Genomic DNA, 43,429 nt, shown 5'->3' with positions numbered 1-43,429 from the left:
CGTGGACACACGCCTCCGGCAGCCCCGCATGACATTCCCGCAGGTCAACCACCAAACCCACCGACCACGTGTGCCCGCCTACTGATGAAGTCGGGGGAAGGGGCAAGGGTCATCTACACGGAAGGCATCAGGGCGGCTGCGCTCATCGACGAGCCTTCGGCGGTACGGCACCTCTCGCGAGCCTACGATCTCCTCGCCGCCTCAGCCCTCCCGCGTGAGGCATCCGCCAGACTGATCCGCGAGTTGATGGAGGAATTGTGACCGCGCCCCTACACCCCTCATGGGTCAAGTCGACCTACAGCGGAAACGAGGTCGGCAGCAACTGCCTTGAATGGGCGCCCGAAGCCGCCGTAGCCGGGGCCGTCCCCGTCCGGGACTCCAAGAACCCGGACGGGCCGGTGCTGCGGGTGTCGAGCCCCGTATGGACGCGGTTCGTCGACAGCGTGCGAGAGGGGGAGTCGTCCGTTCGCTGAGGGTGTAGCACCTCAGGGCGGACGCCAACGGGCCAAGCCAAACGTGCAGTTGAGGGCACCGACTATCGGTACCGGACATGCGTGACCCCGGACCGGTCGGGACGGTCCGGGGTCACGGGTGAGGCGTCGCAGCCCGGTTCGTCGGACGGGCGCCGGGCTGCGACGGTCGGTGGGCGGTCCGGCGGCCCGGGGGCCGGTCAGACCACGGTGGGGTGGGTCACTTGGTGAAGGCCGCGGTGCCGTTCGGGGTGCCGAGGCCGGTCGGGCCGTCGTAGCCCTTGCCCGCCGTGCAGAGGTACGACGGGGAGCAGGAGCCGTTGGCGCCGCTGGTCACGTCGTTCAGTGCGGAGGCGTGGCTGTACGGGTACGAGGCCGGGGTGTCGCCCGAACCCGGGGCACCCGCCAGGGCGTAGACGCCGGCGATGAACGGGGAGGACGCGCTGGTACCGCCGTAGACGTTCCAGCCGGTGGCCTGGTAGCTGTCGTAGACCGCGAGACCGGTGGCCGGGTCGGCGACCGAGGCGACGTCCGCGACGGTCCGCTTGGCGCAGCCGGTGTCCTTCTGCCAGGCCGGCTTGGCGTCGTACTGGGAGCAGCCGGAGCCGGCGCCGTTGCCGCCCGCGCTGGAGCCCCACACCGACTCGCTCCACCCGCGGGAGCTGCTGTCCTTCTTCAGCGAGGTGCCGCCGACCGCGGTGACGTACTGCGAGGCCGCCGGGTACTCCACGCCGTAGCCGCTGTCACCGGAGCTGACGGTGATCGCCACGCCCGGGTGCTTGAAGTACTGGGTGTCGGAGGCCGCGTCCGTGGAGTCCTCGCCGCCGCCGTAGCTGTTGGAGACGTACTTGGCGCCCATGGTGACCGCGCGGTTCACCGCGGCACCCAGGTCGGGCATGTTGGCGCTGTTGGCCTCGACCAGCAGGATGTGGCAGGAGGGGCAGGCCGCGCTGACCATGTCGACGTCGAGCGAGATCTCGCCGGCCCAACCCGCGTCGGCCTTGGGGTACTTGGTGCCGCCGCTCTGGTCGACCTTCTTGAAGCAGCCGTTGGCGGTGGTGCACTCCGGCAGGCCGTACTGCTTGCGGTAGGTCGCCAGGTCCTTCTCGGCGTTGGGGTCGTCGTAGGCGTCGACGATCGCGACCGTCTGGCCCGAACCGCCCGTCTTGGGCAGCTTGTAGGCGCTCTGCAGGTCGCTGGGGCCGAAGCCGGACGGGGCCGCGTGCGGGGCCAGGGACAGGCTCTGCTTGACGTCCGTACGGGCCACCGAGTTGCACGCCATGACGCCGGGCTTGGTCGGCTGGGCGCAGAGTCGGTGGGTGGGGACGGCGGCGGTACCGGACGCGGCGGGGGACGCGGGCGGGGCGGCCGGGGCCGGTGCGGCACCCGCCGGGACGGCGGCGATCAGGCCGCCGACGACGAGGGTGGCCGCCGAGAGCAGGGCCGGGGCGCCCCGGCGCAGCAGTCCTCGGGAGCGGTCCGCTCTGTCGTTGTCCGCCGTGCTCTGTCGCAGGGAAGGCAAGGGATTGACCTCCGTGGGGGAGAGGGGGCCGGCGGCCGACGTGGTGCGACAGCCGGGTGGGGGGTGCCGGTGCGGTGCGGTGGCGCGGTGGTGCGGTCGTGCCGTGGTGCGGGTGGTGCTGGCGGCGGGTCCGTGGGGGGAGCCCGCCCCGGGAGTTGCGCACCTGGGCGTCCTGTCGCGCGCATGACATTCCGTGTCGGGTCGTCATGGTGCGGGCAGGGCGTCCAGCCCCCCGTGGGGCATGAGGGCAACTCCGGTGGTGCGTCGCGCACGTGCACTCGGTTGGTGCCACCCCGGTCAGTGGTGGCTCTCTAGGAAAGTAGTGAACACACCGTCAAAGGGACACCGGGTTACGGCAAAGCCTTCCTCTGGTCCGGCGTCAACTCCCCTGTGGGCAACGGCCCGTCACCTGGCCGGTGCGGCTACCTTGTGCCCCATGGAGTGGGAAGAGGACGCGGTCGGCAACCTCGTCGCGCTGGGGCTGGCCCGGTATGAGGCGCGGGTCTACCTCGCCCTGGTCAAGCGCGAGTCGTTCACCGCCGCCGAGGTGGCCCGCGAGGCGGACGTGCCGCGCCAGCGGGTGTACGACGTGCTGGACGCCCTCGTCCGCCGCCGGTTGGCCAACGCGCACCCGGGCCGGGTGGCGACGTACTCGGCCGTCGCGCCCGAGCTCGCCGTCACCCGGCTGATGGCGCTGCAACGCGAGTCCCTGGAGCGGCTGGAGCGCGCCTCCGGCACCCTGGCCGCCGCCCTCCAACCGCTGTGGGCGGACGGCCGCGGCCACTCCGATCCGCTCGACTACGTGGAGGTGCTGCGCGATCCCGCGGTGATCTCCGAGCGGTTCGCCGACATCCAACGGCAGGCCCGCCGCGAGCTGTTGAGCTTCTGCAAGCCGCCCTTCGTCGCCCCGGCGGAGAACGCCGAGGGCATCAAGGCGGCCCGCCGGCTGCACCGCGCCGGCGGCACCATCCGGGCCATCTACACCTCCGGCGCCCTGGAGGACGCCGGCATGCTCGCCAACGTCCGCAGCTTCGCCGCCGCCGGCGAGGAGGCCCGCTTCACCGACGACCTGCCGCTCAAACTCGTCATCGCGGACGCCGCGTTGGTGCTCTGCGACATGCCCGACCCGGTCGCCGGCGCCGGCTCCACCACCGCCCTGGTCATCGAGCACCCGGCCCTCGCGGCCTGCCTGCGGCTGGCGTTCCTGGCGGTGTGGGAGGGCGCGGCAACGGCCCCGGAGCCGCGGGAGGCGCTGCGGTCCTAGCCGAGCCGCGGCCAAAGGGCGCCCCCGACACCATGGTTGTCGCCGGGGCCGCCCTTTGGTCGGCATGTGCACGGACGCGCGTCAAGGCGTCGGAGAGGAGACCCTCAAGGCGCCGGAGCCGCCCCCGGGCGCCTGGCGGGTTCCCCCCTCACCGAACGGATCAGGCCATCGGCAGGTTCTCGCCCTGTACGGCCTGGATGTCCAGTTCGACCTTCAGGGTGGTGCCGATCGCCGCGATGCCGGCGGCCACCACCTGGTTGTAGTTCATCTTGAAGTCCTCGCGGTGCAGTTCGGCGGTGGCGCGGAACGCCGCGCGGACGCCGCCCCACGGGTCCGGGCCGGTACCGAGGTAGCTCAGGTCGAGGTCGACGGGGCGGACCACGCCGCGCAGCGACAGTTCGCCGTGCACCGTCCAGCGGTCCGGGCCGGCCGGCGTCAGGCCGTTGCTGCGGTAGCTGATCTGCGGGTACACCTCGACGTCGAGGAAGTCGTCGTTGCGCAGGTGGCCGTCGCGCATGCCGTTGCCGGTGTCGATCGACGCGGCGTTGATGACCGCCTCCACGCGGGACTGCTCGACGTCCTCGGCGATCACGATCCGGCCGCTGAACTCGGTGAACCGGCCGTGCACGCTGGAGATCCCCAGGTGCTGGGCGACCGCGGCCACCGTGGAGTGCATCGGGTCGATGGTCCAGGGACCGGGCGGCGGCAGCTCCACGCCGCCCTGGCGGGCCAGCACGATGGTGCCGACGTCCATCCGGCCGCTGGCCGTGACGATCGCGCTGGAGGCGACCGGTGCGTAGCCGACGGCGGTCACGATGACCGTGTACGGGCCGGCGGGCAGCGGCTCCGCGCTGCGCACCGCACCGTCCTCGTCGGCGCCCGCGCGCAGCACCTGCGCGCCCGTCATGTCGGTGACGGTCAGCACGGCGTGCTGTACCGCCCAGCCGTCCCGCGTGCGGACCTGCGCCCGTACGCCCGCAGCTCCCGCGCCCGTCGAAGTCATGTAGGTGCCTCTCCCGTTCAGTGCCGGTACGTGCCGCCAGGTTGCGGTCCGTACCGTTCCTGTCCGTGCCTGTGTCCGTGTGAGCTCCCCCGACTGCCGCCGGGAGCCGGGCCGTTGGCCCGGGTGCGCCACCCCGTCCGGCCCCGGTGTCTGCCGTTCCCCGGCCGGTCGGTGGTGGGGTCGGACCCCGGCGGCGGCGTGCAGGCCGTCCCCTGCCTGTGCGCAGCGCCGCCGCCGGAGTCCTGGGGTCCGGGCCGGGGCGCGTCTCCGCTCAACGCGCGCCCCGGTCCGGGGTCTTCCGCCGGGCCGTCGCTCTCGCGCGGCCCGGGCCGGGGATCAGTCCCCGGGGTGGGCGAGCTGGACGTCGTAGCCGTCCACCCCGCTGGCGTCGACGACCAGGCCGGCGGCGATCGGCGGGTAGCCGCTCGCGATGACCGTGTAGTCGCCGGCGTCCAGGTCGGTGAAGGCGTAGGCGCCGTCGTCGCCGGTGGTGGAGGTGGCCACCACGTTGCCCGCCGCGTCGATCAGGGTGACCCGGGCGTCGGCCAGCGGGGCGCGGTTGGCACCGGCCCGCACGACGCCCTGCACCCGGGCGCCGGACAGCAGCTCGATCTCGGCGCGGGTGGTGCCCTGGCCGCCGACCTCGACCGGCTGCGCGGTGGGCCGGAAGGTGGCCGCGTTGACGGCGATGGTGTAGGTGCCAGGGGCCAGTTCACCGAAGGAGAAGGAGCCCTCGGGGGAGGTCTGCCCGGTGGCCAGCACCTCGCCGCGGACGTCGGTGACCACGACCATCGCGCCGGTCACCGGCTCGCCGGTGACCGCGCTGCGCACCTGGCCGAGCAGCCCGCTGGTCCCGCTGAGCAGGATGTCGAAGCCGTGCGGCGCCTCGCCGACGACGACCGTGGACGCCTGCGGCTGGTGGCCGTCGGCCGCCGCGATCAGCACGTAGGAGCCGGCACCGGGGGCCTGGAGTGCGTACGAGCCGTTGGCCTGGGCGACCGAGCGGCCCAACTGCCGTCCGCTGAGCGAGATCAGCGTGACCGCGGAGCGGGGCACCGGGTGGCCGTCGGCGTTGCGGACGAAGCCGTGGATCGCGGGGCCGCCCGGGAGGGCGTCACCGCCGCCGGCGGACGCGAACGCCGCCAGGGGCTGGGCCGCCGGGGCGGACCTGGCCCACGAGGGGGTGTGCAGTCCGTCGTCGTCGGATATGGACGGGGCGGCACCGACCAGGGCCGGTTCGCGCTCCTCGACCGGGGCGACCGGCGCCGTCGCGGACGAGGCGAGCGGGGCCGGCGCCTGGGCGGCCGCGGGGGACTGGGTCGTGTCGCCTTCGCCATCAGAGGCGAGGGCGCGCTCCGTACCGGACTTGCTGCGCAAGGCGACCTCCTTGATGAACAGGGTGAGGATCAGGGCGAGAAGAGCGAACGGGGCGGCGTAGAGGAAGACATCGCCGACGCCGTGTCCGTACGCGTCCTCCATGATCGACCGGATCGGGGCCGGCAGCGTCGACAGGTCGGGAATGCCCTCGCTGCTGCCGCCACCGTGGCTCGCCGCCGCGGCGGCCTTGGGCCCGAGGGCCGTCAGACCGTCGGTCACGTAGTGCGTGACCCGGTTGGCGAGCGCCGCGCCGAGCGCCGAGACGCCCACCGCACCACCGAGGGTACGGAAGAACGTCACCAACGAGCTTGCGGATCCGATGTCTTGGGGCGCGACCTGGTTCTGGGTCGCCAGGACCAGGTTCTGCATCATCATGCCGACGCCCAGGCCCATCAGCGCCATGTAGATCGCCGAGTGCCAGTACGGGGTGTCCGCACGCAGCGTGCCCAGCAGGCCGAGACCGGCGGTGAGCAGCACGCCACCGCTGACGAGGAAGATCTTCCAGCGCCCGGTGCGGGTGATGATCTGGCCGGAGACCATCGACGACAGGAACAGGCCCATCACCATCGGGATGGTCATGACGCCGGACATCGTCGGGGTCTTGCCGTGCGCCAACTGGAAGTACTGCGAGAAGAAGACCGTGCCGCTGTACATCGAGACGCCGACGAACAGCGAGGCGAGGGCGGCCAGCGTGATCGTCTTGTTCCGGAACAACCGCAGCGGGATCAGCGGCTGTTCGACCCTGGTCTCCACGAACACGAAGACCAGGGCGAGCACCAGCGCGCCGCCGACCATCGCGAAGGTCTGCCAGGAGATCCAGTCGTAGTTCTTGCCGGCCAGCGTGACCCACACCAGCAGCAGGGTGACCGCGGCGGCGATGAAGAACGAGCCGGCCCAGTCGACCTTGACGCCCTCGCGCTTGACCACCGGCAGCTTCAGCGTCTTCTGGAGCACGATCAGCGCGATCACCGCGAACGGCACGCCGACGTAGAAGCACCAGCGCCAGCCGAGCCAGCTCGTGTCGGTGATGACGCCGCCGAGCAGCGGCCCGCCGACGGTCGCGACGGCGAAGGTCGCCCCCAGGTAACCGCTGTAACGCCCGCGCTCCCGCGGGGAGATCATCGCGGCCATCACGATCTGCGCCAGCGCCGACAGACCGCCCACGCCGATGCCCTGCACCACCCGGCAGGCGATCAGCATCCCGGTGTTCTGCGACAGCCCGGCGACCACCGACCCGCCGACGTAGATGATCAGCGCGATCTGGACGAGCGCCTTCTTGCTGAACAGGTCGGAGAGCTTGCCCCACAGCGGCGTGGTCGCCGTCATAGCCAGCAGCGAGGCGGTGACGACCCAGGTGTAGGCGCTCTGCCCGCCGCCCAGGTCGTGGATGATGTGCGGCAGCGCGTTGGAGACGATCGTCGACGACAGGATGGCGACGAACATGCCGAGCAGCAGCCCGGACAGCGCCTCCATTATCTGACGGTGCGTCATAGGGCCGTCATGGGAAGCGCCGTGGCCGCCCCCATGCTTGGCATGCCCGCCCCGCACACCGGCTGGTGAGGTCGTAGCCATGTGGTTCCTTTACTTCCTTTTCATCCTGCTGCGGGGGTACGGGTGGTGGAGGGGGATTCGTGGTGTGCCCGGGTGCGGCAGTCGCCGAAGCTCGTACGGAGCCTGGCGAGCAGCTCGATGAGGTGCCCGACGTCGGTGTCGGTCCAGTCGTCCAAATACCGGGCGAGCGTCTGGGTGTAGCGCTCGGAGAGCTCCGCCAGGAGCTCCCTGCCCTTCGGGGTCAGTCGCAGCAGCCGTGACCGCTTGTCCGCCGGATCGGGCTTCCGCTCGATCCAGCCGCGCTCAGCGACGTGCGCGACGTGCCGGCTGGTCACCGACATGTCGATCGCGAGCAGCTCGGCCAACTGGCTCATCCGCATCTCGCCGTGCCGGTCGAGGAGCGTGAGCACCCCGGCCGACGCCGGCGGGCAGTCCTGGGGCAGGATCCGCCCCATTTCCCGCTTGACGGCCCCGACGGCGCTGAGTTGCCGGGCCAGCTCCTCGTACTGACTGTGAGCGGCCACCGGCTCCTCCACGCCTCTTCTCACCTGCGCAACCTTCGCGGTGTTTTGTTGCTTGGGGCAACCATAGGCAAAGTTGGTTGCTGAAGGCAAACGATTTTGGGCCCGCCAGGGCATAGGAAACGCAAAGTCTGAGCCGCCTGTGAGTCAATAAAATCGTCTTGCGATGTAAAGGTGCTGGTCAATGCGGTAGGCGACCGTCTGTCACCATTCCTGCACCCTTTGCGCCACCCTGCCCCTCGGCGCCCGCCCCCGCCCTCACGCCACGTACGCCCCACCCGTACGCCCCGTAAGCGCCGCAACTCCACCCCGTGATCGGCGACTCAGCGCTCCGTGAGCGCGGCCGCCGCCCCTTTTCCCGGCGCCCGCGCACGCGCGCGCAGGATACGCGCCCCAGAGGTGCTCCCCGGGCCGGGGTTCGCTAGGGTCCTTCCCCATGGCGACCAACCCGCAGCACCCTGCCGACGGCAACTACGACCCGGCGGGCAGCACGCAGATGTTCCAGGCCTTCGTCAACGAGGGCGGCACCCCGCAGCCGGGCGCCCGTCGCGCCCCGGCTCCCCAGCAGGCGGCCGGCGGCCCGCGCGTCGGCCTGATCGTCGGCGTGGTCGTCGCCCTCGTGGTGGTGGCCGTCGCGGCCTGGCTCGCCCTGGGCTGACGGCCCGCGAAGGCCAGGGCGTCGACCACCGCTCGACGCCCGCCCCGCCCAACGCGCCATTCCCGCCGCCGAGTCCGACGCGCACCGGCTTCCCACACCCCTCGACGGCGGGCCTCTCACCCTCCGGAACTCACCCCCGAGGTTCACCCTCGGAGCTCACCCCTCCGCGGCCGCCTCCATCGCCGCGATGTCCAACTTCCGCATCCCCAGCACCGCCTGCATCACGCGCGTCGCGCGGTCCCGGTCGGAGTCGTTGAGGATGTCGGCCATCCCCTCCGGCGTGATCTGCCAGGACAGCCCGAACCTGTCCTTGAGCCAGCCGCAGGGCCCCTCCTCGCCGCCCTCGGAGAGCCGGCCCCAGTAGTAGTCGATCTCCTCCTGGTCGGCACAGCTCACGGCGAACGAGACCGCCTCGTCGAAGACGAACTGCGGCCCCCCGTTGATCGCGGTGAACTCCCGCCCGTCCAGCGCGAATTCCACCGTCAACACGGTGCCGGCCGGCCGCGGCCCGGCCTCCGTGTAGTGCGTGACGCTCCTGACCTCCGAGTTCGGAAACACCGAGCAGTAGAACTCGGCGGCCTCCAGCCCCTGGGTGTCGAACCAGAGGCTGGGTGTGATCTGCGGCATGACGCACTCCTGATGACGGGTCCGGACCCCCGGACGACGACCGATCGACAACCCCGAAGGGCCGCCCTCTCTATCGACCGCCACACCCCGGGGGACCCGTCGCCATTCGGGTGGGATTCCCGCAGCCGGATCCGCCCAACTCCGCCGCGAACCGAGCGGCACCAACTCCTCGCTGCGTCAGTACACCCAACACGCCGCCGAGTTGTCCTATGTGGTCGACGGAGCACCGTCTCCATCAACGACATCGAGGTCTTCCGTCAGCAGATGCAAGCGGGCCCCCGACTCTCCGACACCCGGTGTACTTTGGCCAGTTGGTCGTTCAACTCGACTGCCAGTAGATGGATCTCGCCAGGCGTCCACGCCCGGTCGGTGAGAATGCGGCGGGACTCTTCCATGAGTTCGGCCGCCGAGGTCATCTGCTCCGCCTCGATCCTGTCGGCGAGGCGGGAAACGTATCCGGTCCCGTTACCGTCGAGGAGATAGCACGGCTTCCCGTCCGGGCTGGTCCAGGGCAGTAGCCGCGCACCGTCCATGGGGTTCATCATGCCGCCGCCTCCACCCCGTGGAGCCAGGACGGCCCTACGTCGATTCCGCGCGCTGCCAGCCACAGCGTCCGTCGTCGCCCTTGCCGCAAGCGGCGCTCGCGCCGTTCCCACGACGTAAGAGCGTACGGGAAGTGCACCAAAGGGGTGTCCTCGCCTCGCAGTACGGGCCTGGGCGCGAACGTGATGGACGCGGTCGGGGCGGATTCCCGCCGTGCCGTAGTGCAGGTGGTGGTCGCACGGTGGCGACCCCGGGCGGGCAGTAACTGGCACAGCAGCAGTTTGAAGATCGTTCCAACGATGCGAAGCAAGTGTTCAACCTCCGTGCGGTTGAAGGCCACGCTCCCGGAAGTCGGGTCGTCGCGGGGCCTTGTGCGCTGGCGAATGGTTCTGGTTCGGCGCCTCAGCTCAGTGGCGATGCTGTCCGCAACAAAGTGAATCGCAGCATCTCTAGAGACGTCGTCGAGGGCGTGATCGCCCGCTACGTGGGCGAACAAGCGGACTAGGGTGTCTAGAGATCAGAGAGGAGGGCGTATGGCCGCCAAGGGCAACGGTCGTCAGCCGAAGTACCAGCGCATCGCCGAAGCGCTGAAGCAAGCGATCAAGGCTGGCGAGTACGGCCCCGGTGATCGACTCCCCGGCGAGAACGACCTCATGGCCACGTATGAGGTCGCGCGGATGACCGCACGCCAGGCGTTGGGCGTCCTGCAGAACGAGGGTGTCGCGGAGGCGCGCAAGGGCGCGGGTGTCTTCGTCCGCGCCTTCGAGCCGCTGCGGCGGCGGGGTGTCCAGCGGCTGGCGCAGGAGCAGTGGGGAGAGGGGCGGTCCATCTGGGCGGCTGACATCGGCGATCGGGAGCTGATCGTCGATCAGGTTGCCGTGACCGAGGCGTTGGCGCCCGCGGCCGTCGCGGGCGTGCTCGGCTTGGGCCCGGACGAGCCGGCGTGCGTGCGCAGTCGTCGCTTTGTCCTCGAAGGCAAGCCGGTGCTGTTGGCCACCAGCTTCCTCCCCGCTGACGTGGTGAGCGGATCGGTGATCGCCCAAGAGGACACCGGTCCCGGTGGTATCTATGCGCGCTTGGCCGAACTGGGCTGCAAGCCCGTGCACTTCAGGGAAGAGATCCGTTCCCGGATGCCGTCCTCGGAGGAGGCGGAACGGTTGAGCCTCGGTGCAGGCACGCCCGTCATCGTCATTGTCCGCACCGCCTTTGCTGACGGCGGCCGCCCCGTGGAGGTCAACGAGATGATCCTGGACTCGGCCGCGTACGTGCTGGAGTACGACGTGGAGGCGTAGGGGAGCGGCACCCCCGGGAGGGCGTTCGCATGCTGAGCGGTGACGTCGCGAATTGGCTGGAATGTGACGGTGGATGGCAGTAACTAGCTTTCCGCTACTTCCACTTGAACGTCACGTCCTTGGTGTTCAGGTGCATGCCCAGGGGGACCCGCCAGGCGTCCACGCAGAGTCGCCAGGTGCCGGTTGTGGGGTGGTCGGGGGCGAGCGGGAGGGGGAGGCGGCGGGTGGAGCGGAGGGTTGCCCAGTCGATGCCGAGGGGGCCGATGACGTGGCTGCCGAAGGTGACGGTGCCGGTGGTGACCGGTACGGGGCCGGTGTTGAGGAAGTCGATGGTGATCCGTTGGCACCAGCGGACGTCGGTGTCGGCGAGCACGGGCTTGCCCACCACCAGGCCGGCGGGGGCGTCCGGGCCGGCCGGGACGGTGGGGGAGGGCGGCGTCGGAGACGGTGAGCCGGGCGGGGTGCTGGGTGAACCGGCGGGCGGGGGAGCCGAGTTGGAGCCCCGGCCCGGGGTGGGGCTCGCGGGCGGGGAGGCCGGCGGGTCGGCCGGGCTCGGCGGTGGGGCGCTGCTCGTCGCGTCGGGGGAGGGGGCGTCGCCACCCGGGCCGGTAGTGGGGCGGGGGTGTGCGGTGCCGCCGTTGTCGCCGTCCAGGGGTGTCAGTTGGACCCGGCCCGGTGGGGCCGCGGGGCGCGTCGGTGCGACGCCGTCCGAGGGGCCGGCCGCGCCTACCGCGGCATAGCCGGAGCCGGCCGCGCTGCCGCAACCGGTGAGGAGGACGCCCAGGCAGCACACGGCGGCCGAGGCGGAGGCAACAGTCGTGGTCCGTCGCGTCATGGGGTACCTCCCAGCGAGGGCTGGGGGTCAGTGTTCCTGACGCGGCGTCAAGTGTGAAGGTGTGAGCGTGGGTCGGCGCGCGAGAGGGTGTCGGGGGTCACGGCGCGCGGCCGATCGTGCGGAGCCGGACCGGCGTCGTTGCGCGGTGCGGTCTCCCCTTGCTGTCCGCCGAGCGACCCGGAGCGGCTGTCGCCGGCTGCCCCTCGGCGGACCGTTCCTCAGTCCGAGATGAGTCCCTCGCGCAGCTGCGACAGCGTGCGGGTGAGCAGCCGGGAGACGTGCATCTGGGAGATGCCGACCTCCTCGCCGATCTGGGACTGCGTCATGTTGGCGAAGAACCGGAGCATGATGATCTGGCGTTCCCTGGGCGGGAGTTTGGCCAGCAGCGGCTTGAGGGACTCGCGGTACTCGACGCCCTCCAGTGCGCTGTCCTCGTAGCCGAGGCGGTCCGCGAGGGAGCCCTCGCCGCCGTCGTCCTCGGGGGAGGGGGAGTCGAGCGAGGAGGCGGTGTAGGCGTTGCCGACCGCCAGGCCGTCGACGACGTCCTCCTCCGACACCCCCAGGCACAGGGCGAGTTCGGGCACCGTCGGCGACCGGTCCAGCTTCTGGGAGAGCTCGTCGCTGGCCTTGGTGAGGGCCAGGCGGAGCTCCTGGAGCCGGCGCGGGACGCGGACGGACCAGGACGTGTCGCGGAAGAAGCGCTTGATCTCGCCGACCACGGTCGGCATCGCGAACGTCGGGAATTCCACCCCGCGTTCGCAGTCGAAACGGTCGATGGCCTTGATCAGGCCGATGGTGCCGACCTGGACGATGTCCTCCATGGGCTCGTTGCGGCTGCGGAAGCGGGCCGCGGCGTAGCGCACGAGCGGGAGGTTGAGTTCGATGAGTGTGTCGCGCACGTACGCGCGCTCCGTGGAGTCCTTGTCGAGCGTGGCGAGCCGCAGGAACAGGGACCGGGAGAGCGAGCGGGTGTTGATGGCGTCGACGTCGTCATGCACGTGTGGTGCTGGCGCGGGAATCGCGGGAAGCACCTTCGAGCTGCCCAGTTCTACGGACATGCCACCCCCTTGAGGTCGCGGACGGGTCGCTGCGGCGCCCCCGGCCCAGGGTGGACCGAGGAGTCGTACCTCCACCTGAATACCGGAGGCAGCACCACGGCAAACGCGGTTCCTGCAGAATGTCACATGTCGGCAACGCGCTGTAGCGTCTTGTCGACATATCCGTGCAGGAACAGGTCGCCCGTGCTGGTTAGGCGTCGATCCTGTTTGCGGATCGCAGCCGGGCGAAGCTCCGCGACAGTAGCCGGGACACGTGCATCTGCGAAACCCCGAGCTCCGCGCTGATCTGTGACTGCGTCAGATTGCTGTAGTAACGGAGCAAGAGGATGCGCTGCTCGCGCTCGGGGAGTTGGACGAGGAGGTGTCGGACGAGGTCCCGGTGTTCCACGCCGGCGAGTTCGGGGTCCTCGTAGCCGAGGCGGTCCAGCAGGCCGGGCAGCCCGTCGCCCTCCTGGGCGGCCTCCAGGGACGTGGCGTGGTACGAGCGGCCGGCCTCCAGGCAGGCCAGCACCTCGTCCTCGCCGATCTTGAGGCGTTCGGCGATCTCCGCGGTGGTGGGGGAGCGGCCGTGCAGCACCGTGAGGTCCTCGGTGGCGCCGTTGACCTGCACCCACAGCTCGTGGAGGCGGCGCGGGACGTGCACGGTGCGGACGTTGTCGCGGAAGTACCGCTTGATCTCGCCGACGACGGTCGGCATCGCGAAGGTGGGGAACTGCACGCCGCGGTCCGGGTCGAAGCGGTCGATGGCGTTGATCAGGCCGATGGTGCCGACCTGGATCACGTCCTCCATGGGCTCGTTGCGGCTGCGGAAGCGGGCCGCGGCGTAGCGGACCAGGGGGAGGTTGGCCTCGATCAGTGCGGCACGGACGCGGGAGTGCTCGGGGGTGCCGGGTTCCAGGCCCGCCAGCTCGGCGAAGAGCACCTGTGTCAGCGCCCGGGTGTCCGCGCTACGGCTCTCGCGGGCCGGAGCCTTGGGCGCAGTACGGGCCGTCACGGTCACGCCACCCTTCACGGTGCAGGTATCACTGCATGTATCGCGTATCGCATGTATCCGGCAAAAGCGGTCATAGCATCACAAGACATGTGCACTGTGTGCAAGCACCCCATAACGCCGTGTTGAAGAGAGAGTTGGCGGCGTACGGGGGTCGTGCGGGGCGGGGTGCGGAGGGGGGTCCGGGGGGCATGGCAAAGCCCCCCGCCGCGGGGCGAGGGGCCGGGCGCGGGCGGCGGTGGAGGGCCGCCGCGGGCGCGGTTCAGAACGCGTAGTCGGCGATCACCCAGGTGGCGAATTCGCGCCACTGGGCGGCGGCCGCCTGGTGGGCCGGGTGCTCCAGGTAGCGCTTGAGGTCGTCGGCGTTGGCGACGGCCGAGTTGACCGCGAAGTCGTGGGCGATCGGGCGGTCGGAGATGTTCCAGCCGCACTCCCAGAACGTCAGCTCGGGGATCTCCTTGCCCAGCTCGGCGAAGGCGCGTGCGCCGGCCAGGACCCGTTCGTCGTCGCGCGTGACGCCCTCGTTGAGCTTGAACAGGACCAGGTGGCGGATCACGACGGCCTCCGTGCGGCGGGACGGTGCGCAGCCGGTCCGGCGGGCCGGCTGGGACCTAGCTGACCAGCTGGGTCATGAACTCGCCGACGCTGTGGGCGGCGGTCGAGATGCCCTCGAACCCTATCTGGACGAGCCCCGCGGCCTTTTTGGGGGTGGCGATGATGGTCCAGAGCACGAAGATGATGACCACGTACATCGCGACTTTTTTCGCTGTCGCCATCTCTTCCGTCTCCCCTACGGCAAATCCCGGCGCCCCTGTGGCGCCTCCGGGGCGCCGGCCTCGGCGGCCGCCCCCGCTCCCGGTGCGTCGGGCGAGTGTAACCACAGGCGTTCGAGCCGGCGAGGCGCAACGGGCCGCCCGGCCCGGCCTTCACGCCGGTCTTATGGACCAAAGGCCCCCCAAGGAGGGCCCTTCGCCCGCCTGTTGGGACGGCCGGGGCACGGCACGATGGGGGCACGAGGTCACGCGGATCTGGCAGGAATCCGCGGGCCCCGGGACCAGGTCCCACTGCGGGGTCCGGACCGTGCGCCCCCTGACGCGCACGGCTTCGGCCACGGGGCCCGGTCCTCATCGGGGGGAGGCGATCCGTCCCCCTGGCTCGCCTCCCCCGTCCCACCCCGCCCCCGCGCTTCCACCGCGCCCCCTTCCGCGCGCCGTGTGCGCCCGCCGGTCGGTCCCGCCGGCAACCTCCGGGCCGTTCTCGTCGTCCCTCTCCCCGTAAGGCATCCCCGTACGCCGTGGGTTGCGCATGTACGCGACAATCACGCGGCACGGAGCGCGGGGTGGACCGTGGCGGTCGACCGCCACGGTGCGGGCCCGCGCGGGACGACGAGAGGAACTCGGGGCTTACGACGATGAGCATCGACTGGAACCGGCGCACCTGCGCCCGGCGCGGTCACACCACCTATCTCCCGCACGAGGAGCATCTCCAGGCGAAACTGCACGCCGCCACCGCGCTGGGCACCGCCTGGCGCTGTCTGCGCTGCGGCGACTTCGTGCTCGGCGAGCCGGGCGCCACCGGGCCGGCCGCCGACGCCCCGTTGGTCCCGCGCGGCAAGGTGCTGCGCGACCTGTTCATCCTGCGCTTCCTGGCCGTCGAACGGGCGGTGCGCGGGGTGTTCATCGTGCTGGCGGCCATCGCCGTCTGGCAGTTCAGCAACAGCCAGGACGCGGTCCGTCAGTTCTTCGACAAGAACCTCGACGCGATCCGCCCGGTGGCGGTCCACTTCCACTACGACCTCGACCACTCGCCGGTCGTCGACACCATCCGGAAGACCTTCGGCTACCACCACTCCACCCTGGTGCTGGTCGCCGCGGCCCTCCTGGCGTACGCGCTGATCGAGATCGTCGAGGCCGGCGGCCTGTGGGTGGCCAAGCGCTGGGCGGAGTACCTGACCGTGGTGGCGACCGCGGCGTTCCTGCCGCTGGAGATCTACGAACTGACCGAAAAGGTCAGTGGGCTCAAGGTCGCGGCCCTGGTCGTCAATATCCTCGCGGTGCTCTACATCGCGTTCGCCAAGCGGCTGTTCGGGCTGCGAGGTGGCCGCGCGGCCTTCGACGAGGAGCGGCGGAGCGCCTCCTTGCTGGAGGTCGAGACGTCCGCCGGGATGCCCGCACCGGCCCATAATGGCTGAACGCACCGTACGAGGGGGAAAGCCACCCATGCGACCGAAGCTCATCAACTCCGCGCGCCGCCCGTCCGGTTCGGCGCGCATATCCGCCCGCCGGACCGCGGCCCGCCGCCGCCCGGCGGTCGTCCTGGCGCTGCTGTTCGGCCTGTTGGCCGCCGCGGCCGGCCCGGCTGCCGCCGCCGGCCTCGCCGACGCCACCGCGGCCCGACCGGCCGTCGTGGGCGCCGGGCAGGCCGCGCCCGCCGCCCGACCGGCCGCCGACGCCGGCATGCGCGTCGCCGCGGCCGCCGAGGCGGCGCCCATGAAGTGGCGGCACACCACGCACGCCTCCCACGGCAGCAGCTACCACCACGTCACGCACCAGGCGTCGAACACCTCCCAGGGCAAGCCGAAGAAGAAGATGGGCTTCTTCAAGAAGCTGGGCATCTTCCTGATCGTGATCATCGTGGTGATCATCGTCATCGTGATCCTGGTGATCTGGATGATCGTGCACTTCATCCGGAAGGCGTTCCGCCGCCGCGGCTGACGCCCCGCGCCCACCGCGCACCGCGGGGGCGGCCGGAGCCCGTAACGGGCCCCGGCCGCCCCCGTTTTCGTCTCTGTCCCGCGTTCCGGTTCGCCGCGGAACGGCAATGCCCGTGCGCTCGGGCGAAGTGCGATTGCTGATTGCTGAAGCAAAGTCCGGGCGTGGGAATGCGGTCGTGGAGTGCGAGGGTGGGCCCCGCTTTTCAGCTCTGTGCTCGCGTTTCTCGCGCTCCCGCGGGCGGTCCCAGGCCATCAGACTCGGCCATTTTTGATCAACCCTCGACCTAGGGGGGCTTGACAGATGGGGGTTTCCGGCTAGTCGTCGAGGGGGCTCGGCGGGTGGGGCGGCGGTGGGCAACTGGCGCCGGGTGTCACGGCCTTGGGCTGGCGGCGGCCGGCCGTCGGGGCGGTGTGCGGGGCGGCGGAGGCGTGCGGGCGCCGCGTGGGGTGGTCGGTGCGAGAGGGGAGAGTCGCAGGTAGTGCGCCCCGCGGCGGAATCGGCGGCGCTTCTCGGGCGGTTCCACGGGGGATTGTCGGTCGATGCGCAGCGGGCCCGTACGGCCCGTGGAGCGGTCTGCTCCGGGGTGCGTCCGACGGGTGCGGGCGTCGCTCCTTGCCCCGGCGCGAACGCAATCGGGGGGCGCGAAGGGGCGGTTGGCGCCGGGTCGGGTGCGGCTCCAGACGGGCGGGCGGCGGGCGGGGGTGGTGCGCGTAGGGGGGCGTCGGCCGCGGGTTGCCGGAGTTATACGGGCGAGTGAACACAGCCACTCTGAGCTGGAGTTCGTTGCTGTAGGGGTTTTCATCTGCATAGGCTCTTCACGGTTGTCAGTGAGGAGGGTCGGCTCTTGCCGGTATCCGCGGCGCGTCCGCAACCGGGAGCGGCCCAGCTATTGGGGGAGGGACCGCGTGCACTTAGACGCGTCAGACACACCTCTGCGCGGACGCGTGGAGGAAATGGCGTGCCTTACCAAAATCCTCGAACTCTGTCGTGACGGCGGCACCGCACTGATCACCATCGAGGGCCCGATCGGCATGGGCAAGACGCGGCTGCTGCGGGAGTCCCTGCGGGTCGCCAGCGGGCTGGGCCTGTCCGTCGCCCTGACCACCCTCGACAAGCGGCGCGCGGCGCGTCTGTCCCGGGCCCGGCAGGTGTCGATGGCCGGCCGGCCCGCGGTCATGGCCTTCGACAACGCCCATCACCTGGGGGACGAGGCCGTCAACGCGCTGGTGTCCGAGAACGCCAACAGCCACTACGGCACCCCCACGGCCTGGATCCTGGCCCGCCGGACGCGCGCCGGGGCGCCCCCGCTCGACAACTTCATCTCCAGCCCCGTCGCCCTCAACTGGCGCATCGCCCTCGGCCCACTGGACGTCCCGGCCTCGTTGGCGGTCTGCACCGACGTCCTGGGGGCCGGCCCCAGCCCGGAGTTGACCCGGGTGCTGCTCAGGGCCGGCGGGCATCCGCGGCGCCTGCACGAGCTGGTGGAGGGGATGCGCGAGGAGCGCAGCATCGCCGTCGTCGGGCACCGGGCCGAACTCGTCGAGGACCGCGTCCCCCGGCGGCTGACCCAGCGCGTGCACCGCTCACTGCTCGGCTACTCCGACGCGTTCCGGCAGATGGTGCGGGTGGCGGCCACGCTCGGCCGCGAGGTCTCCTTCGGGCAGGTGGCCGACATGATGCAGCAGCCGCCCCTGGAACTCCTGCCGGTCCTGGACGAGTTGGTCTCGGCCGGCGTCCTGGTGCACCAGGGTGACAAGCTGGTGTTCTGCGACGAACTGCTCTGGCGGCTGATCTCGGACTGGATGCCGCCCACCGTGCAGGAGGCGCTGCAGCGGCAGGCCGCCGCGCAGCACCCCCTCTGGCACCCCGCCGACCCGCCCGGTCCGCCGCCGGTCGACGACCGGGGCGAACCGGACCCCCCGGGCTTCGAGATCGACCCGGAGACCTTCGTCGGGGGCCTCACCGAGAAGCAGAGCAGCATCATCAAGCTGGTCTGCGAGGGACTGACCAACCAACGGATCGCCCGCCAGCTCCGGCTCTCCCCGCACACCGTCAACTACCACCTCAGGAAGATCTTCCGGGTGTTCGGGGTGAATTCGCGGGTCGAGCTGATCAGGGAGGTCCAGCAGCGGACCGGACGCGCGGACGAGGTCCCCGAGGGCGAGCGGCAGACCTGATCCGGCGCGGTGTCAGTGCGCGTCGGCGCGGTCACGGTAGGCGCGCTCGGCGCCCAACGTGACGTCGGGCCGCAGCAGTTCGGACGCGAAGGCGCTCGGCGCCCGCCCGTCCGCGACGCGCTGCGGCCAGTCCCGGTCGCCCAGGGCCCCGCGACCGAGCGCGAGCAGATCGGCGTGCCCCTCGTCGAGGACCGTCCGGGCCTGCTCGACGTCGTGCATACCGCCGTTGGCGATCACCGGGCGGCCGGTGACCTCGCGGGCCAGGGCCGTGGCGGTGACGCCGGTGTCGAGCGTGGCGGTCTGCTGCCAGTCGCGGCCCTCGCTGGCCAGGTGGAGGAAGTCCGCGCCGGCCCCGGCCGCGGCCCGGAAGATCTGCTCGGCCTCCGCGGCGCCGCCGGGCCAGCGGTACTCCAGGTCGTTCACCTTCGTCTGGGACAGCCGTATGCCCATCAGGTACTCGGCGCCGACGGCCGCCCGCACCGCCCGCAGCGCCTCCACCAGGAAACGGCTGCGGCCGGCCACGTCACCGCCGTAGCCGTCGGTGCGGGTGTTGGTGTACGTGGTGAGGAACTGGTCGATCAAGTAGCCGTTGGCGCCGTGCAGTTCGACGCCGTCGAAGCCGGCCTCCCTGGCCCGGACGGCGGCCCGCGCGAAGCCCTCCAGCGCCTCGGCGAGGTCCGCTTCGGTGGCGGCGCGCGGCAGCGCCCAGGCCCCTGACCCGCCGTACGCGGCCATCTTCTCGCCGAGCGGCGGCACCGCGGACGGCGCGAGGGTGCCCGCGCGGTGGTGGTTGTGCTGGGACAGCGCGCCGCCGTGCATCAACTGCGCGACGATCAGGCCGCCTTCGGCGTGCACCGCGTCCACCACCCGGCGCCAGCCGGCGACCTGCTCGTCGGTGACCAGCGCGGGCTGGTCGGGGTAGGACTGGCTGTAGGCGTGGTCGAGGTAGACGCCTTCGGTGATGACCAACGCGAAGCCGCCCTGGGCGAAACGCGCGTAGTACCGGGCCATCTCGGCGGTGGGGACACCGTCTCCCGCGGTGCTGACCCGGGACATCGGGGCGACGGCCACCCGGTTGGCGAGCTTGAACGGGCCGAGCTGCGCGGGCGTCAACGCGGGGTGTGTGGAGGGCATATCGGGGTGGTTCTCCTGGAGTGTGCGTGGCGGGTTCGAGTCGGGACGGGACGTCAGCGGTGGAGCAGGGTGTCCTCCTCACGACGGCCCCGGGTGCGCCGGTCCGGACCGGTCCAGCGCTTCGCGTCGGGCGCCTGGAGGCCGAACTGGTCCAGGACCCGTGCGACGACGTGCGCAACGATGTCCTCGACGCTCTCGGGCCGGTTGTAGAAGGCCGGCATCGGAGGTGCGATCACCGTACCCATCCTGGTCAGGGCCAGCATGTTCTCCAGATGAATTTCGGAAAGCGGGAGTTCGCGGGGGACCAGGACCAGCCGACGCCGCTCCTTGAGCGTCACGTCCGCGGCGCGGTGCACCAGCCCGTCGCCGAACCCGGCGCGCACCGCCGCCAGCGTCTTCATGCTGCACGGCGCGATGACCATGCCGTCGGTGGGGTACGAGCCGCTGGAGATCGCCGCCGCCTGGTCGCCCGGCCCGTAGGCGTGGCTGGCCAGGGCCATCACCTCCGCCGCCGTCCAGTCGGTCTCCAACTCCACCGTGGCGCGGCCCCACTTGCTCAGCACGAGGTGGGTCTCCACCCCCAGCGCCCGCAGCGTCTGCAGCAGTCGGATGCCGATGAGGGAGCCGGTCGCCCCGGTGATGCCGACGACCAGCCGCAGGTCCCGCCCGGGGCCCTCCGTGGGCATCAGCCCTCCAGCGGGTCGAGGAAGCTGCGCCGCACCGCGCCCCGCATCGCGTACGGGGCGGTGGCGTCGACGTAGCTGCGGTGTCCCCCCGCGGACCGGCCGCGCGCGCTGTCCCAGGCGACGGTCTGCGAGGGGTCGAGCCCGATGCGCGCGAAGCCCTCCACGTGGGCCGCGTCGACGGAGAGGTTGGAGCGGGTGGTCAGCGCCCACAACAGGTCCTCGGGCGAGGACGGATCGACGTCCTCGTCGACGAAGACCAGCAGCTTGACGAACGGATGGCGCTCGAAGATCTCCCCGGCCAGGGCGGGCAGTTGCCCGTCGACGGCCGCGGAGTCCTTGCGGACCTGCGCCACCAGCAGGAACATCCCGCCGCCCGCGGGCGCGTAGTGCGCGTCGCGGAGCAGCTCGCCGCCGACCCCCGACAGGGCGACGGCCAGTTCGCCGGCCAGCCCGAGGATCAGCGACTGCTCGCGGCCGGGGCCGATCACCGCCTGGAAGACGGGGTCCTCACGGGTCGTGACGGCGGTGACCGTGATGACGGGCAGGTCGGCGGCGCCCCGGCCGTCGTTGCCGAGCACCTCGGGCAGCGAGCCCGCGGGCTCCCGCCCGGGCAGCGCCTCGTCGGCCGTGGTGTCGTCGAGATAGCCCTCCAGGACGATCTCCGAGGTCGCGAAGGCGGAGACCGGCTGGGTGACCGCGGGCGCGAGGACCAGCGGCGCCCCGGCCAGTGCGCCGGCGAGCTGCACCTTGTCCGTGCCGGGCGGGAGGAAGGCGGAGCCGACGGCGGAGGCGAGCATGGCCGCCGGGGGCGCGCCGATGTTGATCGTCACCGGCAGTCGCTCGCCGCGGTCCCGCGCGTCCCGGTGCATGGCCCGCAGCCGCCGGCTCGGCAGCATCCAGATGACCACGTGCCGCGCGTCCCGAACGAGCATGCGGTGCACGGCGGTTGCGGTCCGTCCGGTGGCCGGATCGTGCGCGTGGAGCAGGCCGGTGGTGAGGTACGGACCGGCGTCGCGGGGCGTGGTGTGCAGGGCCGGCAGCGCGCCGAGGTCCACCTGGTCGCCGGTCGTGCGGTGCGTGAACGGCGAGGAGTCGAGGTGCACGGGTGGCCGGAACGCCTCGGTCAGCGCGGCGGCGGTGTCGGCGTTGGCGCGCCGGGGCAGGCCCGGCAGCCAGCGGCGCAGCCGCTCGGCGTCCCCGTACGCGCCGACCGCGACGGGGACCGCACCGCCCGCGACGCGGGTGTAGACCGCGATGTCCTCGCTCCGGCCGGAGGGGGTGGCGGGTGCCCCGGCGTAGTGGGCGGCGTAGTGCGCGCCGATGGTCGTGGGGTCGTGCGGCTCGTCGTGCTCGTGGTAGGCCCCGGGCTCCCGCCCGCGGGCCTCCCGCAGCGCGGCGCGCAGCGAGAGGCCGGGCCGTTCGTCCGTCATCGGCCGGTCCCGGCCGGGGCGCCGCGGTGCGCGGCGATCTCGCGCCGGGCGGCGTCCGCGTCGTACCACCACGGGTCCAGGGACGGCGGCCGGTTGAAGCCCTCGGCGATGGCGGAGGCGAGCGAGGGCGCGTGCTGGGCGGCGTCGAAGAGGGCCACGACGTGGTCGGGGGCGGGCGGCAGCAGCCCGTTGGTCCAGCGGACCACGTGCTGGGCGTACTCCCAGAACTTCTCGAACGTCGCGTTCATCCAGTCCGCGTCGAAGCGGTCGGCGCCGCGGGCGAGGATCTCGCGGAGGTAGACGTCGGCGCTCTTCGCCGCGTTGTTGGAACCCTGCCCGGTCACCGGGTCGTTGAGGACGACGACGTCGGCCAGGCCGAGCACGGACCGGCCCGAGGGCAGGGTGGCCACCGGCCTGCGGACGGTCGGCGGGACGCGCCCGGAGAGCACGCCGTTGGGGTCGGTGAGGCGCGCCTCGGCGGCCCGCTCGCCCTCCCAGGGCAGGTGCTTGTTGAGCAGCTCCTTGGTGAGCGCGAGGTGCTCCTCGGGGGACGCGACATTCCCGAAGGCATCGAGCGGGCCGCCGGGCACCGCGTTGAGGAAGATGCAGTCGCAGGGGCCGCTCTTGGTGAGTGCGGGAACGATGAAGTACTCGCCGAGGCCGGGCATCAGGTTGGCGCCGCAGGAGACGAAGGTGTCGCGGGGCCGCAGGCCGTGCACGTAGGAGACGGCGGCGACGCGCTGCGGGCCGTCGAAGGCCGAGCGCTCGGCGTCCCGCTCGAAGAGCCTGCCGAGCTCGCCCTTGCCCGCCGCGACGACGACGAGGTCGTGCGAGGCGGCGAGCGACTCCAGGTCCTCGATGCCCGCCTCGGCGATCCGCAGCGCACCGCCGGCCGCCTCGAACTCCCGCAGCCAGGCGGCGATCTTGACCCGCTGGTCCACGGACTGGGCCGGAGCGGCCAGCCGGGCCTCGAAGTCGATGTGCTTGGCCGCGTCGAGCGCGATGGTGAACGAGAGCCCCTCGATGGTGGGGGCCTCGTCCTGCCAGTGGTCCAGGCCGAGGTCGCGCTCGATCGCCATCGAGTCGCCGAACATGATCTGGGTCGACATGACCCGACCGTCGAGCACCTGCTGCGGCGTGCGGTTCGACACCAGCGTGACGTCGTAGCCCTGTTGGCGCAGACCGAGCGCGAGTTGGACACCCGCCTGTCCGGCGCCGACGATGGCGATCGACCTCATGGCATGCTCCTTCTGCGAGACGTACGGAAAAGGGGAGATGCGAAAAAGGGGGAGAGTGGGGCCCGCCCCCGGCACGAGGGGGGCGGGCCGTCCGCCTCAGGCGGAGGGGCGGGAGGCGGGCTCGGCCTCCGGCTCGGCGGAGCCGTCGAGGACGGTCTCGTCCTCGGGCTCCTCGGAGGTGAGGTGGAGGCCGATCACGCCACCGATGATGGCGAGGAAGCAGATCACCTTGCCGAGCGTGATCTGCTCGCCGTAGAGCACCGCCGCGAGGAGGACGGAGCCGACGGCACCGATGCCGGTCCAGACCGTGTAGCCGATGCCGACGTCGATGGACTTCAGGGCGAGGCTGAGGAGGTAGACCCCGCCGCCGCCCGCGACGACGGTGATGATCGACGGGACCAGCTTGGTGAAGCCGCCGTTGGCGCCGGAGCTGAGGGCGAAGACCACCTCGATCGCCGCGGCGATCAGGAGCAGTGTCCAGGCGGTCGCGGCGCTCTGCTTCTTGGGGGCCGGCTGCTGGGGAGCGCTCATCGTCACACCCCCGACAGGGTCTTGAGGCCGACGACGCCACCGATGATGGCGAGGAAGCAGACCACCTTGGCCGGGGTGATCTTCTCCTTGAAGATCAGCGCCCCGAAGATCACCGTGCCGACCGCTCCGACGCCGGTCCAGATCGGGTAGCCGACCCCCACGTCCAGGGTCTTGAGTGCCAGGCTGATGAAGTAGATGCCGCCGACGACGCCGACCACGGTGATCAGCGACTCCTTGAGCTTGGTGAAGCCCTCGGAGGCGCTCGCGCCGAGCGCGAAGATGATCTCGAAGACGACGGCGAGGGCTAAGTAGAACCAGGCCATGGTGGTGAAGGTGTTCCTCTCAGACGGTTGACGCTCGGGCTGGTGCCTCGTCGGCCAACGACCCGCTGCCCGCGACCACGTCGCGGTCGGCGAACATGCCGGGATGCTTGGCGCGCATCCGCTCCAGCAGCAGGTCGAAGGGGACGTCTGCGTAAGCGCCGTAGTCCTTCAGGAATTCCATCCGGGCGCCGTCGTGTCCGTCGTACGGGTGGTAGAGGCTGTCCGACGTGCCGTCGAACTCCAGCGGTGCCATGCCGTACAGGCGGCACAGCAGCTTGTTGAAGACCGGGGTCACCCGCAGCCACCGGCCACCGAGGTGGACGGAGACCAGACCGTGGTGGAAGACCTCCCCGCCGACCATCTTCTTCAGCCGCTCCGAGGCCAGGTGATTGCGGACGTCGGCGTAGACCAGACGGCTGGGGATGCCGACGGCGCGCACCGCGGCGGCGTACAGGACGGACTTGTGGACGCAGAAGCCCACTCCGGCGCGGGCGATGGAGCTGGCGCGCAGTGCCTCGCGGGAGAGCTTGGTGCCGTAGACCTCGTAGTGGAGGCCGTCGCGCACCGCGTAGTAGAGGCGCACCGCCCGCTCGGTCTCGGTGCCGGCGTCGCCGACGGCCTTGGCGACGAACTCCCGTACGGCGTCGGTCTCGTAGTCGAGGAACTCCGTGGGGCGGCGGAGCTCCGCCAGGTTCTCCTCATGGCTCATGGCCGCGTGTCCCCTCTCAAAGGCCCATCATGGCTGCGATGCGGGTGCGCTGGATGTCGCTGGTGCCCGAGTAGATCGTCCCGGCCAGCGCGTTGCGTACGTCCTGTTCGAGGCCGTACTCGGTCATGTATCCGTAACCGCCGAAGGTCTGCACGGCCGCGATGGCCGTGGACAGGTTGCCCTCCGAGGCCAGGAGTTTGGCGGTGGCGACGTCGACGGTGGCGTCCTCGCCCGCGGCCATCTTCAACGCCGCCTCGTACAGGGCGCGCCGGGCCGTCTCGACGGTGATCCGCATGTCGACGACGCGGTTCGCCACGGACTGGAAGGAGCCGATGCTCCTGCCGAACTGCTGGCGGGACTTGGCGTATTCGAGGACCCGCTCAAGGCGGTGCTGCATCTCTCCCACATTGACGACGAAGGAGCACAGCACCTCCCACTTCATCACGTGGTCGAAGACGAGGAAGCCCGAGCCGGTCCGGCCGATGACGTTCTCCAGGGGGACCCGGCAGTCGTCGAAGAACAGCTCTGTCAGCGTCGAGGTGCGCAACCCCATCTTGGACATGGGCTTGCCGACGGTCAGGCCGGGGGTGTCGCGCTCGACCAGCACGGCGGTGACCCCGAAGGGGCTGCCCTGGGCCCCGGTCGAGACGTAGACGACGAAGACGTCGGCCACCGCCCCGTTCGAGACGAAGGACTTGTTGCCGTTCAGGACGAGGTGGCCGTCCTCCACCCGCCCGGTGGTGCGCATGTTGAGCATGTCCGAGCCGGCCTCCGGCTCGGAGATGGCGTGCGCCCCGATGACGTCGCCCGCGCACACCGCGGGCAGGAAGCGCCGCTTGAGGTCCTCGGACCCGAAGCGCTGGAGGGGGACGCCGGTGCTGACCATGTGGGTGGTGACGGAGAACGACAGGCCGCCGTCGCGGCAGGAGTAGCCCAGGCCCTCCAGGACGTACAGGGTGGTCAGCAGGTCCTGGCCGAGCCCGCCCCACTTCTCGTCGGTGGGCAGCCGCAGCAGGTCGGAGTCCTGGACGAGCTTCCACAGCTCACGGGAGAACTCGCCACGGGCGTCCCGCTCCAGGTGGCCTTCGCTGAGCCGCGCGCCCAACGGGAGCACTGCCTCCCGCAGTTCGCGCTGGTCATCGCTCCACTGGATCACAGCTCACCACTTCCAAGGTCTCGTCGTACGAGGGGGTATGCAGGAGGGGACGCAAAGCCCCTCCCGGGGCGGGCCGGGCGGCCGGTCCGCCCCGGGAGGACGGCCGTCAGTAGCAGGAGAAGCCGCTCTCGTCGAGGCTGTGGACCTCGTCGCCGTTCAGCGGGGGGTTGAAGACGCTGATCAGGTGCAGGTCCTCGTCGGGGTCGGCGATGAGGAAGTGGGCGTCGTGCTCGTTGAGCGCGTAGAGCACGCCGGGCTCCAGCCTGACCGTCGTCGAGCCGTCCGCGCTGGCCACCTCGCCCCTGCCGCCGACGCAGTAGCAGGCTTCCAGGTGATTGCGGTACTGCAGACGGGACTTGGTGCCGGCCCGGACGAGGGTGTCGGCAACCGTGAAACCCATTTCGTCGGACTTCACCACGAGACGGTGGCTGAGGCCATTGCCCCAATCGACGACCTGGACGTCGGACTTCACTCGGGCGAACATGGGATGACTCCTTTTCTAGGCCGACCGAACCCCCATGGCGAAGTCGCCGGGAATTCGTGGGTAGTTGGTTCAGCGAGCGGTGACCACACCACTCGTCGCCGACTCGATGAACTTCTGCATGGTGTTCACCGAGCGGAAGTTGTCCGGTGCGAGCTCCACCTGCTCGATGGGGATGCCGAACCGTTCGGTGAGCCAGGAAATGACCCGGACCAACTGGAGACTGTCGATGACCCCGGTCTCCAACAGGTCGAGATCCGCGTCGAGTTGGTCGACGGGCACGTCGGGCAGGAATTCCCTGATGAGGAACCGCTTGATCTCAGGTACGTTGTCCACTTTCTTGGCCTTGTCCCTTCATCCTCAAGCTCTTGACCGCGGCCCGATCGACCTTTCCGGTCAGGCCCTTGGGTAGGTCTTCGTCGACAATGCGGATGTCGGCGGGGATGGACGTTCTGACCAGCCTTGCGGCGCAGTGCTGACGCAGCGCCAGACTGTGCAGGCCGGTGTCGGGGGCACGCCGTACCAGCGCGTGCAGCGTGTGGCCGGCCACCTCGTCGGGCAGGGCGACGACCACCGCCTCGGCCACGTCCGGGTGCTCCGAGATGACCTGCTCGACCTCCTGGACGTTGATCCGCACCCCGCGCACCTTGACCTGGAAGTCGGCCCGCCCCGCCAGCGACAGCGTCCCGTCCGGTGCCCGGACGACGACGTCGCCGCTGCGGAAGTAGGTGCGCGGCCCGTCGGCGTCCGCTCTGCGGACGAAGCGGTCCCGCCCGAGCTCCGGGTCGAGGTAGCCGGGCGTCTGGAAGGGCGTGTGCACCAACAACTCGCCGCGCCCGGGCCCTTCGAGCTCCCGCCCGTCCTCCCCGATGAGCAGGGCGCGCACCCCGGGCAGGGGCCGCCCCAGGGGGAGCGGCACCGCGGGGTCCCAGCGCTCCAGTTGGCCGGGGGCGGCGTCGAAGACCAGGCTGTCGTTGGTCTCGGTGCAGCCGTAGACGTTGTGCAGGGCCGCCCTGGGGAAGAGCCGGGGCAGGGCGGCGGCCAGCTTCGCCGGCATGGCGTCGCCGGTGAAGACGACGTGCCGGGGCCCTTCGAGCGGGTCCGCGCCCGGGTCCGCGTCGTGCAGCAGCCGGTAGAACATGGGCACCGCCTGCACGACCTCCGCCCCGCTCCGCTCGATCAGCGCGCGCAGGTGGTGCCCGTCGGTGGCGCGGTCCCGCTCGACCATGACGACGCAGCCGCCGGCCACCAGCGTGGTCCAGACGTCGAGCAGGCACAGGTCGAAGTTGAGCGGGGCGTAGTTCAGCACGCGGGTGCCGGGGCCGATCCCGAAGTGCTCGGACGCCCAGGCGAAGAACGGCGCGAGCCGGTCCGTCGCCAGCGGCACGACCTTCGGCATGCCGGTGGAGCCCGAGGTGGTCAGGAGCAGGCCCGTCCCCTCCGGGACGGCGGGCGCGTCCGGACGCGCCTCGACGGTCTCCACCGTCACGTCGGCGTCGGGCCCGCCGGGCGTCAGGAGGTGACGGATGCCGGCCGAGGCGACGAGTCGGTGGAGCGTCTGCGCGCCGAGCTCCGCCGACGGCAGCAGGACCGGGCGCCGCTCCAACAGGCAGGCCAGGACCAGGGCGACGACCTCGGGCGACTTGTGCGCCCGCACGCACACGGGGGTGCCCGGCGCCGGGCCGTAGTGGGTCAGCCACGCGCGGAACCCGTCGGCGAGGCCGGTCAGTTCCCGGTACGACACCGTCCGCTCCCCGTACAGCAGGGCCGGGGCGCCGGGCCGTGCGCGCGCGTGTTCGTCGAGGGCTGAGAACGCTGGTGAGGGCATGGTGGTATCCGTTGTCCCGTCAACTGTTCCGTGTCGAGCCGGAGTTAGTGCGCCGGCACGCCCGCTACGGGGGCCGTGGACCGGATCTCGCGGTAGTCGCCGTCGAAGTAGAGCAGCGGCTTCCCGTCGCCGCCCGCCGCGGCCGCCACGCGCCCGATGATGATCGCGTGGTCGCCGCCGCCCACCACGTTCTCCAGGCGGCAGTCGAAGTAGCTCAGGCACCCGGAGATCACCGGGGCGCCGGTCACCGCCTTCTCGGTCCCCACGGAGGGGAACGCGCCGATCGCACGGCCGTTGCCGCGCGTGGAGAAGTGCCGGGACACCTGCTGCTGGTCATGCCGCAGCACGCTGACCGCGAAGACCTCGGCCTTCAGGATCGCGGCGACCAGCGGACTCAGCCGGCCGATCGACACCGACACCATCAGCGGGTCGAGGGACAGCGAGCCGAAGGCGGAGACCGTCTTGCCGTACACCTCGCAACCGTTCCGCGTGGTGACCACGGTAACGCCGGAGGCGAACTTGCCCGCCGCGGCGCGAAAATCGCTCTCCTGGCACTCGGGAATGTCATCTCGCCCGCTGGCCAGTAATGCATCCATAATTCGCCGACACCGCCCTTTGCCATATAGTCGCCCGCCGTCGACGCGGACCCTTCGGGTCGTTTGTCGGCGGTCCGGGCGCTGCTGCTTGGGTGCGTTTCGACTTTACGGTTGCGGCCAATTCCGAGCCACTACTCGTTCAAGTGAGGGGTTCCACTACTCACTTGGGTAGACGGGTGGTGGGAGCGTTTGGGGCCGGCGACGCCGGAACCGCCAACCGGGATCCGGTGGCGCGGCCCAAGTGTCGTGGAAATACGTCTAGTTGGACTCCATCACATGTCACGAACGTGGCGCCCGGCCCGCCATAGGAACCCCCTATACCCCCTGCTGACATTTCGTCTTTGCCCCGCGTTCTTTCCCGGACCTACCGTGAAACAGCTCGACGGGACGCGCACCGCGATTCCCTCGAAGGCCCGCGCTCTGTGCGCGTCGCCCCTTGTTCGGTCGAGCAGGCGCTTACGGGATCGAAAGGACCAGTGACCTCACCATGACCACAGGCGAGAACGGATCGGGAACACGGGAACTCGCGGGAAAGCGGGCCCTGGTCACGGGCGGCACCCGCGGAATCGGCGCGGCCGTCGTGCGCCAACTCCTGGACGCCGGCGCCCAGGTGCTCACGACGGCCCGGTCGGCGACGAGCGCGGCGCCGGAGGGGGCCGCCTTCGTGGCGGCCGACGTGCGGACGCGGGCTGGCGCGCAGGAGCTCGCCGCGGCCGCGCGGGACGTGCTCGGCGGGGTGGACGTCCTGGTCCACAACGCGGGCGGGGCGCAACCGCACGAGAGCGCCGCGGCCATCCCCGACGAGGAGTGGCAGGACGCGCTGGACCTGAACTTCCTGGCGTCGGTGCGGCTGGACTCGCTGCTGACACCGGGGATGCGGGAACGGCGTTCGGGGCTGGTCGTGCACGTCTCCTCGGCCGCGGTCCGCACCCCGGTGGGACAGTTCCTGCACTACACCACGGCGAAGGCCGCGCTGGAGAACTACAGCCGCGGACTGGCCCTGGAACTGGCCCCGTTCGGAGTCCGGGTCAACACCGTGACCCCTGGCCGGGTCGCCACCCCCGGCGGCGAAGCGACGCGGGAGCAGTGGGCGCGCCTGAACGCGGCGCCCGGCCAGACGAACGCCCACGACACCCCGCCACTGGGGCGCGAGGGCCGACCCGACGACATCGCCCACGCGGTGCTGTTCCTCGCGTCCGACCGGGCGGGCTGGCTGACCGGAAGCAATCTCGTCGTGGACGGCGGCGAGTTCCCCCGCGGCTGACGACACCCGCCTTCCCCAACGCCGGCTCCGGTCAACGGAATGCACCGACACCCCGCCACCGCCCTCCCCCGGCCCGGATCACACCGGTGAGGAGGCAGCGGATTCGGCCCAGGTCTCCCGACGCAGGAAGTCGAGCAGGGCCGTCTCCGCCGGGCCGGCGCCCTGCCGGAGCACGGCGATGACGGGCTGGGAGACGGCCGGGAACACCGATCGCACGAGGTGCTCGTAACCCTGCGGCACGGCGGAGGCCGGGACCAGCGTCACCCCCAGCCCGTGGGCGGCCCAGCGCACGGCCGTCGCCGTCTGGGACACCCGGGCGGCCGTGGTCGGGGTCGGCTCGTCGCCCCGCAGCACCTCCGACAGCACGCCGTCGAGCGCGCTGTCGCGGTCGAACCGCACCCACGGCTCGCCGGCCAGCTCGCGCAGCGCGACCCGGTCCGCGGCGAGCCGTGGGTGCCCGGCGCCCAGCACCACGACGAACTCCTCGCCGCCGAGGCGGTGGGCGTCGGCGGGGCTCCGCTTGCACGCCGCCATCAGCGCGAGGTCCAGCACGCCCCGGCGACACAGCCGCTCCAACTCGGCGGAGCTCGGCTCCTCGAAGACGGTGACCTCCAGCCGCGGGAAGCGACGGCGCAGCGCGCCCAGCGCGCCCGGCAACTGCCGCGTGCCGAAGCCCATCTGCACCGCGACCACCAACTCGCCCACCAGCTCCTCGGCGCCGGCCCGCGCCGTCGCCCGCGCCCGCCGCGCCGCGCTCACCGCGGCCTCCGCGTCCCGCAGGAAGGCGCGGCCGACCGCGGTGGGCACCAGCCCGGTCGGCGTGCGGGCGAACAGCTCCACGCCGAGCTCCCGCTCCAGGCCGCGGATCTGCTGCGACACCGACGGCTGAGCGACGTGCAGCAGCTCCGCGGCCGCCGTCACCGACCCCTCCTCGGCAACGGCCAGTGCGTACTCGAACTGACGAAGGCTCATCGACTCCCGCCCCTCCCCGCGATGGCTGCGGCCCCCACTGGCCCTCGCCGTCACGTCGAGCAACCCGATTCCGCCGACGGAGATTCCCCCGCCACCAGGGCGAGGCCGGCGCCCCGCCCAAGTGCACGGCGCCCCCTCCGAGTTGAGCCGGGCACCGTGCGTCGGCAACGCCCCACCCACCACGCACAACACCCCCCTGATCCGCGTTTCCGCGGATCAGGGGGGTGTCTCTGGCGGTAGCGGAGGGATTTGAACCCTCGGTGACGGGTTACGCCACACTCGCTTTCGAGGTTTGTTCGCGCTGGTCAGGGCCCAACCCGCGGCTGTTCAGACTCGTTCATCCCCGTACTCCCGCCTGTGGCGTGAACCGCCGTGAACGGCATCGGTCGGCGGTGAATGAGACGGAAACTGAGACGCGCCCGGCCATCGCTGACCGGGCGCGTTCGTCATTCCTGAGCGCGTGGCCGCGCCACTGCGGCCAGCCTGCTACCACTGACAGAAGGCCACCGTGGCATCATCGCCGGACTTGTAGCGCGGCCATCGCTGGCCTGTGGGGTCCGTAGCCTCAACCCGCCGCACGGTGTCGATTAGCTCGCCCGGTCCGCCCGTCCTGAGCGTCGCGAAAACCTCAGCCCAGGTCGCCATCTCGTATTCCAGCACGAGCCTGGACGTGCCATCGGAAAGGGCTGCGGCCGCGTGCACTTGATCGAGCGGTGTGGAGCCGACCACGCCGTGTTCTGCTGCTTCCGGGCCAGCCATAGCCACCCAGTACCCCTCCGGAGTGTTGCGCACTTGCCGCTGCGCAACGACGAGGCGTTGCAAGGCTTCTCTGTGTTCTTGGGTGTGAGTCTCGTACTTCTCGACCTCGGCCTTCAGCTCCGGAAGAACTTCGTCCACCCGAAGGTCAGTAATTGCCGAGTACCCCCGCGGCCCCTCGAAGACGATCGGTGAGTCCGCGAGGACGAGGTGATCGAGGGCATCCTCTCGCTGCCGCAAAATCGCGACCGTGGCTGATGGCGTCCCCGGGTTGCCGAGGTCGCACTCGGGGTGCAGCGCCGCGGTGCGTTCGAGAGCATCAGCCAGGCCATCCGACAGGGGGCGGTTCGTGTCCGCGAGAGCGGCGACGAGGTGACCCCCAAGGTGGGCGACGTACCACGGGACGCCGTGCCGGCATCCCGTGGTCAATCCCGCGGTGCTGAGGCCGTCCAGCACCACAGCAAGCGTCGGGGTGCCGGCCGCCCAATCCTCGTTCGGGTTGACTCCCCCGGGACGTGTGTCGATGGCGACGCGCATGATCAGCCCTCGTGTCGGTAGAGCGGGGTGACGCGGCGGCTCTCCAGCACGTCCAGCGTCTTGGGGTCGTAGCGGCAGGAGATGAGTGTCGAGAATCGACGGGTGCGAACCTCTCGGTACAGATCAGCGAGGTTGTTTTCCAGGTAGTGCACGACTCCGTTGGCGCCAACGGAGTGGATTCCTGCGATGTACAGGAACGTGCCGCGGCCATCCAGCCGAGGGAGCCGCCCCAGGTAGCCGAAGTCGCTCGCTGAGCCGTCCTCATCCTTCGGCGAGCGGTAGACATTCCCGTCGTTCTTGTCCACCAAGTGCCAGGCGTGGTCCTTCTCGAACGCCAAGTTGTTGTCGCCCGCAAGCACCATGGCTACGACGGGGGATAGCCGGGGCCCACAGACGACCACGTGGTTTTCGCGGTTGAGATCGACGATGCCGGACGGCGGAATCACCTCGTACTCCGCTTCCAGCTTCATCCCGCTCAGCAGCTTCCGCAGGTGTTCGAAGTTCTTGAAATCTTCCCTGGTCACAACCTCACTCGGGTTCTGGTCAGGGGTCTTGCCGCCCTCGTACTTGCCACCGAGCGACACGGTCACGAGGTCCGTGCCGAAGAACGCCCGCTCCGGGGGCGGACCGGCTGATGCGAGCTGTCCTACCCGGCCGCGACTCACTCCGAGCTGTGCCGCGATCTCCGCTTGGGTCATGCCGGATGCTTGCGCCTCCTCGATGGCCTCACGGCGGACGCGGGACAGCTCCAACACCCAGCCCTGATACGTCGCCATCAGGTCGATCGCAGCTTTGGCCCGCTCGACCGGGGCCGCGATCTCAGAGACCCGCTTCATGTCGTCGTGCACAGTCTCCACTCCTCGCTTAGGGGGTCTAGCAACTCTATCGCGAGAGGGGGTTGCGCGAACCCGCAGGGGGTGCCTATGGTCTCTAACAAGCAAGACGGCAAGCCCCCCTAAGCAACACCAAGGGGACTGGTTTCGCCTGCTTGACCTGCACGAATGCACCACTAAAGGGCCCTGCTTCGGCGGGGTCATGAGGCCCCGCTTCGGCGGGGGCGAGGGACCCCGGGCCCTTTGCATCCGGGAGGGCTTAGACCGAAAGGTCACGTCTCCATACGCCTGGAACGGGAGCTCGTGTTCCCGAAGGAGACATACCTGTTCAACGGGACTGCCGCGGGTTACCGCGGCGGTTGCCCACGCCTCGTCCGCCGGCTGATGCCGTACGGGCGGGGCGCGGGGAGCCGCGATGCGCTCCACGCAAAAGTGCGCCGCCCGGGACGCCACCCGGACGGCGCGGCCACAGGCACCTGAAGAGAGGAACTACCTGTGAACGCCCACAGCATGACACCTCACGCCGTCATCACGCACCTGACCGAGGACGAGCGCCGTGAGCTGTCGGACAAGGTCCGTGACGCCAGCCGGCGTTCCAGCAACGGGGGCGGCCGCTAACCGCCCGATTCCGCATCTCTCACTGAACGGCGCGCGGCCCCGGGGAGGCACCCCCGGGGCCGCTGACAGGCCGTTCCCGCTGAAAGGAACCACGACCCATGACTCAGATTACTGTCGCCGATGCTGCGGTGGCGTTCGCGCCGTGGCTGGAGCCGACGGCCGCCGAATTGGACGCCATCGACGCCGAGATGCCGCTCATCACGGCCGAGATGGACCTGCTGGACGCTTACCTGCCCGTCCTTGGCCGCCCCGTCGCGGAGTTGGACGAGCGGCGCATCCGTCGGGCCCGCCGCCGGGTGCTGGCCGCCCGCCGGGACCTCGCGAACCGCGCCGCCCCCGCGATGCTGCCTGGGGGTGCCGCGTGAGGAGCACTGCCCCCGCCCCCGAGCTGCTGCTGGACCACACCGGCGCCCCGCGCGCCCGGCTCGACATGCCGGGCACCTACGAGCAGGCCCGGTTGGGCATCGCGTTCCACGAAGCCGGCCACGCCGTCCTTGCCCTGGCCTACGGCATGCACGTGGTCACCTCCGAGGTCATCGCGTGGGAGTCGCAGCCCGGATGCGTCGCCGTCACCGGCCACACCGCCCACAAGACGCAGAACACGCCGCCGTGGCACTACGCGGCGCACTGCGCGGCTGGGGAAATCGCTCACGTCAACTACCTGCTTACCTACGGTCTTTGGACGCCGCAGCGGGCCGCGGCCTGCGCCGCCGACCACGACCGTGAGCAAGCCATCGACGTCCTGGCCCAGTTCGGCTACCGCCTGGGCCGTACCCACACCCCGCAGGGCGGCAAGTCATGGGGGATGGTGCAGGGCATGGCCCGCCGCAAGGTGTCCTACCTGTGGCCGGAGATCTGTGCCACGGCGCACGCCATCGACGAGCGCACCGTGTTGACCGGCGACGAGATCGCCGACCTGACCGGCTTGAACAACGCTCCGGTAGGGGGTGCGGCATGAGCGAGCCGGCCGTACACATCGACTCTCTCCCAGACGCGGTCGCAGCGCTGCTGCGCGCGATCCATGACGCAGTGGATATCCCTCTGCCGGACGTGACGGACGTGGACGAACACGCCCACGCCAAGGTTTTGCAGTCCCGGTCCGCAGGCGTGCGGATTGCTCTGGCCGGTGTCCTCTTCGACGACCATGAGGTGGGGTGCGCCGCTGAGTGGCTGTGCGGGCGGACCGCCCGCGAACCGGTGGACTACACCCCGTGGCCCGATGACGGGGGTACGTCATGACCCTCGCCCTGCGCTCCGCGGCCCGGCGCCTGCGTGTGCTGGTGGCCCTGGTCGGTGTGGCGTGGCTGGCCGCCTTCGCCCCACCGTCCGGCGCTCACGTGACCGTGCTGGTCGTCCTGCACCACCCCGGATCGGGGGGTGTGGGGTGAGCTTCTACGAGGAACGTCGCGCCGACCAGAAGGTCAAGGCTGAACAGAAGCGTCTCGACGACCAGCACGGCGAGCAATTGCGTGCCGGGCGGCAGCGTGAGGCCGACGAGCGGAAGGAGCGTCTGCGAGACCAGGCGCGGGCCGCCCGGCAGGCCGATCGGTTGGACCGGCAGGAGCGTCGGCGGGAGCGGGCGGAGCGTCGGCGGGAGGTGTTGACGCCGGCGGAGATCTACCGCCGCGGCACCCTTGCCGTGGTCACCGCTTCCGGGTTGGCGTCCCTGCCCGCGCAGGTCATGCACTTCGTCGGTATCAGCCCGCTGCTGCTGCCTTTGCCGTTGGCGATCGAGGGGTTGGCGTGGGTGATGGCGGCCGGTGTCGCCTACGCCGATGCTCGTCATCTGCCGGTGTGGGTGCGGTGGTTGCTGCGTGGTCTGATCGCCGCGTTCGCCGGGTTCGCTGCCTTCATCAACTACGGCTACGGCCTCTCCCGCGCCCACCACGGCCTGAGTGCCGAGGATGCGCGGGCGGTCGGGTTGGGGTTGGCGGCGGTGACGCTGCTGGGCCCGATCGCCTTCGAGATCCGCCAATGGGTATCGACTCTGGCCGCGGCGATCGAGGGCGCCGGCGCCGATCGACGGGACCACTCTCGGCGCCGTCGTCGGCATCACCGCAAGGTGGTTCGGATCGCTGATCGACTGGTCTCCGCGGCCCCGTTCGGGGACCTCGATCGGCAGGCAGCGTTCGAGCGGGCGTGGTCGATCGTGCACGGCTGCCCCGACCCCGGCATGACCCCGAAGCTGTATGAGCGGGCCGCGAAGTCCGCCAAGGACATGCACCAAGCGCGCGCCCAGCAGCCCGACCAGGACCAGCCCGGACCGGCCCACACGGGGCCGGACGACGCTGCGCAACGGTCTACGGCTGATCTCGACAAATCGACATCAATGCCCATCGACCGATCGAACCCCCAAAAGGCCACCCCAGGACCGACTTTGGACCGCCCGAAGGTCGATCTGGTCAAGCACACCGACACCCCCGTCACGCCGCCCGTGCCGGTCCGATCGGCTCCGATCGAACCGGTCCGAACGGCTGCCGAGGATGCGCCGAAGCCCCGTCGGGTGACGGGCAAGGTGCCGACCGCGGCCCGATCGACTCAACCGAAGCGGACCCCCGAGCAACTGCTCGATCAGGCCCGATCGGCAACGGCCGACTGGTCGATCGAGGACCTGACCGCCGAAGCGATCCGTAAGGCGATCCACACGGCACCAGCAAAGGCCCGGGACCTGCGCGACACCCTGCGGGCCGAGCGTGCCGACGAGGGCGGGGAGCCTTCCGCGGCTGAGGCTGCGTGATGCGGCCGCGGCTGGCCGACTGCTTCGACCCCACGGGCAAGCGGTTTGGCATCCCCACCTACCCCTGGCACCTCGCCCCCGATGGCTACGCCACACGCCGCCAACTCCGCGCCCTGGGCCTACGCCCCGGCGGCCAGGAGGTCGTCGCGCAGATCCTGCGCCCGCGGCGGGGCCGGGAACCGCTGGCCGGCTACCTCTACCGCACCGATCTCGCTGTGCCCGTCCGGCCCATGACGGCCGGCCGGCGGGCGGCCCTGGCCAAGGCCAATACGGCTCGCCGCACCTGCCCCAACTGCCGTATGGACGCCGGGTACTGCATCCCGCGCTCCCTCGGCGTCTGTATCCCCTGCGCCTATCCCGACGACCAGCAGCGCGCGGCCTGAGCTGCCCGCTTGTTGAGAGGACCCTGACATGGGCCTGTACGACCGGATCATGAGCGCCACCAACGACCCGACCAACGTCCTGAAGGTCAACTCCGCCGCACAAGCCGCGGCAAGGGTGGCCACCGACAGCGGGCACTCCGGCCTCGCCGTGGCCGCTGCTGCGGGCGCCGCACTGTTCGCCGCTGCGGACACCCTGCTGCACGCGCCGAAGGCCGGCGGCTACGCCACGTTCGACACCGACGACACCCAATAGCACCGAAGGAGCCCGGCCGTGAAGCGCACCGACGCCATCCGCATGCACAACGAGGAAGCCGCAGCCATCAGTCAGGCCGCGGAGACCGCCGCCGAGCCGACCCGCAGCTGGCTGCTGGACGTGGCAGGCGACCACCAGGCCGCAGCCGACGCCGCCCGCTTCGGCGAATACGAGTACGAGGACCTGGAGGACTGACCTCCACCCGCCACGACACCACACCGCTGACAGCACCTGACCTGAAAGAAGGAGGGCCATGGGCCCGTACGCGCACGGCTACGAGATCTCGCTCGGCGACGAACTGGGCATCGGCAACCGCCTGGAGTGCTGCGACGAGGAGATGACCGTCCACACGAACGACGGCGGCGCCTCGCAGCACGTCTGCGACACCTGCTGCACGACCGTCCGGGTGCGCGGCGACGGGCTCGTTGCCGACATCTGGGACTACGACCGGGACTTGGACTAGGAGAATCATGGCCACCCCGCGCCGCTACCAGTTCAACAACCCCCTACCCACCCCGCGGCAGGAACCGCCCCTGCCCGTCTACCAGCCCCAACCCATGCCCGGCCCCGTCGCCTACGACGACGGGCGGCCGATCGTCGTCCAGCACATCCACCAGGCCCCGCCGGACCGCACCGTCCAACGCGTCGCCCTCGGGGCCGGAATCGGCGGCGGCGCGGTGGCCGCTGGTGTCTTCCTCGGCCCGATGCTCGCCACGCTGCTGGCCTCCGCCGCCCTCCCGATCGGCTTCATCGCCCTGGCCCTGGTCTCCGCCGCATGGGGCGTGGGCCAGGTCGTGAAGTCCGTCGGCGGCCCCGAAGGGGAGTCGGCCGCGAAGAACGTCGCCAAGGCCCGCCGCCGCGGCTGACGGTTGCCCGATCCGCCCGCCCCACAGTGGGCGGTGAGGGGAGCCGGGACAGCCCCGGCCCAGACGGGAACCGAGATGGCCCAGCACAACCAGCCGCCACTCACCGCGGCCGAGAAGGCCAAGGTCGCCTGGCTGATCGGCCGGATGGCCAAACGCGGTCTGGCGGGTGACGAGGTCTACCAGGGCGACCTGGAACGGAAGTTGGAGGGTGTCCTGGAGGGCGCCCGCAAGCGGCAAGAGAGCCAATCCATGCAGTGACTTCGCCCCGGGACGGCCGTGCACGGCCTGGCAGCAGTCCGGCCGCCCCGGGCCTACCTCCGCCACATAGGCGGGGACAGGAGACTCCATCATGACCGAACCCGCGGCCGAGCAACCGCCGATGGGGACCGTCCACAACCTCGACGAACACCGCGCCACCCGCACCGCCGCCGCACCGGCGCCGGCCGTATCCCTGGTCAAAGACGCCACCACCCCCGTGCCGGTCGCTGACGCCGGCCCGGATCAGCCGCAACAGTCCGTCGTTGACGCCGCGTTGCCCTCCAGCCGCGCTCGCCGGATCAGGGGTATCGCCCGCCAGGTGCGGGCGCTGGTCACGCACGACCGCACGCGCGCATCCGTCGGACTGGTGGTGCGGCACGGTGGCTATGTCGTCGGCGGTGCCGGGGTCGTTGCCAAACGGGGCTGGGAGGGCCGCACCGTTGCCGTGCATCACCGGATGCGGGCCTTGGCCCTGGCCGCCGGGGATCACGCGGCGGCGGCCGAGTGGCAGGACCGGGCCGACCGGTTCCGTCGGGAGCGCCATACCCGGCGGATTGAGCTGGTCCACAAGGTGCCGACGATGGCGAAGTCGGCCGCGATCGGCACGGCCGCGGCCGAAGGCGCCCTGCTGCTGATCGGGATCTGCATGGCGATCCATGACCACGAGCTGCACGACGTGGTGGCCCCGACGCTGGCCGCCATCGACGCGATCCAGGCGCTGTGCTGGTTCGCGTCGATCGCCTGGGCCCCGGCACTGGGGCTGGCGGTCATGGCTGGCCTGTCGCATCTGTGGCGGGCCGGCCACAAGAACGAGACGGCCCCCGCGTGGACCCGGCCGGCATCCGGCACGGTGGACGACGTTCCGGTCACCCCGTCGGTCGTGGTCAAAGCCCTCTCCGACCTGGGCGTCCCCGCCTTGAAGAAAGCCATCAAGGAGATGGCCGACGGGGCAGCCGGGATGCTCGGGCCCATCACCCTCGCCGGGCGCGGCGTCGAGGTCGATGTCACCTTGCCGTCCGGCGTCTCGACGGAAGAGATCCTGGGCAAGCGCCGCAAGCTCGCCGAGAACCTCAACCGGCACGAGCACGAGCTGCACATGAGTATCCCGCCGGCGCCCCGCACGGTGCGCATGTGGATCGCCGACTCCGGTGCGCTGGATGAGCCGATCGGCCCGTCGCCGCTGGTCACGGACCCGGATGTGACGGCCGACTACAAGTCGGGCCGCGCCCCGTGGGGTCAGGACCTGCGCGGCGACACGGCGCTGATTTCGCTGTTCCAGCGACACATGCTCATCACCGGTCTGTCCAACCAGGGCAAAACCGCGTCCCTGCGGGCCCTGGCGCTGTGGCTGGCCTTTGATCCTCGGGTGAAGTTCCGCCTCGCGGACCTGAAGGGCGTCGGCGACTGGTCGATGTTCCGGGGGCTGGCCGAGGTGCTCATCGAGGGACCGACGGATGAACACGTCATCGCTGCCACGGAGATGGCCGAGGAAGGCGTAGAGGAGATGGGGCGCCGGATCGCGCTCATGAACGAGCTGACCCGCAAGGGCTGGTCACAAGACAAGATCCTGGCTGACCCGCGGTTCGATCCCCTGGTGCTCATCATCGATGAGGCCCAAGTCGCCTACGGCTCCGGCGCCAGGGAGACGTATGTCGCGGAGAACGGGACGGTCAAGTACGGCGCCCCCTATGGAGGATCGAAAGCGGACAGCCGGTACTTCCAGGCCATCAAAAAGATCCACGACCAGGGTCGAGCCGTGAGCGTCACGACCTGGGAGGGCACGCAGGACCCGACGAACGAGAACCTGCCGAAGCGGTCCCGCGAGGGCAATCACATCCGGGCCTCGCTCGTGGTGGGCACCGAGTCGCAAGCGGAGATGGCCGTCGGGGCTCAGGCCCTGGCGGGCGGCGCCGCCCCGCACAAGCTCCGCCAGGGGCTCGACAAGGGCACGCTCGTGGTGGCCGGCGACGGAATCAAGCTCGCCCCCGGCCAGTCATCGGTGACCGTGCGCACGCACTTCATCGACATCGACCCGGCCAAGGAGATCGCCGAACGAGCGAAGGCACTCCGGGCCGGCGTCCAGACGCAGAACGCCGCGGAGCCAGCCGAGGAGGTTGACCACCTCGCCGACGTGCTTGCCGTGCTCGGTACCGCGGAGCGCATGAAGTCGGATGAGGTCCGCCAGCGCCTGGCGGAACGGAACCCGGCCGTCTACCGGCCGTGGTCTGCGTCCGACCTGGCGCAGGCTCTCAAGCCGTTCGGGGCGGAGCCACGCAAGTACAACGGCAACCAGACGATCTCCCGCGCTCGGGTGGTCGCGGCCATCGAGACCCGCGCTGAAGACGTCGAGGACGCCGGAGAGATCGACTCAGCGTGATGGGGAGGGAGTTGGGGAGGCGGCGAGATCCTGGGGAGTTTTCCCCAACCGCCTCCCCAACCCGCCTCCCCACCCCTGACCTGCACATTCATCCCGGTTGGGGAGTCTGGGGAGCCTGGGGAGTCTCCACCCTGTGAGGGCCTGAACACCGCGGAAACGGGACCCGTGGCCCTCTCCCCACTTCCCTCCTGCACCAGCCAGCAGCTACACACGGTGACCAAGGAGCCGTTATGTTCCGTCTGCGCGTTCAGCGCGCCACTTGGCCCCGACCGGCCCTCGTCCTCACCGACACCCCCCGGCCCGACTGCCCGGGCTGCGAGGGCGACGGCGGCACCGCCTACGACTACGGCGACCCCGAGACCGGCGAGTACGCCGGCACCGGCTGGGAGCCCTGCACTTGCTGGGACCCCGACCGCCGCTGGCTCCTGATGCCGCTGCCGCGCCTGTCCCGCGTCCTGCGGCGGAGCCCGCCCAGCGGCTATAGCGACGAACCGCCCTTCTAACCCGAGAGGACACCAAGTGATCGAGACCTTCGAGACCATCCGCTACACCGCCGACGTGGTCGTCGTCAGTGCCGGCCGTGTCCTGCTCATTGAGCGAGGCTGGGACCCCTACGAAGGCCACTGGGCGCTGCCCGGTGGCCATGTGGACCCCGGGGAGACGAGCCGCGCGGCGGCTGCCCGAGAGCTGGCCGAGGAGACCGGCGTCCACGTGGCCGCTGCTGACCTGCGCCAGATCGGTGTCTGGGACCAGCCCGACCGTGACCCGCGCGGCAGGTACGTCACTGCCGCCTACCTTGCCGTGGTTCCCGCCGGCACCCCCATCGCCGCCGGAGACGACGCCCGCTCCGCCCGCTGGTGGCCCCTGAACGACCTGCCGCCGCTGGCGTTCGACCACGCCGACATCCTCCGCGCCGTCACCCGCCAGGGCGACCCCCTCAACCTCTGACCCCCGCCAGACACAGCGAGGGCGGCCCGCGTCTCGCCAAAGCCCGGGCCGCCCTCATCCACCAGCCCAGCGAAGAACTGTTGGAGGAGTCCAGCATGACCCAACCCACCGACATTCGGCGAGTAGCCCTCGCCCTGGCCGCCGCCGACGTGCCGGTCCTCCCCCTGCGGGCGGGCAAGGTCCCGTTCGGCAACTGCCCTGCATGCAAGGGGAATGCGTGCGGCGGGCGGCCGAACATGAAGAACGCCGGCCCTTGCGAGTGCCCACGACCATGCCACGCGTGGGCCGCAGCCACCACCGACCCCCGCGTCCTCACCTCTCCGGCATGGGCGTCCGTGTGGCGCGAGGCCGCGGCCGTCGCCTACCACCCTGGCGGGGCGGAGTTGACGGTGGTCGACCTGGACGACGCAGCAGCCGTCGCATGGGCTCGTGAGAATCTGCCCGCCACTCGCACGGTGTCGACGACGCGGGGTGAGCACTGGATCTACCGAGGTGCGATGCAGTCCGCGAACGCTGTGCGCCCCGGCATCGACATCAAGTCGCTCATGTCCTACGCCCGTTGGCTCGGTCCCGGATCCGGCATCATGACCGGTCTGCCCGACGCTGTGCGCGCGCTGGTCGTGAAGAAGCTCTCCACGGTCCGGCCCGTCGCCGTGCCCGCGCTCGCCGCCGGCGGGGAGTGCCGGCACCGCACGCCCACCTACCTGGAGCGCGGCATCGTCATGGCCGAGCAGCGCATCACCGAGGCGCCCAGCGCGGTCCACACCACCGTCTACCGGACGTTCCTCGCTGTCCTGTCGACCCACGGCCGGTGCGGCTGCCTCACGGACGCGCACATGCAGCGGCTGTTCGCCGCCGCGCAGGCCAAGGGAGAGACGCCCCGGCACTGCACCGACGCCTGGGCCAACGCCCAGGCCGCGCTGGGGTTGTGAGGCGTGATGTCCGACGAGGAGAAGAACCCCGCCCGCGAGGTCATCACCGACTACGCACAAGCGCACTTCCGGTACTTCCGCACCGCCGACGGAACCGTCTACGCGCAGAAGAACGGCCACCCCATCGCCCGCCCGATGCGCTCCCAAGGAACGACGGGCAGCCACCGGCAGGAACTCATGGTCGGCCTGTTCAAGGACGGGATCGGCGTGTTCAGCGGGACCGCGCTCAAGGAGGCGTTGGACTTGATCGAAGCACTCGCGCTGACCGAGGACGTGCAGCCCGTCCACATCCGCGTCGCCCCGGGCTTCGACGGAGCGACGTGGCTGGACCTGGGCCGCGACGACGGGCAGTCCGTCCGCATCCACCCCACCGGCTGGGACATCACCACCCCCGACCCGCGCGAGGTCTGCTGGCGACGCACCCAGCTCACCGGCGAACTGCCCTTGCCGGCCAAGGACACTGACGGCAAGGGCATCGACCTGCTGATGCGGCTGTGCAACTTCGCCAACGCCGAGACCGAATGCCTTGCCATCGCGTGGCTGATCGGCTGCCTTGGCCCGTCCGTGCCCGTCCCCGCCCCGTTCCTCACTGGGCCGCAGGGCGCCGGGAAGTCCACCGGCGGGCGCATGCTCATCAGGATCATCGAGGGCATGAGCGGGGACCTGCGCAGGGCTCCGAAGGACGAGGAGAACCTGATCGCGGCCGTGGCCGCCGGGTGGGTCACCGCCCTAGACAACCTCTCCCACATGACCCCGGACCTGTCCGACGCCATGTGCTGCATCGTCACCGGCGCCGAGAACGTCAAGCGCGCCCTTTGGACCGACGGGGACGTGTTCCGCGTCGGCTACCGCCGCCCCCTGCTCCTGACCGGCATCGACGTGGGCGTCATCCGGCCCGACCTCGCCGAACGCCTCCTGCCGCTGCGGCTGGAACGCCCCAGCGTCCGGCGCACCGAGGCCGAGCTGTGGGCGGAGTACGC

51 protein-coding genes (1 of these 51 cut by a window edge) are annotated in these 43,429 nt (G+C 71.0%); 25 read left to right on the top strand and 26 right to left on the bottom strand.

Features of this window, described 5'->3' with window-relative positions; translation table 11 throughout:
* The first annotated feature begins 33 nt into the window (after positions 1-33).
* Both ACIQU6_RS06545 and ACIQU6_RS06540 read left to right on the top strand, forming a co-directional pair.
* Positions 34-261: a Scr1 family TA system antitoxin-like transcriptional regulator gene (locus ACIQU6_RS06545; protein ID WP_403480508.1), complete on the top strand. Its 228-nt coding sequence runs from the start codon at positions 34-36 to the stop codon at positions 259-261.
* A complete protein-coding gene (locus ACIQU6_RS06540; RefSeq protein ID WP_403480499.1) occupies positions 258-473 on the top strand; it encodes a DUF397 domain-containing protein in 216 nt (71 codons plus the stop codon). Before ACIQU6_RS06545 ends, ACIQU6_RS06540 begins: the two co-directional genes overlap by 4 nt.
* A 217-nt stretch (positions 474-690) precedes the next feature.
* Here the strand turns inward: ACIQU6_RS06540 and ACIQU6_RS06535 are convergent, their stop codons facing one another.
* Positions 691-1,992, bottom strand: a complete 1,302-nt coding sequence (locus tag ACIQU6_RS06535) for a peptidase S8 (protein WP_403480498.1) — start codon at positions 1,990-1,992, stop codon at positions 691-693.
* 436 nt (positions 1,993-2,428) lie between these two features.
* Here ACIQU6_RS06535 and ACIQU6_RS06530 point away from each other — a divergent pair, with 436 nt between their 5' ends.
* A complete protein-coding gene (locus ACIQU6_RS06530; RefSeq protein WP_403480497.1) occupies positions 2,429-3,256 on the top strand; it encodes a TrmB family transcriptional regulator in 828 nt (275 codons plus the stop codon).
* A gap of 160 nt (positions 3,257-3,416) precedes the next feature.
* On the opposite strand, the gene ACIQU6_RS06525 is transcribed toward ACIQU6_RS06530, so the two are convergent.
* The 3 genes from ACIQU6_RS06525 to ACIQU6_RS06515 all read right to left on the bottom strand — a co-directional run bounded on the left by ACIQU6_RS06525 (position 3,417) and on the right by ACIQU6_RS06515 (position 7,711).
* The gene (locus tag ACIQU6_RS06525; RefSeq protein ID WP_403480496.1) at positions 3,417-4,259 is read right to left on the bottom strand and encodes a YceI family protein; all 843 of its coding nucleotides are present in this window, start codon (positions 4,257-4,259) and stop codon (positions 3,417-3,419) included.
* 336 nt (positions 4,260-4,595) lie between these two features.
* A complete protein-coding gene (locus tag ACIQU6_RS06520) occupies positions 4,596-7,208 on the bottom strand; it encodes an MFS transporter (RefSeq protein WP_403480495.1) in 2,613 nt (870 codons plus the stop codon).
* Positions 7,209-7,228: 20 nt separating this feature from the next.
* Complete coding sequence (locus ACIQU6_RS06515; protein ID WP_403480494.1) at positions 7,229-7,711, bottom strand: MarR family winged helix-turn-helix transcriptional regulator; 483 nt, start codon at positions 7,709-7,711, stop codon at positions 7,229-7,231.
* A 433-nt stretch (positions 7,712-8,144) separates the two neighbouring features.
* Between ACIQU6_RS06515 and ACIQU6_RS06510 the strand changes: the two genes are divergently transcribed.
* Complete coding sequence (locus ACIQU6_RS06510; protein ID WP_403480493.1) at positions 8,145-8,366, top strand: hypothetical protein; 222 nt, start codon at positions 8,145-8,147, stop codon at positions 8,364-8,366.
* A 156-nt stretch (positions 8,367-8,522) separates the two neighbouring features.
* On the opposite strand, the gene ACIQU6_RS06505 is transcribed toward ACIQU6_RS06510, so the two are convergent.
* Together ACIQU6_RS06505 and ACIQU6_RS06500 are read right to left on the bottom strand one after the other, a co-directional pair.
* The gene (locus ACIQU6_RS06505; RefSeq protein ID WP_403480492.1) at positions 8,523-8,993 is read right to left on the bottom strand and encodes a VOC family protein; all 471 of its coding nucleotides are present in this window, start codon (positions 8,991-8,993) and stop codon (positions 8,523-8,525) included.
* 257 nt (positions 8,994-9,250) lie between these two features.
* Positions 9,251-9,538 (bottom strand): hypothetical protein, encoded by a 288-nt coding sequence (locus tag ACIQU6_RS06500; protein WP_403480491.1) that lies wholly within the window; start codon positions 9,536-9,538, stop codon positions 9,251-9,253.
* 531 nt (positions 9,539-10,069) lie between these two features.
* Between ACIQU6_RS06500 and ACIQU6_RS06495 the strand changes: the two genes are divergently transcribed.
* On the top strand, positions 10,070-10,828 hold the full coding sequence (locus tag ACIQU6_RS06495; RefSeq protein ID WP_403480490.1) for a GntR family transcriptional regulator: 759 nt from the start codon (positions 10,070-10,072) through the stop codon (positions 10,826-10,828).
* Positions 10,829-10,922: 94 nt separating this feature from the next.
* Here ACIQU6_RS06495 and ACIQU6_RS06490 read toward each other — a convergent pair whose 3' ends face one another.
* From ACIQU6_RS06490 to ACIQU6_RS06470, 5 genes are all read right to left on the bottom strand, one after another.
* Positions 10,923-11,663 carry a hypothetical protein gene (locus tag ACIQU6_RS06490; protein WP_403480489.1) on the bottom strand — a complete coding sequence of 247 codons (741 nt, stop codon included), beginning with the start codon at positions 11,661-11,663 and terminating at the stop codon, positions 10,923-10,925.
* Between the two features lie 218 nt (positions 11,664-11,881).
* Positions 11,882-12,721, bottom strand: a complete 840-nt coding sequence (locus ACIQU6_RS06485) for an RNA polymerase sigma factor SigF (RefSeq protein ID WP_274914466.1) — start codon at positions 12,719-12,721, stop codon at positions 11,882-11,884.
* A 190-nt stretch (positions 12,722-12,911) separates the two neighbouring features.
* Positions 12,912-13,721 carry an RNA polymerase sigma factor SigF gene (locus tag ACIQU6_RS06480; protein ID WP_066980274.1) on the bottom strand — a complete coding sequence of 270 codons (810 nt, stop codon included), beginning with the start codon at positions 13,719-13,721 and terminating at the stop codon, positions 12,912-12,914.
* Between the two features lie 253 nt (positions 13,722-13,974).
* Positions 13,975-14,268, bottom strand: coding sequence for a Dabb family protein (locus tag ACIQU6_RS06475; protein WP_274914464.1), 294 nt, complete (start codon positions 14,266-14,268; stop codon positions 13,975-13,977).
* 55 nt (positions 14,269-14,323) lie between these two features.
* On the bottom strand, positions 14,324-14,488 hold the full coding sequence (locus ACIQU6_RS06470) for a hypothetical protein (RefSeq protein WP_274914463.1): 165 nt from the start codon (positions 14,486-14,488) through the stop codon (positions 14,324-14,326).
* 635 nt (positions 14,489-15,123) lie between these two features.
* On the opposite strand from ACIQU6_RS06470, the gene ACIQU6_RS06465 reads away from it, so the two are divergent.
* The 3 genes from ACIQU6_RS06465 (at position 15,124) to ACIQU6_RS06455 (ending at position 18,603) form a co-directional block, all read left to right on the top strand.
* Entirely contained in the window at positions 15,124-15,903 is a 780-nt protein-coding gene (locus ACIQU6_RS06465; RefSeq protein ID WP_403480488.1) for a DUF2127 domain-containing protein, read from the top strand.
* A 28-nt stretch (positions 15,904-15,931) separates the two neighbouring features.
* Positions 15,932-16,426: a hypothetical protein gene (locus tag ACIQU6_RS06460; RefSeq protein WP_403480487.1), complete on the top strand. Its 495-nt coding sequence runs from the start codon at positions 15,932-15,934 to the stop codon at positions 16,424-16,426.
* A 953-nt stretch (positions 16,427-17,379) separates the two neighbouring features.
* On the top strand, positions 17,380-18,603 hold the full coding sequence (locus tag ACIQU6_RS06455; RefSeq protein ID WP_403480486.1) for a LuxR C-terminal-related transcriptional regulator: 1,224 nt from the start codon (positions 17,380-17,382) through the stop codon (positions 18,601-18,603).
* Between the two features lie 12 nt (positions 18,604-18,615).
* Here the strand turns inward: ACIQU6_RS06455 and ACIQU6_RS06450 are convergent, their stop codons facing one another.
* The 12 genes from ACIQU6_RS06450 to ACIQU6_RS06395 form a co-directional block, all read right to left on the bottom strand.
* Positions 18,616-19,737, bottom strand: coding sequence for an NADH:flavin oxidoreductase (locus tag ACIQU6_RS06450; RefSeq protein WP_403480485.1), 1,122 nt, complete (start codon positions 19,735-19,737; stop codon positions 18,616-18,618).
* 53 nt (positions 19,738-19,790) lie between these two features.
* The gene (locus ACIQU6_RS06445; RefSeq protein ID WP_403480507.1) at positions 19,791-20,396 is read right to left on the bottom strand and encodes a UbiX family flavin prenyltransferase; all 606 of its coding nucleotides are present in this window, start codon (positions 20,394-20,396) and stop codon (positions 19,791-19,793) included.
* Positions 20,397-20,422: 26 nt separating this feature from the next.
* The gene (locus tag ACIQU6_RS06440; protein WP_403480484.1) at positions 20,423-21,853 is read right to left on the bottom strand and encodes a UbiD family decarboxylase domain-containing protein; all 1,431 of its coding nucleotides are present in this window, start codon (positions 21,851-21,853) and stop codon (positions 20,423-20,425) included.
* On the bottom strand, positions 21,850-23,091 hold the full coding sequence (locus tag ACIQU6_RS06435) for a styrene monooxygenase/indole monooxygenase family protein (protein ID WP_403480483.1): 1,242 nt from the start codon (positions 23,089-23,091) through the stop codon (positions 21,850-21,852). The genes ACIQU6_RS06440 and ACIQU6_RS06435 overlap by 4 nt, the downstream gene beginning before the upstream one ends.
* 96 nt (positions 23,092-23,187) lie before the next feature.
* Entirely contained in the window at positions 23,188-23,622 is a 435-nt protein-coding gene (locus tag ACIQU6_RS06430; RefSeq protein ID WP_403480482.1) for a DMT family transporter, read from the bottom strand.
* A 2-nt stretch (positions 23,623-23,624) separates the two neighbouring features.
* Positions 23,625-23,945 carry a DMT family transporter gene (locus ACIQU6_RS06425; protein ID WP_403480481.1) on the bottom strand — a complete coding sequence of 107 codons (321 nt, stop codon included), beginning with the start codon at positions 23,943-23,945 and terminating at the stop codon, positions 23,625-23,627.
* 19 nt (positions 23,946-23,964) lie between these two features.
* Positions 23,965-24,654 carry a transglutaminase family protein gene (locus ACIQU6_RS06420; RefSeq protein WP_403480480.1) on the bottom strand — a complete coding sequence of 230 codons (690 nt, stop codon included), beginning with the start codon at positions 24,652-24,654 and terminating at the stop codon, positions 23,965-23,967.
* 16 nt (positions 24,655-24,670) lie between these two features.
* Positions 24,671-25,810, bottom strand: coding sequence for an acyl-CoA dehydrogenase family protein (locus ACIQU6_RS06415; RefSeq protein ID WP_403480479.1), 1,140 nt, complete (start codon positions 25,808-25,810; stop codon positions 24,671-24,673).
* A 106-nt stretch (positions 25,811-25,916) separates the two neighbouring features.
* Positions 25,917-26,294, bottom strand: a complete 378-nt coding sequence (locus ACIQU6_RS06410; protein WP_274914452.1) for an ectoine synthase — start codon at positions 26,292-26,294, stop codon at positions 25,917-25,919.
* Positions 26,295-26,363: 69 nt separating this feature from the next.
* The gene (locus tag ACIQU6_RS06405; protein WP_403480478.1) at positions 26,364-26,627 is read right to left on the bottom strand and encodes a phosphopantetheine-binding protein; all 264 of its coding nucleotides are present in this window, start codon (positions 26,625-26,627) and stop codon (positions 26,364-26,366) included.
* A complete protein-coding gene (locus ACIQU6_RS06400) occupies positions 26,611-28,119 on the bottom strand; it encodes an AMP-binding protein (protein ID WP_403480477.1) in 1,509 nt (502 codons plus the stop codon). The genes ACIQU6_RS06405 and ACIQU6_RS06400 overlap by 17 nt, the downstream gene beginning before the upstream one ends.
* Positions 28,120-28,163: 44 nt before the next feature.
* Positions 28,164-28,715, bottom strand: a complete 552-nt coding sequence (locus ACIQU6_RS06395) for a flavin reductase family protein (protein WP_403480476.1) — start codon at positions 28,713-28,715, stop codon at positions 28,164-28,166.
* Positions 28,716-29,202: 487 nt separating this feature from the next.
* Between ACIQU6_RS06395 and ACIQU6_RS06390 the strand changes: the two genes are divergently transcribed.
* Complete coding sequence (locus tag ACIQU6_RS06390) at positions 29,203-29,979, top strand: oxidoreductase (RefSeq protein WP_403480475.1); 777 nt, start codon at positions 29,203-29,205, stop codon at positions 29,977-29,979.
* A 78-nt stretch (positions 29,980-30,057) separates the two neighbouring features.
* Here the strand turns inward: ACIQU6_RS06390 and ACIQU6_RS06385 are convergent, their stop codons facing one another.
* From ACIQU6_RS06385 to ACIQU6_RS06375, 3 genes are all read right to left on the bottom strand, one after another.
* A complete protein-coding gene (locus ACIQU6_RS06385) occupies positions 30,058-30,951 on the bottom strand; it encodes a LysR family transcriptional regulator (protein WP_403480474.1) in 894 nt (297 codons plus the stop codon).
* A 486-nt stretch (positions 30,952-31,437) separates the two neighbouring features.
* Positions 31,438-32,244 carry a hypothetical protein gene (locus ACIQU6_RS06380; protein ID WP_403480473.1) on the bottom strand — a complete coding sequence of 269 codons (807 nt, stop codon included), beginning with the start codon at positions 32,242-32,244 and terminating at the stop codon, positions 31,438-31,440.
* 2 nt (positions 32,245-32,246) lie between these two features.
* A complete protein-coding gene (locus tag ACIQU6_RS06375; RefSeq protein ID WP_403480472.1) occupies positions 32,247-33,092 on the bottom strand; it encodes a sigma factor-like helix-turn-helix DNA-binding protein in 846 nt (281 codons plus the stop codon).
* Between the two features lie 701 nt (positions 33,093-33,793).
* On the opposite strand from ACIQU6_RS06375, the gene ACIQU6_RS06370 reads away from it, so the two are divergent.
* The 16 genes from ACIQU6_RS06370 to ACIQU6_RS06295 form a co-directional block, all read left to right on the top strand.
* Positions 33,794-34,060, top strand: coding sequence for a DUF6284 family protein (locus ACIQU6_RS06370; protein ID WP_403480471.1), 267 nt, complete (start codon positions 33,794-33,796; stop codon positions 34,058-34,060).
* Positions 34,057-34,653, top strand: coding sequence for a hypothetical protein (locus tag ACIQU6_RS06365; protein WP_403480470.1), 597 nt, complete (start codon positions 34,057-34,059; stop codon positions 34,651-34,653). The genes ACIQU6_RS06370 and ACIQU6_RS06365 overlap by 4 nt, the downstream gene beginning before the upstream one ends.
* Positions 34,650-34,934: a hypothetical protein gene (locus ACIQU6_RS06360; protein WP_403480469.1), complete on the top strand. Its 285-nt coding sequence runs from the start codon at positions 34,650-34,652 to the stop codon at positions 34,932-34,934. The genes ACIQU6_RS06365 and ACIQU6_RS06360 overlap by 4 nt, the downstream gene beginning before the upstream one ends.
* Positions 34,931-35,083 (top strand): hypothetical protein, encoded by a 153-nt coding sequence (locus tag ACIQU6_RS06355; protein ID WP_403480468.1) that lies wholly within the window; start codon positions 34,931-34,933, stop codon positions 35,081-35,083. The genes ACIQU6_RS06360 and ACIQU6_RS06355 overlap by 4 nt, the downstream gene beginning before the upstream one ends.
* Positions 35,080-36,432, top strand: a complete 1,353-nt coding sequence (locus ACIQU6_RS06350) for a hypothetical protein (protein ID WP_403480467.1) — start codon at positions 35,080-35,082, stop codon at positions 36,430-36,432. The genes ACIQU6_RS06355 and ACIQU6_RS06350 overlap by 4 nt, the downstream gene beginning before the upstream one ends.
* Positions 36,432-36,815, top strand: a complete 384-nt coding sequence (locus ACIQU6_RS06345; RefSeq protein WP_403480466.1) for an RRQRL motif-containing zinc-binding protein — start codon at positions 36,432-36,434, stop codon at positions 36,813-36,815. The genes ACIQU6_RS06350 and ACIQU6_RS06345 overlap by 1 nt, the downstream gene beginning before the upstream one ends.
* 28 nt (positions 36,816-36,843) lie before the next feature.
* Complete coding sequence (locus ACIQU6_RS06340) at positions 36,844-37,068, top strand: hypothetical protein (protein ID WP_403480465.1); 225 nt, start codon at positions 36,844-36,846, stop codon at positions 37,066-37,068.
* Between the two features lie 18 nt (positions 37,069-37,086).
* On the top strand, positions 37,087-37,263 hold the full coding sequence (locus tag ACIQU6_RS06335; protein WP_403480464.1) for a hypothetical protein: 177 nt from the start codon (positions 37,087-37,089) through the stop codon (positions 37,261-37,263).
* 58 nt (positions 37,264-37,321) lie between these two features.
* A complete protein-coding gene (locus ACIQU6_RS06330; protein ID WP_403480463.1) occupies positions 37,322-37,531 on the top strand; it encodes a hypothetical protein in 210 nt (69 codons plus the stop codon).
* Positions 37,532-37,538: 7 nt separating this feature from the next.
* Complete coding sequence (locus tag ACIQU6_RS06325; RefSeq protein WP_403480462.1) at positions 37,539-37,934, top strand: DUF6251 family protein; 396 nt, start codon at positions 37,539-37,541, stop codon at positions 37,932-37,934.
* A gap of 75 nt (positions 37,935-38,009) precedes the next feature.
* Positions 38,010-38,192 carry a DUF6257 family protein gene (locus tag ACIQU6_RS06320; RefSeq protein ID WP_403480461.1) on the top strand — a complete coding sequence of 61 codons (183 nt, stop codon included), beginning with the start codon at positions 38,010-38,012 and terminating at the stop codon, positions 38,190-38,192.
* A 91-nt stretch (positions 38,193-38,283) separates the two neighbouring features.
* Entirely contained in the window at positions 38,284-40,569 is a 2,286-nt protein-coding gene (locus ACIQU6_RS06315) for an FtsK/SpoIIIE domain-containing protein (protein ID WP_403480460.1), read from the top strand.
* 230 nt (positions 40,570-40,799) lie between these two features.
* Entirely contained in the window at positions 40,800-41,072 is a 273-nt protein-coding gene (locus ACIQU6_RS06310) for a hypothetical protein (protein WP_403480459.1), read from the top strand.
* Positions 41,073-41,088: 16 nt separating this feature from the next.
* Positions 41,089-41,517, top strand: coding sequence for an NUDIX domain-containing protein (locus ACIQU6_RS06305; RefSeq protein ID WP_403480458.1), 429 nt, complete (start codon positions 41,089-41,091; stop codon positions 41,515-41,517).
* A 95-nt stretch (positions 41,518-41,612) separates the two neighbouring features.
* Positions 41,613-42,449 (top strand): bifunctional DNA primase/polymerase, encoded by an 837-nt coding sequence (locus tag ACIQU6_RS06300; RefSeq protein WP_403480457.1) that lies wholly within the window; start codon positions 41,613-41,615, stop codon positions 42,447-42,449.
* Between the two features lie 6 nt (positions 42,450-42,455).
* A protein-coding gene (locus tag ACIQU6_RS06295; protein WP_403480456.1) for an ATP-binding protein crosses the window boundary here: on the top strand, positions 42,456-43,429 show its 5' portion. The gene runs 502 nt beyond the window's last position; 974 of the gene's 1,476 nt are visible here — the first part of the coding sequence; it begins with the start codon at positions 42,456-42,458; its stop codon lies beyond the right edge, outside the window.

This window comes from Streptomyces sp. NPDC090442 (assembly GCF_044769405.1).
Taxonomy (GTDB): Bacteria; Actinomycetota; Actinomycetes; order Streptomycetales; family Streptomycetaceae; genus Streptomyces.
The sequence above is the reverse complement of the archived record's forward strand: the minus strand, read 5'-3'. Positions and strand labels throughout refer to the sequence as shown.

Excerpts from the sequence above, each read along its gene's own strand:
- ACIQU6_RS06530 (WP_403480497.1), top strand. The coding sequence starts at position 2,429 with ATGGAGTGGGAAGAGGACGCGGTCGGCAACCTCGTCGCGCTGGGGCTG.
- ACIQU6_RS06455 (WP_403480486.1), top strand. The coding sequence starts at position 17,380 with ATGGCGTGCCTTACCAAAATCCTCGAACTCTGTCGTGACGGCGGCACC.
- ACIQU6_RS06345 (WP_403480466.1), top strand. The coding sequence starts at position 36,432 with ATGCGGCCGCGGCTGGCCGACTGCTTCGACCCCACGGGCAAGCGGTTT.
- ACIQU6_RS06500 (WP_403480491.1), bottom strand. The coding sequence starts at position 9,538 with ATGATGAACCCCATGGACGGTGCGCGGCTACTGCCCTGGACCAGCCCG.
- ACIQU6_RS06385 (WP_403480474.1), bottom strand. The coding sequence starts at position 30,951 with ATGAGCCTTCGTCAGTTCGAGTACGCACTGGCCGTTGCCGAGGAGGGG.
- ACIQU6_RS06315 (WP_403480460.1), top strand. The coding sequence starts at position 38,284 with ATGACCGAACCCGCGGCCGAGCAACCGCCGATGGGGACCGTCCACAAC.
- ACIQU6_RS06525 (WP_403480496.1), bottom strand. The coding sequence starts at position 4,259 with ATGACTTCGACGGGCGCGGGAGCTGCGGGCGTACGGGCGCAGGTCCGC.
- ACIQU6_RS06380 (WP_403480473.1), bottom strand. The coding sequence starts at position 32,244 with ATGCGCGTCGCCATCGACACACGTCCCGGGGGAGTCAACCCGAACGAG.
- ACIQU6_RS06330 (WP_403480463.1), top strand. The coding sequence starts at position 37,322 with ATGGGCCCGTACGCGCACGGCTACGAGATCTCGCTCGGCGACGAACTG.
- ACIQU6_RS06460 (WP_403480487.1), top strand. The coding sequence starts at position 15,932 with ATGCGACCGAAGCTCATCAACTCCGCGCGCCGCCCGTCCGGTTCGGCG.
- ACIQU6_RS06360 (WP_403480469.1), top strand. The coding sequence starts at position 34,650 with ATGAGCGAGCCGGCCGTACACATCGACTCTCTCCCAGACGCGGTCGCA.
- ACIQU6_RS06325 (WP_403480462.1), top strand. The coding sequence starts at position 37,539 with ATGGCCACCCCGCGCCGCTACCAGTTCAACAACCCCCTACCCACCCCG.
- ACIQU6_RS06430 (WP_403480482.1), bottom strand. The coding sequence starts at position 23,622 with ATGAGCGCTCCCCAGCAGCCGGCCCCCAAGAAGCAGAGCGCCGCGACC.
- ACIQU6_RS06485 (WP_274914466.1), bottom strand. The coding sequence starts at position 12,721 with ATGTCCGTAGAACTGGGCAGCTCGAAGGTGCTTCCCGCGATTCCCGCG.
- ACIQU6_RS06435 (WP_403480483.1), bottom strand. The coding sequence starts at position 23,091 with ATGAGGTCGATCGCCATCGTCGGCGCCGGACAGGCGGGTGTCCAACTC.
- ACIQU6_RS06505 (WP_403480492.1), bottom strand. The coding sequence starts at position 8,993 with ATGCCGCAGATCACACCCAGCCTCTGGTTCGACACCCAGGGGCTGGAG.
- ACIQU6_RS06450 (WP_403480485.1), bottom strand. The coding sequence starts at position 19,737 with ATGCCCTCCACACACCCCGCGTTGACGCCCGCGCAGCTCGGCCCGTTC.
- ACIQU6_RS06355 (WP_403480468.1), top strand. The coding sequence starts at position 34,931 with ATGACCCTCGCCCTGCGCTCCGCGGCCCGGCGCCTGCGTGTGCTGGTG.
- ACIQU6_RS06425 (WP_403480481.1), bottom strand. The coding sequence starts at position 23,945 with ATGGCCTGGTTCTACTTAGCCCTCGCCGTCGTCTTCGAGATCATCTTC.
- ACIQU6_RS06300 (WP_403480457.1), top strand. The coding sequence starts at position 41,613 with ATGACCCAACCCACCGACATTCGGCGAGTAGCCCTCGCCCTGGCCGCC.
- ACIQU6_RS06340 (WP_403480465.1), top strand. The coding sequence starts at position 36,844 with ATGGGCCTGTACGACCGGATCATGAGCGCCACCAACGACCCGACCAAC.
- ACIQU6_RS06395 (WP_403480476.1), bottom strand. The coding sequence starts at position 28,715 with ATGGATGCATTACTGGCCAGCGGGCGAGATGACATTCCCGAGTGCCAG.
- ACIQU6_RS06400 (WP_403480477.1), bottom strand. The coding sequence starts at position 28,119 with ATGCCCTCACCAGCGTTCTCAGCCCTCGACGAACACGCGCGCGCACGG.
- ACIQU6_RS06520 (WP_403480495.1), bottom strand. The coding sequence starts at position 7,208 with ATGGCTACGACCTCACCAGCCGGTGTGCGGGGCGGGCATGCCAAGCAT.
- ACIQU6_RS06320 (WP_403480461.1), top strand. The coding sequence starts at position 38,010 with ATGGCCCAGCACAACCAGCCGCCACTCACCGCGGCCGAGAAGGCCAAG.
- ACIQU6_RS06470 (WP_274914463.1), bottom strand. The coding sequence starts at position 14,488 with ATGGCGACAGCGAAAAAAGTCGCGATGTACGTGGTCATCATCTTCGTG.
- ACIQU6_RS06310 (WP_403480459.1), top strand. The coding sequence starts at position 40,800 with ATGTTCCGTCTGCGCGTTCAGCGCGCCACTTGGCCCCGACCGGCCCTC.
- ACIQU6_RS06490 (WP_403480489.1), bottom strand. The coding sequence starts at position 11,663 with ATGACGCGACGGACCACGACTGTTGCCTCCGCCTCGGCCGCCGTGTGC.
- ACIQU6_RS06390 (WP_403480475.1), top strand. The coding sequence starts at position 29,203 with ATGACCACAGGCGAGAACGGATCGGGAACACGGGAACTCGCGGGAAAG.
- ACIQU6_RS06440 (WP_403480484.1), bottom strand. The coding sequence starts at position 21,853 with ATGACGGACGAACGGCCCGGCCTCTCGCTGCGCGCCGCGCTGCGGGAG.
- ACIQU6_RS06510 (WP_403480493.1), top strand. The coding sequence starts at position 8,145 with ATGGCGACCAACCCGCAGCACCCTGCCGACGGCAACTACGACCCGGCG.
- ACIQU6_RS06420 (WP_403480480.1), bottom strand. The coding sequence starts at position 24,654 with ATGAGCCATGAGGAGAACCTGGCGGAGCTCCGCCGCCCCACGGAGTTC.
- ACIQU6_RS06410 (WP_274914452.1), bottom strand. The coding sequence starts at position 26,294 with ATGTTCGCCCGAGTGAAGTCCGACGTCCAGGTCGTCGATTGGGGCAAT.
- ACIQU6_RS06465 (WP_403480488.1), top strand. The coding sequence starts at position 15,124 with ATGAGCATCGACTGGAACCGGCGCACCTGCGCCCGGCGCGGTCACACC.
- ACIQU6_RS06370 (WP_403480471.1), top strand. The coding sequence starts at position 33,794 with ATGACTCAGATTACTGTCGCCGATGCTGCGGTGGCGTTCGCGCCGTGG.
- ACIQU6_RS06495 (WP_403480490.1), top strand. The coding sequence starts at position 10,070 with ATGGCCGCCAAGGGCAACGGTCGTCAGCCGAAGTACCAGCGCATCGCC.